Genomic DNA, 56515 nt, shown 5'->3' with positions numbered 1-56515 from the left:
TGATCGCGGCGCGAGCGATACCGACTCGCTGCTGTTGTCCGCCGCTCAGACTGCGGGGCCGGCGTTGTGCTAGCAGCGGGTCGAGCCCTACCTCCTCGATCATCTGCAGCACCCTCGCCTCACGTGCGGACCGAGTCAGATCGCGCTGGTGTACCAGCAGCGGCTCGGCGAGGATCTCGCCGATCGTCATCCGAGGATTGAGCGATTCGAACGGCTCCTGGAACACCATCTGCATCGCGGCACGCTTGGCCCGCAGTTCTGCGCGGGACAGGCTGCCCAGTTCGGTGCCGTCGACATGCACGCTGCCACCGTCGAGGTCGTGCAGCCGCAGCACGAGGCGCCCCGTCGTGGACTTGCCCGAGCCACTCTCACCGATGAGTCCGAGCGTGCGGCCTTCCTCGATCGTGAACGAGACATCGTCCACTGCCACCGTGACGCCCCGTGCAGTGTGGAAGCTCTTGCGCAAGGATCTTGCTTCGACGACCGGCATCATTCACCTCCGCCTTCCGGTTCCCGACCCTCTCCACCGAGCGCGCTACCCTCCACCTGAAGCGCCGTCGATTTGACCGCAGCCAGGAGATTGGCTGCGTGCGGAGAATCAGGCGTCACCAGCACCCGGTCTACCGGTCCCGTCTCCACGACGCGCCCGTGATGCATCACCACGACCGAGGCGCAGTACTGAGCCACGACTCCGAGATCGTGCGTCACGATCAGGAGTGATCGACCAGCGCCGGTGACGACCTTCGCCAGCAGGTCGAGGATCTGCACCTGAACGGTGGCGTCGAGTGCGGTGGTGGGTTCGTCGGCGACGACGAGGTCGGGGTCAAGGCACAGTGCGATGGCTATGACGACGCGCTGCGCCATGCCGCCGCTGAGCTGATGAGCGTATCCGCGCGCCACCCGCTCTGGGTCGCTCAAGCCAACCGCCTCGAGCAGTTCCACCGCCCGCTCATACGATGCCTTCTTGGTGGTCTTCCGGTGGGCGCTGATCACGTTGTGGAACTGCTTTTCGATGCGCAGCACAGGATTGAGCGCTCCGAAAGGGTTCTGCGAAACGAATCCGATCCGGCGGCCCCGGATCTCTCGATACTGCCGCGGTCGCAACTTGAGCAGGTCGGTCCCCTGGAACCTCGCGCTTCCGGCGACGGTGCGGCCGTTCTGGTCGAGCAGACCAAGCACCGAGCGAACGGTAGTCGACTTGCCGCAGCCACTCTCGCCGATGATCCCTACGGAGGATCCAGCCGGCACATCGAAAGAGACATCGTCGACGGCGACCGAGCGCTCACGGTGACGCTCGAAGACGGTCGTGAGTCCGCGAACCGACAGGACAGGTGTTTGCAGTTCGTGAGTCATTCGAGGTCACTCCGCTCCGAGGCCAGGAGCAATCCATCGGCGATAAGATTGAAGCTCATGATCACGATGAAGATCGCAAGACCCGGCATGAGGCTGACCCACCAGGCTCCGATCGTGATCGCCCGAGCTCCCTCCTGGATCATGTAGCCCCAGCTCGGCTCGGGCGGTGTCACGCCCGCACCGAGGAAACTGAGGGCGGCGATGACCACCATCGCGTGCGCCGCGGCGAGCGAGGTCTGGGCCAGCGTTACCGGCAACACGTTCGGCAGCAGGTGCTTGCGCAGCAACCGCGGAGTGCCCACACCCACTGCTTGTGCCGCTTCGATGAACCGTGTCTGCCGCAGCACGACGGCCTCCGAGCGGGCGAGCCGCGCGAAGCGGGGCACATTGATGATCATGATGGCGACAATAACCCCCGTGATCGCGTCGTCGAAGATGGTCACCACCACGATGGAGAGGATGACGATCGGGAAGGACTGGAAGACGTCCAGCCCTCGCATGAACGCGTCCGACCAGCGGCCGTTGGTACTGCTCAGGAGGCCGAGTGGCAGTCCGACCGCCAGCGACGCCAGGGTCCCGAGCAGGGCGGTCGGGATGTCGTTGGCCGCGGCCGCGATGGTTCGTGAGAAGACGTCGAAGCCAGATCCGTCTGTCCCCGCCCAGTGGTCGGCGCTGGGTCCCAGGAGGATGACCGCGGCGTCCGGGACCACGGGATTGTAGGGCAGCGGCGCGAACGCGCCGGCCAGCACGAACGCCACGATCACCGTCCCGCCGAGGACGACACCGAGGTGTCTGCGAGCGAATCCGCGGTTCAGGGCGCGCCGTAGCCGGCCGCCTTGCCTCACTCTGTCGGCTGCTGCGTTCGTCATTTCTTCGTCCTCGGGTCGATGGCGTTTAGTAGGAGATCGAGGCCCAGATAGATGACGATGGTGATCGTTCCGGTCAAGAGGACGAATCCCTGGATGATGGGGACGTCCTTGTTGAGGATTCCTTGCAGTGCCCATTGGCCGGCGCCTTGCCACGCGAAGATCGTCTCGATGATGGCCGCGCCTCCGATCAGGAAGCCGAGAAGTACAGCGAAGTACGTGATGATGGGTGGCCGGCCCTGCAGCCAGGCGTACCGCAGCACCTGGCGTTCGGGCAGGCCGCATGCCCGGGCGAACTCGACCTGTCGACTTGCCAGGCCAGCGGACAGCGCGGCCCGTGTCGTCTTGGCGAAGTAGGCGGAGTAGACGATTCCGAGGGTGAGGACGGGAAGTGTCAGTCGTGCGATTCCACTGTTCAGGATGTGAGCGTCGCCGAGCAGAAGGCCGTCGATGAGGACGAACCCCGTGATGGGCTCAAAGCCCGTTTCGCCGATTGGGAGTCTCCCGGTGGGGGCGGCAGCGATTCCGAGCAGGTAGAAGCCCACGTAGATGAAGAAGAGGGCGAGTACGAAATCAGGGATGGACTGGACGACGGTCACCGCGGTGCGCGCAGCGCCGTCGAGCGGACGTCCCCGGTGGTAGGCCGCGAAGGCTCCGATGCCGAACCCCACGACTGAGGCCAGGGCCAGCGCGAGAACGATGAGTTCGAGGGTGGCCGGGAGTCGCCGGAAGAGTTCCTCGGCGACGCTTTGATTGCTGTAGTACGACTGGCCGAGATCTCCCCGCAGGATACTACCGAGGTAGGAGGTGTACTGATCCCACAACGAGCGGTCCATTCCCAGCCGGGACCGCACTGCTTCGATGTCTTCCGGCGCTGCGTTCTGGCCGGCGATGGTAACGGCCGGATCACCTGGCATCAGGCTGACCAGGAAGAAGCAGATGGTCGCTAAGACGAAGAGCGACGCCGGGAGCGCGACGAGGCGTGTTGCGGCCATTCGCCAGAGCGACCGATGGCCTCTACGCAACCGGCGTTCTCCTCTGTCGCGCCTCACCGCATCGGATGTCCCGGTGAGCGGCGTTCCCGAGGAATCGGCCGGCTCGTGATGAACGTCTGCCGTGGCCTGGGTCCGCTCAGCCATGGTCGCCCTCCCAAGCGCGTTCAAGCACTCGTACCAGGCTCGGCTCGTCGGTGGGGCGGCGGTGATTTCTGAGCAGGCGGGTCCCGGTGGACGCGCGACGGGCCAGACCTGGCAGGTCGGCAGGCTCGACGCCGATCTCAGCGAGAGATCGCGGCATGTCAAGGACTGTTAGGAGGTCGTCGTACCAGCGCAGAAACGCCTTACCGGCAGGATCGGGCTCGATACCGACTGCGACCGACATGCGGACGAACTCATCGCTGAGCGCGTCCCGCGCGTCGGCGAGGCAATAAGGCAGGAGAAGGGCGACCCCCAGGCCGTGGGACGTGCCTGTGTCGCTACCAACTGGGTACTGCAGTGCATGCGCCAGCCCGTTGCCTGCGTGGCTGAACGCGACACCTGCGTGAAAGCTGCCGCGCATCACACGGTCACGTACAGCGATGTCGTCGGGCGATTCCACGGCCTGAGCCAGGTTCCCGGCGAGCAGCCCGAGCGCAGTGATCGCGTGGTCGTCAGTGACGTCGTTCTTGCCGATGAAGACATCGGTCACGGGGTCCCATTCGCCGTCGGCACGCGGCCGCGCGGTGAACGACTCGACGGCGTGAGAGAGCGCGTCGAGCCCGGAATGCACGGTCACCGCCCTGGGACAAGTGAGGGTGAGCACCGGATCGCAGACCGCGACCCGTGGGATGAGGTGCGTACTCGACACCCCCACCTTGGCGCCGAGTTCTGGGTCAGTCACCACGGCGACAGGCGAGCATTCCGTCCCTGTGCCAGCGGTCGTCGGCACGGCGATGACCGGAACCGACGGGCCAGGAAGGCGGGATTCGCCGTAGTAGTCCTCGAGTGCACCGCCGTGTGTCGTCATCGCGGCGACGAGCTTGGCGAGGTCGATCGCGGAACCGCCTCCGACGCCGACGAGCGCGCTCGGCCCGAATGCCTCGGCGACCTGCACCGCCGCCACGAGGTCGGCGACGGGCAACTCCGGACGTATCTCGGTGAACAACTCGATGACGAGGTCAGAATCCTTCAGAGCGGCTACGATGTCGCCGAATGCTGCCGATTGAGCAACCGCAGGATCAGCGATCACGAGGACTCGGGAGCCGAACGGCCGGCATAAGCGACCGACCAGGAATCGCGTCTGCTCGCCAAGGAACGCCTGTGACGGGCTGCGGACAACACTGAGCGTCATGGGGGTGTCACCTCCTTGTGTCTTCCCCCGCGGCGAGTTCTCGAATGGCTGCCCAAAGATCGGTGGGCAGGGTGATGCCATCGGCCATAGCGCGCGCTCGACGCGCCCGGGCGCCGTCGCCCGGAATCAACACGTCTTCGGACGTGCTCCCAGACGAGCGAATCTGTCCGAGATAGGCCGCGAATCGGTCCGGGTTCCAATCCGGGTCGGCGACGGCCGGGTCGACGACCACGAAGACGTCTCCCTTGGAGCTCGGGTGATCGCTGTCGAGCGTGCCTAGGACCTTCTTGCCTGTCGCCGTAGAGGTCAACGCGGCAACGAGGAGCTCGATCGCCAAGCCAAGCCCGTAACCCTTCGCACCGCCGAACGGACTCAACGCACCTTCGATAGCCTGTTCAGGGTCCGTAGTGGGCACACCGTGACGGTCGACAGCCGCGCCCACCGGCAGGGGCAAATCGCGGGCGCGGTGGTCGATGATCTGACCGGCGGAGATCTGACTCGTCGCCATGTCGAGCACCACGGGCTCCGGAGCCCCCGGGATTCCGACGGCGATCGGGTTGGTTCCGATCAGAGGCTCGCGCCCTCCCCACGCGTGTACGAGCGCCTCGCTGGTGGTGAAGCCGATCCCGATCCGCCCCTGACGCGCGGCGCTCTCGACGTAGGGCGCCAACATGCCGAGATGGTTGACGTTGCGCATTGCGACGATGACGACCCCAGACTCCTGGCATCGCTCGATGGCCGCCTTCAACGCCACAGTCCCAACGACCGGCCCCAGCCCACGCCTGCCATCGACGACAAGCAGCGATTCCGTGCGCCAGTTCAGGTCCGGTTTCTGCGTCGCCTGGGCAAGGCCGGCTCGTATCCGTTGGATCAGCGTAGGGAGGCGTTGGACGCCATGTGACGGACGGCCGCGCAGATTGCCCTCGATCAGCATGTCGGCCTGGGCGGCAGCCGCATCCGCACCGATCCCGGAACCAGCCAACGCGCGAAGAACGCAGGCCCGCAGCCTGTCAACGGGGACCACGACGCCCGGCGGCTGGCCAATCGCATCGGACGTCGACGACGTGGCAGTCATTTTCCGACCACCGGCGAAGGAACCGCCCCCTCGTCCCAAAGTAGATACAGCGCATGTTGGGCGTAAGGACCGAGTCCCGCTGCGAGGCCTGAACCGAACATTTCGGCAACTGCCGGATTCAGCCGAAGCTCCACCCCCAGGTTCGCGGCAAGGTCTCCGACGAGCCCAAGGTCTCTCCGATGAAGCTCGACTGTACCTCTCGGCGCGATATCCCCCGCGAGCATCCGCGGCCACGCGTCCCGAAGAACCCAGGAGTCAGCAGCACCGCGTGTCAGCGTGGTGAGCAGTGCGTTGGTATCGATCTGAGTAGCTCGTGCGAGGGCGAATGCTTCCGCGACGGCCGCGAAGGCCGCACCGACCAGCAGGTTGTTGATCAGTTTCGCCTCCTGTCCAGCACCGACCGGACCGAGACGCTCCGCAGCGCCCATCGCATCGACCACTCCTTTGCTGACCTCGGACAACGCCTCCTCGCTGCCCACGAAGATGGCCAGCGTCCCGTTTCGGGCAGCGGCCGGCCCTCCACTGACCGGTGCTTCGACGTAGGTGATGCCGGCCCCCGTGCACGCCTGAGCGAGGCTATTGGAGAGTTCTGCCGTACCAGTGCCGCAGTCGACTACGACCGACGGGCGGCCGTCGAGCTCGGTCACGGCGCGGACGACTTCGCCGGTGACGTCGGGGTGCAGCGAGAGCACAACGACTTCGGCGTCGAGCCAGGCACCCACGTGGTCCATCACTTCGAGGTCTTCGACCGGGAGATCCGCACCGCGCGGGTCGACACCTACGACCCGGTAGCCCGAGTCACGAAGATTCAGCGCGATGCCCAGGCCCATATTGCCGAGACCGACGACGGCGACGTCGAACGACCGATCCACGGTCAGACCCGTTCCTTCAGCCACTCGATGTCTTCTGGGCGAAGCCGGAAGTAGGGAACAGGATCCAGGTGGACCTGTTCACGGGACTCATCGATCCGAAGCGTCACGTGTGGGTGGCGAGGCTCGATCACCACGGACTCCCGGAACGCCCATTCGAGTTCGAGGGTGATGTCCGGCGATCGCGACAGGTAGACGTTCTTTCCCGTCTCGCGGCCGAGATTGTTGAACACCACCGCGACCGCCTTGTCGACATCGAATCCGTCTCGTCGGATCTCTTCAGTGCCGATGCGGACCAACGCCTCCGGCGAGATCGAAGTCCAGACCGGAACGTGACAGTGCAAGGCGCCGAGCTCCATCAGGTACTCGTAGGCCTGCGTCCAGTGCCTGCTGTGGAAGTATGCCCGGATCTCCTCTTCCTCCGACGGACTCGGATCCCGCCACGGATGACGCTCATAGACCTTGGCCATGAACTCGTCGTCCCAGTATTCGAGGCTCGTGTCGGGGTTGGGGTCGACGGCGGACGGCTCGAGGATCGATTGGTCGTTGAACCGGAGATAGACCTCCGAGTGCGGCATGTCAGTGCGGGGGTGGATGTTGTAGATATTCGCGTACCCACGGTCCTGCACGTGAAGCACGATGCGCCGCTGCTGCACGAACCCCCTGTTCTCGAAGAACGCCCGGAACACGGGGATCAGGTCTCGAGGATGAATCGCGCTCTGAGCGTAGGTGTGGAGGTGCCGGTTACTGGCTCCCCGCTGCATCGCTTTGAACGTCTCCGCCCAGTGCTCGCTGGAGAAGTAGGCAAGGACACCCTCGCGGACGACCATGTCGAACATTGGGCGACTCCGTTCTTATATAGGAACGCTTGTTCTTCATAAAGACCATCGACAAGATAGTTCCCCAGGAGCCAGCACGCAAGGCACTGCGCGCCAGACGCCAGCCCTGACCTGCCCTGATCGGGCGGCGAGGATCTCGGCGTCCGGGCCGTGCGCGATCACGCCGGTTTCGAACCCGTCGGTCTTCTCGTTCTTCCGCTTGGTCCGGTAGGCGAAGCTGCCGCCCTCGATCAGCTGGGACCGACCCTCGTGACCGACCCGGTGGTCGTGTTCACCGGCGCCACATCTGGCATGGCATCGGACGTGCCTGCGCCGACCTGTTCGCCGAGCCCGGGTACCGGGCTGTCGCGGTCGACATGAACCGCATACCGCCTGGTAGTCTGTCCACACTGGACGGTGCGGCGACGCTGACCGGAGATGCGACAGCCGAGCACACCAACACCGCCATGGTCCGGCTCGCCATCGACCGATTCAGCCGCCTGACACGCGGCACCGCATGTCCCAGGCGCGGCATCCATCTACCTCAGCGGCCACCCGACGGCCACGCCGGCCATCGTCAGACGCGGCGATCGTCCGCGCGGCGACCACCGGCGTGGTCACCAGCTCGGGCAGCAGCTCATCCAACCGCCCGCTCCACACTGGCGGCCTCTAGCTGTAGTTACCACGAGCGTTGTTGACGCGGCGTGGCGGCTTGATCAATGAGGACTCGTCGCCTGGGATGGTGGTGGCGCGACCGCCGTGGCTGGTCAGCACCGAGCGCTGGCTTCTTTCGCCTGCAAGAACAGCATGTCCCCGCTCGGCCCTTCCAGTGCGAGCAGGTAGCAGCGGGTGCCAACGCCGACGACACTCAGCGCGTAGTCGACGAGCCGGTACTGGGCCAACAGGTAGGCGATGTCTTCGCGAACGGTCGAGCGATACTGCGCAAACAGTCCCTCGAGCTCCTGACGGCTCGCGTGGTCGACGTGACGCAGGATCGGCGGCTGGTCAACGATGCGCGTCTTCCCGCGCCCGCTGCGCCGGAGTCGACCTCAAAACCGTGCAGGAACAAGTCGGCCACACCAGCATCGTGCTGACCGCCGACACCTACACCAGCGTCCTGCACCAACTGAACCTGAAGACCGCAGAAGCCACCGCCCGGCTGGTCCTGGCCGCAGCCGCCCGCAACCCCGGCCAACCCACCGTCATCGAACCGCTCCGCAGAAAACCGCCGCGCCCGAACCCACGCGCCGACCCAAACAGCGACGCCGCAAGCGATCCGGCAGGAAGAACGGCCACAGCAGGGCGTCCCGCATACGCCCCGCCGACGCCCCACAAGGATCGAGGCCGTATAGCCCAATGACTATACAGCCCGCTCGCAGATGGTGCGCCGCCAAGGGCTCGAACCGCGAACCCGCGGATTAAGAGCGCGGGCCGACCTTGAGCCGGGCGACATCCTCGTCACCGCCTACACGACCCGAACTGGTCGCCGCTGTACCTCGGCATCGCGGGCCTGGCGACGGAGGTCGGCGCCAGATGACCAACGGCGCGGTAATCGCCCGCGAGTACGGCCTACCCGCCGTCGTGAGCGTCGAGGACACCACCCGGCTGATCTGGGACAGGCAGCGGATCCGCGTGCACGGCAACCGACGGGTACGTCGAGATTCCTGCTGTGACCGGCCCGCCGCCGACTCACCCGCGCGCGGTGCCGATGTGTGGTAGCAGGCGGAGGTCGGCCTCGATGCGAGAAGCTGCGGCCACCAGCGGTGGTATCAGGTCGCGTCGGATCGACTCGATGGAGTTGCGGCTGGCGTGTGCCGGAATGTTTACCGCCGCGACCACGCTGCCGTTGCGGTCTCGGATCGGTGCGGCGACCGAACGCAGTCCCTCTTCCAGTTCCTGGTCGACGATTGCGTACCCCTGGTCGCGAATCCGGCCCAGCTCGTTCCGGAGCAGCGACGCCGAGGCGATAGTGCGAGAGGTGGGCCGTTCGAACGGGACGCGCTTGAGGTGGAGTTCGATCTCCTGCTCCGGCAGGTGGGCCAGCAGGACTCGGCCGACCGAGGTCAGGTAGGCCGGGAAGCGGGTGCCGACGGTGATCGACACCGTCATGATCCGTCTGGTCGGCACCCGGGCGACGTATACGATGGCGTCGCCGTCGAGCACGCAGACGGAGGAAGACTCGTGTACCTCCTGCACCAGCCGTTCCAGGTGTGGTTGAGCGATTTCCGGCAGGCCGATGGTGGACAGGTACGCGTAACCCAGCTCCAGGACCTGAGGGCTAAGCCGGAACATCCGGCCGTCGCTGTGGACGTAGCCGAGGTCGGTGAGAGTGAGGAGGAAACGTCGGGCGGCGGCCCGGGTGAGGGCACATGCCCGGGCCACCTCGCTGAGTGTCAACTCAGGATGTGCGGCGTCAAAGGCACGGATGACCGCCAGCCCACGTTCCAGGGACTGCACGAAGTGCGGCTCGCGGGATGAGTCGGTCATCGGTGGTCCTCCATGCTGTCCTGCTAATCGGATTAGCGTAGCCGGGCGTGCGCCGGTGGCCCGCCGCATCTGATGGTTCCGTGGGCGGGCCAGCGATCAACCCTGGTCGGAGCCAGGTCCGGCCGTCGTCTGCAGTGCGCGCAGGGCTGCGAGCTCGACCGGCGTGGGTGCCGTTACGGTCTCCGGCGGGTCGGCCACGCGTAGCGCCCACCCGGTCTCGGCGCGCACCTGCTCGACGGTGACCCCTTGGTGCAGCTGGGTGAGGGTCAGCTCGCGGGTGACCGGGTCGGGCTCCAGCACACCGAGGTTGGTGATCACGCGCACCGGCCCGCGACCGCGTAGGTTGAGTCGCTCCCGGTCGCCCGGCCCCTGGCCGTGTCCGACCGAGGTGACGAAGTCGACGCGCTCGACGAAGGCACGGCGGCTGTGTCGCGCGACGACGAACACCTCGCGGCAGGAGGCGGCGATCTCGGGCGCGCCACCAGCGCCCGGCAGTCGCACCGTCGGATGGTGGTAGTCGGCACCGATCACCGTCGTGTTGATGTTGCCGTACTGGTCGATCTGGGCCGCACCGAGGAAACCGACGTCGATGCGGCCGGGCTGAAGCCAGTAGTTGAACATCTCCGGCACCGAAACCACCGTATCGGCGGTCTCGGCCAGTACGCCGTCGCCGATCGACAGAGGCAGGCGGGTGGGCTTCGAGCCGATGGTGCCGGACTCATAGACCAGCACCAGGTTGGGTGCGTGGACACGGCGTGCCAGGTTGGCCGCGACACTGGGGCGGCCGATGCCGACGAAGCAGCGAGCGCCATCGTGCAGCGCCCGTGCCGCTGCGACGATCATCATCTCCTCGCCGGTCCAGGCGAGGGTCGGCGACGACGGCTGTTCGGCAGCTTCCAAGGTCATCTCGGCGTACCTCCATCCATGCTGGTCGCCCCGTACATGGTGTCGTCGAGCCATCCTTGGAACGTTTCGCGGTTTCGGCTGACGGCGTCCCAGGCGACGTAGAAGTTGTTGTCCCGGTCGCTGTGGTCGTGGGCGTAGGAGGGGTGAGCACCGCCCGGCACCTCGGCCACCATGGTGACCGCCCAGTGTGGGAGGACGACCGCGCCCGGACGGTCCTCCAGCCGGTCGATGATCTTCTCCACAGTGACCAGTGAACGGGTGGAGGCGAGGACCACCTCTTTGTGCACTCCGGTGATGCCCCAGAACTGGACGTTTCCGGACCGGTCCGCCCGTTGGGCGTGCACGATACCGACGTCCGGGTTGAGCGCGGGCACCGCGGTCAGGGTCTCCCCGGTGAAGGGACAGGTGATCGGCTTGATCGTGTCGGTCAGTCCGACGAGATCGGTACCGGAGTAGCCGCGCAGCACCGCGAACGGAAGCCCGGACGCCCCGGCCACGTAGCGGTTCGCCATGCCGGCGTGGCTGTGCTCCTCGATCTCCAGTGGCGCCGGCCAGCCACTCTGCACGGCGTCGCGGAACCGGTGCAGCGACCCCACCCCTGGATTGCCCGCCCAGGAGAAGATCAGCTTGCGTGCGCAGCCGGCGCCGATCATCTGGTCGTAGATGATGTCCGGCGTCATCCGCACCAGGGTGAGGTCTCGGCGGCGCTGGCGGATGATCTCGTGGCCGGCGGCCACCGGGATGAGATGGGTGAATCCTTCCAACGCCACGACGTCGCCGTCGTGGACCAAGGCCGCGACGGCATCACGCAGACTCGCGATCTCCCCCACCCAAGCCCTCCTTTGTGCGCTATATGAACATCGGTTCGCTGGATAGCAACAGTACGGGTAGCGAACAACGACCGTCAAACATGCACGTGGGCGGCGGTATATGCACGGGGCACGGTGTCGTAACGACCCCGAAATGAGTCGTTGACCAAACACGAGAAGCCCCGTACGTTCCCTGTGAGAACAGCCGTGCGGATTAAGCACGTGGCTTGAGCTCATCTAGGGAGGGTTCATGCGTCGTCTCGCAACCAGGCTCGCGGTTGCCGCGATCCTCGTGGTCGCCAGCGCGGCCTGCGGTTCGTCGGACTCGTCGGAAACTACGGCAAGCGACGACGGTCCTGCCAGCGTCAAGGTCGGGGTCATCCCGATCGTCGACGTGGCGCCCATCTACCTGGGTAAGGAGAAGGGCTTCTTCAGCAACCGGAACATTGATCTCACTCTGGAGACCGGGCAGGGCGGGGCGGCGATCGTTCCCGGCGTGCTCAGTGGCCAGTTCCAGTTCGGTTTCAGCAACGTGACGTCCCTGATGATCGCCCAGACCGAGAACGTGCCGATCAAGGCCGTGGTCAACGGGGTGGCCTCGACCGGGCAGCCTGGCGCCGACTTCGGCGCGGTCGTGGTACGGGCCGACAGCCCGATTCAGTCGGCCAAGGACCTCGCTGGCAAGAAGGTCGCGGTCAACACGCTCAAGAACATCGGGGACACCTCGATACGCGAGTCGGTCCGGAAGGACGGCGGGGATCCCAGCGGCGTGCAGTTCGTCGAGATCGGTTTCCCGCAGATGCCGGCCGCGCTGGACGGCGGCCAGGTGGACGCCGCCTGGGTGGTCGAACCATCACTCTCCGTTGTCAAGGCCAAGGGTGGCCGGGTCATCGCGTCCAACTTCGTCGACGTGGCACCCGACCTCACCGTCGCGCTGTACTTCACGTCCGCGAAACTGGCCCAGGAGGACCCGGATCTGGTCAAGCGGTTCGTCGAGGCGATGCAGGAGTCCCTGGCGTACGCGGACAGCAACCCGGACGAGGTCCGGCGGATCATCGGCACGTACACCCAGATCGACGCGGCGACCGTGGCGGCGCTGACGCTGCCGAAGTGGCCGGCGGAGTACAACCGGGCCTCGCTGGAGGCGCTGGCCCGACTCGGCCAGCAGGACGGTCTCTTCGGCAGCGCTCCCGAGCTGGACAAGCTGTTCTCATGACGATGTCCGACTCCGCCGGGGACGGGACGACTTCGGCCGTCGCCGTCCCCGGCGCGTTGACCGCCAGCGGCGTCAGCCCGCCGCGTCGCCGATCCGGCACCACCCTCGGCTACGGCCTGGCCGGACTGGCTGTCTTCTTCGGCGTGCTGGAGTTGCTCCCCAGGGTGGGAGTGGTCTCTGCGGACTACCTGCCACCCACCAGTCGGGTCGTGGAGGCACTCGCCGCCGAGGTCGTCGAACCGGCGTTCTGGGTCGCGGTTAGCGACACCCTGACCAGTTGGATCCTCGGCCTGGCGATCGCCACCGCGGCGGGAATCGCGGCGGGCGTGCTCATCTCCGTGGTGCCGCACCTGCGCGCGGTCACCGCTTCGACGATCGAGTTCCTCCGACCGATCCCGTCGGTGGCGCTGATCCCGCTTGCCGTGCTGCTGTACGGCACCGACCTGCGCTCGACGCTGCTGCTGGTGGTCTACGCCTCGTTCTGGCAGGTGCTCATCCAGGTGCTCTACGGAGTGCAGGACGTGGATCCGGTCGCGGACGACACCGCCCGGTCGTACGGCCTCAACCGGTGGGCACGCATTCGTCATGTGCTGTGGCCGACTGCTCTGCCGTACGTGATGACCGGGGTTCGGCTGGCCGCCGCGGTGGCACTGGTGCTCGCCATCACCGCCGAACTGATCATCGGCACCCCAGGGCTGGGCTCGCGGATCGCGGTGGCCCAGACCAGCAACGCGGTACCGGCGATGTACGCACTCGTGGCGGTGACCGGTCTGCTCGGCGTACTGATCAACGTCGGTGTGCGGCTGCTGGAGCGACGCGTACTGTCCTGGCACCAGTCCGTCCGTGGGGAGGTCGTCCTGTGATCCGGGTAGCTCGCCAGGTCGGGTTGATCGTGGGACTGCCAGCGGTGATCTTCACCGCCTGGTGGTTGGCCACCGCCGACAGCGAGAACTTCTACTTTCCCCCGTTGAGCGCCATCCTGGAGGCTTTCGGCGAGGTTTGGACCGGCCGTCGGCTCGCTGACGACGTGCTTCCCAGTGTCGCCCGGCTCGCCGTCGGTTACCTGGCCGCCTTGGCACTGGGCGTGGGGCTCGGCGTTGTGATCGGCTCCTATCGGCGGGTACGCGCGGCGACCGAGCCGGTGCTGGAGTTCCTCCGGGCCATTCCGCCACCGGTGCTGGTGCCGGTCATCATGCTCTTCGCCGGTATCGGTGACGGGATGAAGGTGCTGGTCATCGTCTGTGGCTGCATCTGGCCGATCCTGCTGAACACCGTCGAGGGGGTCCGCGCCGTCGACGGCGTGCTGGCCGAGGCGACCCGCTCGTACGGCATCCGGGGCTTCGGCCGACTGCGTCACCTGGTGCTGGGCTCGGCCAGCCCGCAGATCTTCGCTGGCGCCCGGCAGGCGCTCTCCATCGGCATCATCCTGATGGTGATCAGTGAGATGTTCGCCGCTAGCAACGGCCTCGGCTTCGCCATCGTCCAGTTCCAGCGCACCTTCGCCATCTCGGAGATGTGGAGCGGCATCCTTCTGCTGGGTCTGCTCGGCTTCACCCTCTCGCTCGTCCTCCGGGCGGTCGAGGCCCGGGCGCTCGCCTGGTACCACGGGCTGCGGCGCACGCAACGGTCGTCGTGAACGACGGTGTCGACCCGCGCGGACGGCACTGCCAGGAAAGGAAAACCATGCTTGACGTTCGAGGATTACAGAAGGTCTACGAGGGCCGCGAACGCCGGGTAGAGGCGGTGCGGGACCTCACCTTCTCGCTTGAGGCCGGTGAGCTCGCCTGCCTGGTCGGTCCCTCCGGCTGCGGCAAGACGACCCTCCTGAAGTGCGTCGCCGGACTTCTCGCCCCCACCTCTGGCGAGGTCCGGCTGAACGGCCGTCCGGTGGACGGACCGCCGCCGGGCATGGCGGTGGTGTTCCAGGAGTACGGTCGCAGCCTCTTTGCCTGGATGAACGTATACGACAACGTGGAGCTGCCGCTGCGGCAGAAGCGCATGCCCAAGGCGCGCCGCCGGGAACTCGTACACGACGCCCTGGCCGCCGTCGGGCTCGCCGACGCGCACCGTGCGTATCCATGGCAACTGTCCGGCGGGATGCAGCAACGGGTGGCGATCGCCCGGGCCGTCGCGTACGAGCCCAGCGTGCTGCTCATGGACGAGCCGTTCGCGGCGGTCGACGCCCAGACGCGCGCCGACCTGGAGGACCTGATCCGGGACCTGTGGCACAAGCTGCGGGTAACGGTCCTGTTCATCACACACGACATCGACGAGGCGGTCTACCTCGGGCAGCGGGTGCTGATCCTGTCCTCCTCGCCGACCGTGGTACAGGAGCAGCTCACGATCGACCTGCCGGACGAGCGCGATCAGCTGACCACCCGGGCCGACCCGCGCTTCACCAGCCTGCGTACCCACGTCTACGAGCAGATCCAGGCCGCCAAGCGCAACGCCGGCACACCGCAGGAGGAGGCGCCGGAGGTCGCGGGGTCCGACGACACCCGTCCGGACCTCGATCGGACGCCGGCATGAGCGCGACCGACGTCTACGTGCTCGACGCCGTCCGTACCCCGATCGGCCGGTACGGTGGAGCACTTGCCGGCTGCCGACCGGACGACCTCGCCGCCGGGGTGCTGTGCGACCTGCTGGCCAGGCATCCGGACCTGGACCCCGCCGGGGTCGACGACGTGCTGCTCGGCTGCGCCAACGGGGCGGGCGAGGACAACCGCAACGTCGCCCGGATGGCGGCGCTGCTCGCCGGGCTGCCGCCGCAGGTGCCGGGAGCGACGGTCAACCGGCTCTGTGGCTCCGGTCTCCAGGCCGTGATGGACGGTGCCCGGGCGATCGTGGCCGGTGACGCCCACCTGGTGATAGCCGGCGGCGTCGAGTCCATGAGCCGCGCGCCCTGGGTGTTGCCCAAGCCAGAGACCCCCTACCCGCGTGGACACCACACCGCCTACTCGACCACCCTCGGCTGGCGGATGGTCAACCCGCTGATGCCGGAGCAGTGGACGATCGCACTCGGCGAGAGTGCGGAGATCCTGGCCGAGAAGTACGACATCTCGCGGGAGGCACAGGACTCCTTCGCGCTCCGCAGCCACCAGCGTGCTGCCGCCGCGTGGACCGCCGGTCGGCTCACCGACCAGGTCGTACCCGTCGCCGGGGTTCCGCTGGAGTCCGACGAGTCGATCCGGCCGGAGACCTCGCTGGCCGCCCTAGCACGGTTGCGTACCTCGTTCCGGCCGGACGGCACGGTCACCGCCGGCAACTCGTCGCCCCTCAACGACGGAGCCGCAGCGATCCTCCTGGGCGGCGAGGAGGGCGCCCGACGCGTCGGCGCGCGACCGTTGGCCAGGATCGTGTCCCGGGCAGTCGCCGGCGTGGAGCCGCACCTGTTCGGTATCGGTCCGGTGCCTGCGTCGCGAACAGCTCTGGCCCGGGCCGGCATCGCCTGGTCCGACCTGGTCGACGTGGAGCTGAACGAGGCGTTCGCCGCCCAGTCGTTGGCCTGTCTGGCCCAGTGGCCGGAACTCGATCCCGAACTGGTCAACCCGGACGGCGGGGCGATCGCCGTCGGCCACCCACTGGGTGCCTCGGGTGCCCGCATTCTCGGCGCCCTGGCATGGCGGCTGCATCGTCGTGGCGGCGGCTACGGCCTCGCAACCATCTGCATCGGTGTCGGTCAGGGTCTCGCCGTCGTCCTGGAAGGAATCGGCTGATGAGCCCATTGGAGTTGCCCTCGTACGAGCGTCCCCGCGGCCTGCACCCGCCGCTGGCCAGTCCCGGCTACGGATCCACCCTCTTGCGGGCACCGACCCAGCCACTGGTGCTGCTCCCCCACAACCTGACCGAGGTGACCGGCCCGCTGCTGGGCGAGGGCCGGGTGACCGAGACGGACGCCGATCTCACCGCGGCTGCCGGCGGGGAGCCGCAGGGCCAGCGGATCATCGTGCAGGGCCGGGTGCTCGACGGCGAGGGCCGACCGGTGCCGCACACCCTCGTGGAAATCTGGCAGGCGAACGCGGCCGGACGCTACCGACACGCCCGGGACACCTGGTCGGCGCCGCTGGATCCGCACTTCACCGGAGTAGGTCGGGCGCTCACAGACAAGGCGGGCCGCTACCGTTTCGTCACCATCCGGCCGGGTGCCTACCCGTGGGGCAACCACCACAACGCGTGGCGACCGGCGCACATCCACCTCTCGCTCTTCGGCCGGGCGTTTACCCAGCGGCTCGTCACCCAGATGTACTTCCCGGACGACCCGCTGATCCCGCTCGACCCTATCGCCAACTCGATCCCCGACGAAAAGGCCCGGCAGCGGCTGATCTGCCGGTTCGACCTGGACGCAACCGTGCCGCACTGGGCCCTCGCCTACGAGTTCGACGTCGTGCTGCGCGGCCGCTCGGCGACGCCGATGGAGGAACCGCATGAGGACTGAGCTGACCGCGTCCCAGACCGTCGGTCCGTTCCTGCACATCGGTCTGCCCTGGCCCGACGGGCCGGACGTGGTGCCGGCAGAGACGGCCGGAGCGATCGTGATCAGCGGACGGATCGTCGACGGTGACGGTGCGCCGGTGCCGGACGCCCTGGTCGAGACGTGGCAGGCGGACCAGGACGGCAGGTTCGCGCATCCCGACGACCCGCGTGGAGCGGTGTACGGCTTCCGGGGATTCGGCCGCTGCCCCACCGACGAGAACGGCGTCTACCGGATCCGCACGGTCAAACCCGGGCCGCTGCCCACTCCGGACGGTGGGACCGAGGCGCCGCACATCAACCTCTCCATCTTCGGCCGAGGTCTGCTCGACCGTCTGGTCACCCGGCTGTACTTCCCCGACGAACCGGCCAACGCCACCGATCCGGTGCTCACGACTCTGCCCGATCCGGCCCGCCGGGCCACCCTGGTCGCAGTCGCCGCCGACGACGGATACGTTTTCGACATCCGGCTCCGGGGCGAGCCCGAGACCGTATTCTTCGATGTTTGACACCCTGTTCTCTACGCCGGCGGCAATCTCGGCCACCGACTCCCATGCCTGGCTCCGGGAGATGCTCCGCGTCGAGGCCGCGCTGGCTCGGGCCGGGGCGGCCGCCGGGCTGATCCCGCCCGATCGCGCCGCCGAGATCGAGGCCGCCTGCCTACCGGAGCGGTTCGACGCCGCCGACCTGAGCCGGCAGGCGGTCGCCTCGGCCTCGCCGGTCGTGCCCCTGGTGGCGGAGTTGAGGGCCCGGGTGCCGGAACCGACCCGCCGCCTAGTGCATCTCGGCGCTACCAGCCAGGACGTCATGGACACCACGCTGGTGTTGGTCTCCCGCCGGTGCCTCGTCCCGCTCCTCGACGACCTGTGGGCGCTCGGCGACCGGCTCGCCGAACTCGCCGACCGGCACCGTGACACGGTCCAGATCGGCCGAACGCTGCTCCAGCAGGCAGTGCCGACCAGTTTCGGCCTGGTCTGCGCGGGCTGGCTGGCCGGGGTGGCGGAGGCCGCGAGCGGGCTCGCCCGGGCACGCGATCGGCTGCCCCTCCAGTACGGCGGTGCGGTCGGTGCCCATGACGCGCTCGGGGCGCACGGTCCTCGGATGGCCACCGCGCTCGGCGAGATCCTGGGGCTGCCGGTGCCGGCCCTGCCCTGGCACACCCGGCGCGGACCCGTCGTCGACCTCGGTACCGCGCTCGGAGCGGTCTGCGGCGCGCTCGCCACCATAGCCACCGGCGTCGTCCTACTCGCGCAGAACGAGGTGGCCGAGGTGACCGAGGGGGCACCCGGCGGCTCCTCGGCGATGCCGCACAAGCGGAACCCCGCCCTCTGCACGCTGGTCATCGCCTGCGCACACCAGGCGCCGGGCGCGGTCGCCACCATCCTGGCGAGCCAACCGGTCGAGTTGCAGCGCTCCGCCGGCCGCTGGCAGGCCGAGTGGCCGTCCGTCACCTCGCTGCTGCGGCTGACCGCGGCGGCGGCCCGGCACGCCCGGACCGCCGCAGACTCGCTGCGTGTCGACGCCGCGCGGATGCGCGCCACCGTGGCCGGGCAGGCGAGCGGGACACAGACCACCGACCCGCCCGGCGTACCGGAAGCGGCCGGGCAGCTCATCGACCACGCGCTGGAGGCGTACCGTGCCGCTCGCCCATGAGGTGACCGGGCCTGCCGACGCTCCCGTGCTCGTCCTCGGCGGCTCGCTCGGCACCACCCGGGCGATGTGGCGTCCCCAGGTCATCGCGTTGTCCCAGCGGATGCGGGTGGTGACCTTCGACCACCGCGGGCACGGCCGCTCACCCACCCCACCCGGGTCGATCGGAATCGCCGACCTGGGCGCCGACGTGGTGGAACTCCTCGATCACCTCGACCTGGACCGCGTGCACTACGCCGGTCTCTCGCTCGGCGGCATGGTCGGCATGTGGCTGGCCGCGCACCGGCCGAAGCGAATCGCCCGGCTCGCGTTGCTCTGCACGGCCGCGTATCTGCCGCCCGCCGACGCCTGGCTGGCCCGGGCCGCCCAGGTCCGGGCACACGGCACGGCAAGCCTGACCGACATCCTGCTCGGCCGGTGGTTCACCGCCGGCTTCGCCGACCGTCACCCCGAGGTGGTGGCGCCACTCGTCGCGGACCTGGCCGCAGGCGAGAGCCAGGGGTACGCGGCCTGCTGCGAGGCCATCGCCGCCATGGACCTGCGACCGCTGCTGCCGGACATCACCGCCCCCACTCTGGTGGTAGCCGGCGCGGACGACCCGGCCACCCCGCCCCGCGACGCCCGCGTCATCGCCGACGCCGTGCCCGGAGCACGGCTGGCGATCCTGGACCGCGCAGCGCACCTGGCCAACATCGAGCGACCGGCACGGGTGACCGCGCTGCTGGCCGAGCACTTTCTGGAGGAGTGATGGACAAACGCCACGCGCAGGGGATGGCGGTCCGACGGGAGGTGCTCGGCGACGCCCACGTCGACCGGGCCGTCGCCGAGACCGACGGGTTCACCGCTGACTTCCAGGACCTGATCACGCGGTACGCCTGGGGCGAGATCTGGACCCGACCGGGCCTGGACCGCCGTACCCGTAGCTGCATCACGCTGACCGCGCTGGTCGCCCACGGCCATCTCGGCGAACTGGCGATGCACATCCGGGCGGCGCTGCGCAACGGCCTCGCCCCCGAGGAGATCAAGGAGGTGTTGCTGCAGTGCGCCGTCTACTGCGGTGTGCCGGCCGCGAACGCGGCGTACGGCGTCGCGGCGCGCGTATTGCGTGAAGAGGCCGGCGCCGGCTAGCCCGGCGAGATCAGGACGGCCGGCTGCCGCCCGGGCCCGTCTCCCCGGTGCTGCGCTTTTGCAGGACGTCAGCCCTCGGAGAGGAGGACAGGTGCATACCCAGGTCGCGATCGTGGAGGCAGGCCCACCGGACTTCTACTGTCCCACCTGCTGCACCCTCAGGGCATCGACTCGGTGGTGGTGGAGCGCCGCAGCCACGAGTACGTCGAGCAGCGGGTTCGCGCCGGCGTGCTGGAGCAGAGCACCGTCGACCTGCTGCGCGAGATCAGGCTGGCCCGCCGGCTGGACCGCGAGGACCTGCCGCATCACTGCATCACACTGCTCTTCGACGGCGTCGCGCATCGCATCCCAATGAGCGACCTGACCGGCGGACGGGCCATCACCGCCTACGGACAGCAGCACGTCGCCCGGGACCTGACCGAGACGCGGCTCGCCTCCGGCGGCGAGGTGTACTTCGAGGCCGACGAGGTGACCGTGCTGGACGTTGGAGAGCCCGACACCACGCTCCGGTTCACCAACAACGGGCGGTTGACGGAACTGAAGTGCGACTTCGTCGCCGGTTGCGACGGCTTCCACGGAATCGCGCGTGGCCTGCTGCCGCGTCGGCACGATTCCTGCAGGGCGAGTACCCGTTCGGCTGGCTCGGCATTCTCGCCGCTTGCCCCGCCCGCCGCCGACGAGCTGACCTACGCGTACCACGAGCGGGGGTTTCGCGCTGGCCAGCCTCCGGTCGCCGATGATCAACCGGCTCTATCTCCAGGTCGATCCGACCGAGAACGCCGCCGAGTGGCCGGACCAGCGCATCTGGGACGAACTCGGCACCCGGATCGGGGCACGGCGACCGGAGGATCAACGAGGGGCCGATCCCGGAGAAGTCCAACGTGCCAATGCGGAGCTTCGTGTGCGGGCCATGCGGCACGGCCGGTTGTTTCTCGCGGGGGACGCCGCGCACATCGTGCCGCTGACCGGGGCCAAGGACCTCAACCTCAAGGTCCACGACAACCTCGAACCGCTCCACGACGTGCATGTGCTGACCGGCGTGATGGCCCACTGGTACCGCACCAGCAACGCGACCGGGCTCGACGAGTACTCGGCCACCTGCCTGCGCCGGACCTCGCGGGTGCAGCTTCTCCTAATGGATGACATCGATGCCGCACCGCTTCCGCAGCATGACGCGTTCGAGCAGCAGTTGCAGCGCGCGCCGTTGAAGCACATCGTCTCCTCGCCGACTGCGGCGACCAACCTCGCCGAGAACTACGTCGGATTGCCCCTGCAGCTGAGCCACCGCGGCCATTATCACTCCGTCTCGTCTGAGGTCCAGGCCCTGGCCCGGCTGGCTAATCGGCAAGCCGAGGGGACGGGACGGTGCGGGTCGTCAGCGGTGCGGTCGTCGCACCGACAGCGGAAAGGGCGTGGGGCCGGCACTCGTACGGGTGCCGGCCCCACGCCCGTCAGATCAACGGCAGAAGGGCTTAGCGCCCATGGTGCTGAGGATGCCGTTGACGACGTGCTCCTTGAAGAACGTGTCGCCGGCCAACGGGGTGTCGTTCCAGGCGGCGCTGTCGTGCCCGAGGCTGGTCACCCAGGACCGTCCGCCGTCGTAGTACTGGCACCAGGAGACCGGGTGGAACTTGCCGTGACCCGGGTGCCCGTTGCTGCCCTTCGTGCCGCGCAGCATGGTCTTCTCCTCGACGGCGGCGAGGAACCGCACGTGGCTGGGGAAAGGCTCCAGGTTGTACCACTCGTCCTTGAAGTTGAAGCTGCGCGGCAGGGTCTTCGTCGACTCGTCCTTCTTGTTGAGTACGACCACCTCACCCTCTTGGTGCGGGCCGTGGTCGTAGAAGTGGGTACCGCCGAGCAGCCCTTGGAACCACGGCCAGTGGTACATGGCGCCGAGGGTGTTGTGGATGCCGACGAAGCCGCCGCCGGAGCGGATGTACTGCATCAGCGCCGTCTGCGCCGCATCGTCGAGGATGGTTCGCGAGTTGCTGAGGAAGATGACAGCGTCGTAGCTGCGCAGCCGGGCCGGAGAATTCAGCTGGGTGACGTCCTCGGTCCAGTCCACGCTGAAGCCGTACTCCTGGCCCCACTGGACCACCGCGCTCTGCGCGACGTGGGCCGCGGTCAGCGGCGGGTTCATCCCTGGGCCGAGCAGCGGACCGAGGTGGGCGTGCCGGGAGGTGCCGGTGGCGGTGTAGACCAGCACCCGCCGCTGGCCGTCGTTGCGAAACACGGTGTCCCAGTCGTTGTAGCAGGACGGGTCGGTGCCCCGGCACACGCCGTAGTCAGCGATCCCGTCGTCGTAGCGGGCGACCCCGCCCTTGTCGGAGGCGGCGCCGCTCTGCAGGCCGATCGTCACGGCGAGCGTGGCGGCCGTCGCCGCTGCCAGCGTGGCCAGGCCGAACCGCTTCCAACTCCGGGACGAAACCCCACTGCCTGTCGCGCGCATCAGTAGACCTCGATCTTTCCAGTGGGACGTGGGTCGAACGTGTCGTTGAAGAAGTACTCGCCCTTCTTGCGGAACGTGTACCGGAAGGACTCGCCGGGCTGCAGGGTCCGATTGAACAACCCCTCAAAGAACTGGGTCGCGCCGCGCGGATTCTGGTTGTCGGCGGGGTTGACGAAGGTGACCGTGGTGCCGACCGGCACCCGCAGGTGAGTGGGGGCGACGGCGGCGTCGCTGGTCGACTCGACAGTGCCGACCTGACCGGTGGCGACGTTGTAGGTGCGGCCGAGCACCACGGTGTTGTTGACCACCGAGCCTTCGACCGGTCCACCCCCGGAGACCGCGCGCCGTACATCCGGGGGCTGTGGCGCGGGTGCCGGCGGAACCTTTCCGCCAATCTTGAAGGCCCAGAGGAAGTCCCCGCGCGGTGCGCTGTTGCCGAAGGGCAGGGAGGTGCCGCCGGCGAAGACGGCCAGGTACTGCTCACCGTTCGCCTCGTACATGATCGGGCTACTGCTGATCGCCGCCCCGGTCTGGAAACGCCAAACCTCTCGGCCGTTGTGGACGTCCAGGCAGAGCAAAAAGCCGTCGGGCTGCCCGATGAACATCAGGTCGGACTCGGTGGTGAGGATGCCGTTGCCGTGTGCCATCGCGTACGGCATCCGCCGCCGCCAGCGGACCTTGTTGCTGCTCGGGTCGACCGCGACGATCCCGCCGGTCATGTACTGGCCGGGTGGGCGCAGACCCACCGAGCCGGTGCCGACCCGGGCGTGGGCTGACGAGACATACCCGTAAGCGGTGTAGACCAGGCCGGTGCGGTGGCTGAACGACTGGTGGTTCCAGTCGGCGGCGCCGCCGGTGCCGGGAATGGACAGGATCGGCTCGTCCCAATGTGGGGTGTAGAGCGGACCGTGGGTGTAGTTCGGTACCGCGCGGTTCGGCTCGCCCGGGATGGCGGTGCCGAGCGGCTGGTCCACCAGTTCGGTCGCCATCCACGGGCCCTGGGCCGGGATCGGCTGCGTGGGCCACGTCTTCTGCCGTGGCTCCTGAGGTACCGGGGTCTCGATGATGCCCAGCGGCGCCGAGCCGTCGGTGCGGTCGAGGATGTAGTACATGCCGGTCTTGCTGCCGTAGATGACCAGCTTGCGCTTGCGACCCTTGATCTTCGCGTCGACCAGGACCGGGGCCATCACGTTGTCCATGTCCCAAATGTCGTGGTGCACCGACTGGAAGTGCCAGCGGTACTGCCCGGTCTTGATGTCCAGGGCCACGATCGAATTGGCGAACAGGTTGAGCCCGCCGCGGTCGGAGCCGTCCTGCGCGCCGTTGCGGCCCCGCGCGTTGCCGAACGTCCAGTAGACGAGCCCGAGTTCGGGGTCTACGGCCGGGTGCATCCACGGGGTCGCGCCACCCACCAGGTAGCTGTCGCCCTCCCATGTGTCACTGCCGAACTCCCCCGGCTCGGGGGTACCCCAGAAGTGCCAGAGCTTCTCCCCGTCGCTGGCGCGCACGGCCAGCGCGGCGCCGCGCGTTCCGTCGTTGGTGCCGATGTGCAGGACGCCGTCGTGGTAGGTGACGGCGACCTTCTCCACGTTGCCGTAACCGCTGAACTGCCGGTCCCAGACGACCTCGCCGGTCCGCTGGTCCAACGCGATGACCCGGTTGGTGCGTCCCTGGGTGAAGACCAGACCCTCGCCGACCGCCACGCCCCGGCGGACCAGCGTTCCGCCGGTCTGGGTGTACTTCCACTTGGTGGCGCCGGTGGCGCCGTCAACGGCGAAGACGTTGCCGAGGGCCGATTCGATGAACAGCACACCGCCGACCGCGACGGCGGTGCTCTGGCTGTTGCCCGAGGCCAGGCCGTCCTCGATGCGGTTGAACCAGGCGCCACCGAGACGCTTGGCGTTGCCCCGGTGGATCCCGTCCAGCCGGGTGAAGTTCTGGTTGCCCAGGTTCCCGCCGACCTTGGGGAAGTCGGCGTCGCCGGGGGTATCAAAGCGGGCGAGCGCGGCGGCCGGTTCCCGCCGCTTCGGCTTTCCGCCTGCGGTGGCTCCGGTGGCGATCGTCGGGGCGACAATTGCGCCGACGGCAACGGCCGACGCCCCGCGAATAAGTGACCGGCGATCGATCTGTGACACGTGTTACCCCATTTCTGGCCGCGAACGACCATCGGCCCCAGAAAAGGTGGGGACGGCTCGGAAAAGGGTGTCCCCTGCCCTGCCGGCAATCGGATCGGCGCGGCGGATCAGCGGGGAGAGGCGGCGGGGGACGGGGGGGTTCCCGCGAACTGGTCAGTGCTGTTCCGTGGCGGTCCAGCCGGCTTCCGACGCGGCGGCCTGGTACACGGAGAGTTCGGTGGCGATGGTGCCGAGCATCTGGGCTCGGGACAGGGTGAACGACGGGGTGTCCGCCCAGAAGGTGGTGTTCAGGTTGACGCCCTGGTGGACGTACTCGATCTGGGCCTCGCAGGGCCCGGAGAAGCCGCCGTCGTGCAGGACGCGGAAGAAGTCGACCCAGGGCACGAAGCCCTGGCCGGCGGGAACCCAGCCGGCGCGGACGGCGCCGTTCGCCGCCCGGGTCACCGTGGAGTCCTTCAGGCCGACGCCGCGCACCCTCGGAAAGGCTGTACGCAGGTTGGTCTGCCAGGAACCGACTGCACCCTCGGCGACCAGGTGACCAATGTCGAAATTGATCGCGAGGGCGTCGGGATCGATGGTGTCCAGTAGGTGGAGCAGGTCCCAGACGGAGGAGCCCACCCGCCCGCCGGAGAATGTGTGGTAGATCCCGGTCATGCCGAGCCGCCGGCTCAGCACGGCCAGCGAGCGGACCTCCTTGCGTAGGTCCTCAAGCTGGGCAAGGACGGTGTCGCCGTAGGCGTCGGCGTCCCACCGATAGCTGAAGCTGCCCCAGCGGTAGTAGCGGATGCCCTGGTCAGCCGCAGTGGTGAGGACCTCGTCGGCGTACTCGGACGACCGGCTGGTGAATCCGGTGGTGATGTGCGCGCAGCGCACACCCGTGCTCCGCACGCCACGCAGCATGGGGGCCAGGTTCCGCCGGACCGCCGCGGGTTCGACGTGACCACCGGGACGGACCGTCAGATCGACGGCGGCGTACCCCATCTCGGCAGCGGCCTCACCCACAAGCACACCAGTCTCGTAGGGGTACTGGTGGGCGTATGCCTGAGTTGTGAGCCACTGCAGGTGGCGAGAGAAAATCGTCCAGGTGATCTGAGGTGGGCGGCGGGTGGGACCGCCCGGCCGGGAGGCCGGGGCGCCCTTGGGCGCGGCGGAAGCAGGTGACGCGATCGCCGCCAGCGGGGCGAGAGCGAGAAGCCCGGAGGAGCTGGCGCCGTAGAGGAAGTTGCGACGTCTCATCCACATCTCCTGGTGTTCGCATAGCGAACGATCGTACGTATTGCGCCGAGCGTATAACCGTGTTTCGGGCGTGTCAATATCCAGTGAACGAGTTGCCAAGACCGCGACTCGGGGCCGCTGAACTCGGAAAATGAGCCGACTCGACGTGGCTGTCCCGCGTGTCGGACGCGGGTGAACGGCACCGACCGCGCGGCTGCACGCCACCTGCACGACACAGCCACCCAGCAGGCGTGACCGGCCAGCGTGCGTGCACTTCACCGCCGTGCCGGCGACGGTGGTGCCCCGCCCCGCCGGCCTAGCAAATGTTCGTCGATGTTCTTCCAGGGTCCACTGGAGTGACCGTCACCCATGACAAGTGGTCGGCGCGGAAGCTCGTACCGGTGCCGCGGAGCTATGCGCGATACCTCTCAAGAAGGCGCAGCCACAGCTGTTAGCCGGCCCAGGTTAGGGCGGATACGGAGACCCAGGAGATCGCCGACAGCTCATCGAACGTGCAGTGGGTCTTCGGTTAGTTGTTGGATGGCGGTGTAGGTGTTTGGGGCCAGGTCTTCGGCGACCTCGGCGCCACGGGCTTGGATGAGGTTGGTGAGGAGAACGCGTAGCTCGGCGAGCCTGCCTTGGGCGTGGGCAACGCGCATGGCGTCGATCCAGGTGCGGTCGTCGCCGCGGTTGGGATCTGCGGTCCAGGCGCGTTCGATTGCCCATCGAGCGGTGGGGATGTCGCCGGTTTCGAGGCTGAGGTCGGCGAGTTCGTGGACGGTGTCGATGATCGCTGATGTCAGGGTGACTGGCTGGATGTCGCTGTTGGGTAGCCAGCTGTACGGGACGCGTTGTCCGGTGAGGTACGAGGAGCTTGCGCTGGTGAGCGGTTCGCCGCGGACGAGTTCGAGGGCGCGTCGTAGGTCGCTTACCCGTTCGGGTCCGGTGTGGGTCTCGCTGCGGGTGCGGAGTCGTTGGAACAGGTCCCAGTCGGTGAGGATCCCGGGTCGGAGGCGGTAGACGCGGTTGTTGCCGGGCGGTAGCCACGGCTGGCCGGCGGCGTCGCGTCCGAGCCAGCGGCGGACTTTGCTGAGTGCGACCCTGCGGGTTCAGGGGTTGACCTGTTGCTGCGGCCAGAGGTTGTCGTCGATTTGCTCGCCTGTCGCGCCGCGTTCTCCGCGTTGGGCGACGTAGACGATGATCTCGGAGTAGAAGCGCCTCCGTTCGTCTGGTGGCTCGCCTGGCGCTTGGACGTGTACGGGGCCGAGGATCGCGATGCGGGGCCGGTGCGGTTCTGGGCTGTACCAGTCGTTCAGGTCGGCTTCGAGATCTGGTTCGCTCTGGCCGCTTCTCGTGACAGTGGTGCGGTTTTCCCCGGCGAACGCGTCTGGTGGGAGCAGCGCTCGCGGTGGCACCACAGTCTGGTCCGGGACGGGCCGCGACGGGCCTGTGTCGACCGGCGCGGGTGGCGGTGCCTCGATGGCGAGGAGTGGACTGTCGCTGTCGTGGCCGGAAGCCGGCCTTTGGCTGCCGGTTGTGGTCTGGTCTTCGGGGTCCGTGGTGTTTGGTCGCGTGTCAGTACGGACCCTGTTGAAGAGGGCTGCCATCCCGGCGAGCTGAGTGGCTGGTAGTCGGCTTGCGGTGAGGTCGTCTGCGTCGAGCCAGTCGATCGTCAGGGTGCCGTCCGATGCGACCGTGACCTGCCAGGTGGTGGGTATGGCGGCGGACGCCACGACGGTTACCGCGCGTCCGTCTGCGCTTGCGAGGTATTGGCTGAGGACGCGAAGGGCGTCTTCGTTTCCGGCGGGGTCGGCGATCAGCAGGACGTGAGGCTTGCCGGTGTCGCCGCCGCGGACACGCCTGGCGCAGGTGGTTCCCTCATCGCTGTCTTGTGTTGCGACGGCGTTCTTTCCGGCATCGTCGTGGGCTTGGGCGATGGCGGCCGCGACGGAGCCGGCGGTGGTGATACGGGAGCCGCCGAGTGCTGCGATGTGTTCGGCGTCCGCGGCATCGAAGCCGGCCAGGACGATCTCCATGTCGTCGCTCCATTGGTTGGTGACGAGTTCGGCGGCCAGGTAGCGCAGTAGGTCGGTGCCACGTTCGCGGTCGCCGTTGATGGCCAGGACGCCGGTGCGTTCGAGGTCGATGAGCAGGTGGCCGTCGTTGTTGGCGGCGACGGTGGCCAGGGCCGGTAGCGGGGCGGGGCCGTCGCTGGGGCCGAGGCTGGCCTGTCGTGGGAGCGACCAGGTCGTGCCTGTGCTGTCGGCGATGAAGGGGGCCGGGGCCGCTGGGGTTGGTTGGGCCAGGACGAGGTTGATGTCGCCGTGGGTGACCCAGACGGCGACGATGTCGGGCATCGCTGTGTCTTCGCGGTGCCGCAGCGTCGGCGGCAGTGCCCGCAGCGCCCGGTCGATGCGTTCGACGTCCAGGGTGCCGGCGCTCTGGATTGCCGCACTGGTGGGCGGCGGCTGGGGGCGAGCGCGGTTGGGGCGGGGGCGGCGGCGTTGGTGAAGCCGGTACCGGATGAGTGCTGCCAGCACGGTGGCGTTGACCAGCACGGCGGTGACCGCGAGGAGTTCGTCGGCGCCGATGCTGCCGCCGCGTTCGGGTGGCCGGGGTACGGATTCGGTCGCGGGCGGGCCTTCGGGCTGGACCGGGTGCGGCGGACGGGTGGGTGGGCTGGTCGTCTCCGTCTTTGGCGTTGGTGGTCGGCTGGCGGCGTCGGCTGCTGCCGTGGTGGTGCCTTTGGCGTGTGGGCGGGTTCCGCGGTCGCGTGCCTCTGCGGGGAGGCGCAGCTGTTGGCCGGGTTCGATGTGGTCGGGGAAGCGGGGGTCGGCTCGTTCAAGTTGGGCGTTGAGCTTGGCGATCTCGTCATACCGTTGCGGGTCTCCCAGGAAGCGGCCGGCGATGGCCCACAGCCAGTCGGACTCGGCCACCGTGTAGAAGCCATGCGCCCGGGCGCCTGTACCGGCCGTCCCGTCGGCAGACTGCTCCTCGGGATGGTCGACTACCTCGGGGGCGACGAAGCTTGCCGCGCTCAGGCGGTCGGCTGCGGGCTGGCCGGTCGCGGGTTCCGCGCCGGCCGCCGCTGGTGGCGCCGCTGCGGCGACACCGCTGGCGGTGGTGGCGGCGGTCGCTCCGAGGACGGCGGCGGCCATGGCTTGCACCGGCCGGGGCATCGCCAGGCGTGGCAGCCGGAGCCGGCGTACGAGTTGGCCGTACAGGTACACGACGACCGAGCCGGCGAAGACCGCCCACATCAGCCAGGCGACGATCGCGGCGGCGGCTTTGATGGTGGTGAACGTGAGCGGCTCCGCGATCCAGGCGACTACCTGGTTGCGGTGCGGTGGCGTCGTGGGCAGCGGAAAGCCGGCCATCGGGATCAACACCGCCGGTGGTACGGCAAGCAGCAGCCCGTACCCGGCCAGGGATCCAACCGAGGTAATCGCACGCCGCATCCGGTCCCTCCCCTGGTTCGCCCCCGGAGCGGGATTCGCCGGTATCCGGCTACGCCGCCGCGGTGGCTACGTCGGTGACACCGGTGACGCTAGGAGCAGCGGTGCGTTGCCCCAGCGGGGTGTGAGATCGCCTTTCTGACCCGAATCTCACACGAGCCTTGCACCGCAGCTCAGCGCCCTTCTCGCAGCGGACTCGGCCACCCCGCGCGGTCCGTAGCGGGTTGGCTCAGGCGGGCTGGGCGCTGCGTACCGGGTAGGCGATCGGCGATGTCTGGAGGCCGGCGGCGGCCAGGTGCCGCGCGTGGTGGACGGCCAGGGCGTTGGCGGCGGCGTGGTCGCCGGCCGCGCGCAGGGCGGCGACGGCCCGCTGATGTAGGTGTTCGTTGATCGGGTCGACACGGACGGCGGCGGACAGCAGCGACGCCGCCTGGTCCGGGTGCGCGGCGACGAGTTCGGTGTAGGCGTCGAGCACGTCGCGGCGGGTCGCCTCTCGGTGGGCGGTGAGCCACGGCCAGTCCCACCCGGCGGCTAGCTCACCGGTGAACGTCTCGACGATCCCCCACAGCGCCGGCTCCCGGTCGGCTGGTCCGCGTGCTTTCGTCGCTGCCCGTACCAGCGTACGCAGTCGCCACAGGTCGACGTCCACGTGGGCGGTGTCGAGCTGGTAGCGGCCGTTGACGCGTTGGATGACGTCGCGGCCGCCGCCGGCGTCGTCGAGCGTCCGGCGTAGTTCGCTCACGGCGGTGTGGAGGCTGCCAGCCGCGGTGTGGGCCCGTAGGTGCGGCCAGATCGCCGCGGTGATCTGGGCCGACGTCGCCCCGCCGGCGTGGATGGCCAGGAACACCAGGATCTGGGTACCCGCGGTGCGCCGGATCGCCACCGGCATCCCACCACAATGGACGACCGGTGCTCCGAGCACCGTGATCTGCACCTGCCGGCTCCCGGCGTCCGCAGGCCCGCCGTCGGCGGTGGGCGCGGCCGCACGCACCGCCGCAGTGGCTGATGGGACAGCGTCAGGGCTCGCACGGCGAGCAGGCGCGGGACCGCTCGGGTCCGGCTCCTCGGCCACCGCCCGGTACAAGGCCAGCAGGTCGGTGGCCGCGGCGGCGGTCAGCACGCACAGCCGCCGGCTGGCCGTGTCCTGCGTGGGCTGGGTTCGGCCTGTCTCGTCGACGTGCCAGGTCGCCGCGATGGTCCATTCGCCGAGCAGGACCCCGGCCGCGCCGCGCTGGTGCCCGAGCCCGAGCAGAACGGCCAGGCGACGTGCCAGGCCGACGTCGGTTGGGGCGGTTGCCAGGAAGGTGACCGGCTCGGCCGGTGCTTGCTGTGTGGACGCACCTGACGATTGCACGCCTGTCTCAAGCAGTGCCTGTTCCAGCAGGCCGATTGCCCCCTCCAGGTCGTCCGCGATGTCGAGCCCGGGGGTTCGCGCGAACTGCTGGATTGTCGGCGAGCCGAGCAACAGCTGTAGGTCCGGCGCCGTGGTGATGACTCTGGTGCCGGCCTTGCCCGGTAGGAGTTGGGCGGCGAGGATGCCGCGCGCCGCGTCGTGGGCACCGGCACCGGTCAGCCCGACACCGCCGGCCGGCAGGTCCCGCGCCAGCAGCGGCGGCCCGGTCCGCTCCCCAAGGTCGGCCGCCGGTATCGGACGCGTGGGAAGACTGTCGTCCCCGCCGGTATTCCTGGTGGACGGTGACGGCTGTTGCCGCGCGGTCTGGATGGCCAGGACACTGTCCGGCCTGGACAGCAGGTCCGGGTCCGACCGGGACGACTCCTCCAACACACCCGGCAGGTACAGGCGGCGCCGGCGTGACCACACCCACGTCGCCGCGCCCGCGACAGCGTCGGCCACCGGCGCGGGAAGCCACCCGCCATCGGGCAGCGTCACCCCACCGCCCACCTCGACGCCGTGCGAGCCTCGCTCCTCCCCCGCCGGCGCGGTCGTCTGACCGGCGGACGGGGACGCCGCAGGCATCGCCGTCCCGGGAGTCTCCTCGAGCGCGGCGACCACGGCGACATCCGCCGCCGGTGCGGCACTGTGGCCGGCCGAGGTGGTCGCGGTGACCGCGGCGGCCCCGAGCACACCACCAGCCAGCGCCCGCAGCGGAGACGGCAGCGACAGCGGCGGCAGCCACCGCGCCTTCGATCCCAACCGGGATACGACCTCGGCAGCCACCGCATACACCAAGGCGAGCCAGAACAACCACCCGATGATCGCGGTCCCGGCGACGATGGTGGACCAGGTGAGCGGCTCAGCCACCCACTGCCGCACCTCCTGGTCTGTCGGCCATCGCGAAGGCATCCCCGCCCACCACAGCAACCCGGCCGGCATCCCCACCAGCAACACAACCAGCCCGGTCACGGACCGCAACGCCCGCGCCGCGTCGCGCACCCAACCACCAAAGTGGACCATCGCCGCGTACGTCAGCAGGACCCACACGATCCAGCCGGCGACCGCCGCCGCGTCCGCCTCGCCCGCGAGCAACCGTCGCGGCCACTGCCCGAGCCCGGACCAACTGTCGGGCAGCGGCCACCCCTGCCACCACAGCAACACCGCTGGCGGGCCGACCAACCAGGCCACCAGGCCGACCGTCCACACGCGCCTCACGACGCCTGCCCGCCGAAGAGCCAGATGGTGGCCACGCTTGGTTGGGACGAGCGCCGAGCGACGGACTGGTCAGCCATCGGGCTGCCAGTCCAGCGGCCGACGCTCGACCAGGTGCCACAACCGTTGCAGCCACCACACCATTACCGCCAACACGTAGATGACCCCGAGAACGCCGGTCGTGTCGATACTGGTGATCAGCGCGGTGGCGGCGCCAAGCGGCGCGGCCACCACGATCCGGTAAGCCAACGGCTGCGCCACCACCAGCGCGGCACCCACCCCGATCAGCAGACCCCCGAACCGCTCCACGCCCCGCGTGAAATCCGCACTGTAAAGCACATGCCAGTGCGAATACTCGATGATGATCATGCCCAGCGCCGCCACGGCCGCGGAACTCATCGGAAACCGCAACCACGCCACCCGGCCGTCGGCCGTCTACCCCAGCGGGCCACCGCCACAGCCGCCACCACCACGACCAACGCCAGCGGCAGCAGCGGCACCAGCGTCCACTTCAGAAACGGCGCCGGTGGCGCCACGATGTACTCCGCCGCACCCACCGCGTAAAGGCCCGCGACCGCCAACCCCATCACCAAAGCGGCCAGCAGCCCGCCACCGATCTCGACACCCTCCGACCCTCCGCCGGTACGCATCCCCACGTTCGCCGGCAGCACCGAAGCCAGCAACGCCGCCGCACACAGGCAGGCCACCAACGCCAAGCAACCCGCCATCGCCAACTCACCCCAGTTGACCTTCAGCGAGAAATCCCCCGGGCCGAACCCCCGCACCCCGGGCGGTAGAACTGGTACCGATACACCGAGTTCTCCTCGCCGCCGTTGCGAGCCTTCGTCGACAGAAAGTCGACCATCAACGCCACCGACGCCAGCGCCGGCACCCCCAAGGCCGCGAACCGGCGAAACGCCGGCACCCCCGTCCCGCCACTGGCTGCCCCGCCGCCAGCAACCGCCTCGCCGACGATGCCGACCTGGGCCGCGCCCCGCACCGCGGCCGTACCCGGCTCGGCCACCACCAACGGCGCACGCCCAACCGCCTCACCAACAACCTGCGCCGCCAACGGCATCGTCGCGCCCCCACCCGCGAGCACCACCGCCGAAACCTGATCCAAAGACAACTCGGCCGCGTCCACCGCCTCAACCGTCAGCTTCGCCGCACGCTCCAACACCGGCCTGGCCACCGCCTCCACCTGACCAGCTGTCAACACCATCGGCCCATACGGCGCCGGCCGCTCCACCACCACCGTGGCAAACGCCGACGCACTCTCCTTACCCGCCCGCGCCGCCGCCAGCATCTGCCACCGCACACCACCCGCCGACGCACCCACCACCTCGCGGCCCGGCAGGTACCCGTTCAAACTCGCGACAACAAGATCGTCGACCCGATGCCCTCCGGCCTCCGGATCCTCCAACGTAGACAAAACCTCCAGCCCCGACGGCCCACGCCGCAACACCGTCACCTCAGCACCCGCACCCAGATCACACACCACCAGGTACGCCCCAACCGGGAACTGCTCACCAGCAGCCAACAGGTGCTCCACAACCGCGACCGGCGCAACCACCAAAGAGACCTCCGCCAAACCAGCCCGCCGAGCCGCCTGCCGCAACCAGGTACACCGCCGCGGACCCCAAGACGCCGGCACCACCAACCGCACATCCCGAACCGCACTACCAACGACCCGCGACGCCTCCCCCACCACGCGACGCAACGTCGCCGCGACGAGATCCACCGCAGGCACGTGAATACCGGCCAGCAAAACCCGGTCCTCGCCCACCCGACTGAGCGGGAACGGCTCAAACCCATCAGGGGCAATCGCTGCCGCCCGCCACGCCTGCTCCCCCGTCACGATCGACCTGTCCGACGACACGTGAACCGCACTCGACAACCAAGGCCGCCCATCCCACTGCAACGGCAGCCACCCACCACCCGACCACGCCACCCCAGCAACCGCAGTCACCCGGCCGCAATCGACAGCGAGCACTACCTCCCCAGGCCGCATAGACCACAGTCATACCACCAGCAATGACCCACCGTCACCCCACCGACGCAATTCACAGATCATCACCATCCTCGATGGATGACTCTCCCGAGGCCACGAGTACTCCTCGCAACGTCGGCCCGATCCACGATCACACCCCATCGGCCTCCTTCAGGAACCGGGAAGGATCGGGCATACCGTCGGATCCCGCCAGTGTCCATCCCCGGCGTGGTGTTGGCCGAGGTGCTGGGAGCATCCCCGCGTGCGCGGGGAGCACGGCGAACATGGCGCCAATCAGGGCCAGGACCAGGGACCATCCCCGCGTGCGCGGGGAGCACGCAACCGTTGGTGCGTTCAACCAATACCGCAAGGGACCATCCCCGCGTGCGCGGGGAGCACCTTCTTGACCTGGGACTTTACGGCCCGCCAGCCAAGATTTCATTCACTTTCTCCGGCTGGCGACGAAACGTCAGACGGTTGACAATCACCGGATCAGAACCGAACGCCGAGGCTAACGTCGGGCTTGACGATGACCTTGCCAACCTGATCGCCTGGCATAGGCGTGCCGGTTGGGTAGGCGACAAGGTGCGGGTCTGCGGTGCGGTCCTGATCCCAGGCTGCGATCTGCTCAACGATATTCGCGGCGAGCTCGTAGCCGGCAGGGCCATGTCCGATCGCGCCGAGCTGCCATCGTCCCGAGGTCCCGGTACGGCGGATCGTGAAGTAGGCCAACGAGTCACCATCCACGAGAGCAGGGCTGCGGGAGGCGATCGCCGGTGTACACAGCCCAGTCGCGACCGCTTTCTGACCGGCTTGGATCCGGGCGGTGCCGTCGTGTACCGCGGCGAGGTGTAGCCAGACGCGGTCGAAGGGTTCCTCGGCGTGGACGGTGGCATCAGCCCACACGGTGGTCTTGTCACGTTCGAGGACGCCTTGCAGTGCCTCGACGTCTACCGGCTGGTCAACGTCGTAGTGGATGGTGACCCAGCCGTCGGGGTCGATCGTGGCGTTGCGTTCGCCGGGCTGGCCGAGCATGGGGACGAAGCCGCAGAGGAAGACCCAGTCGGATTCGAAGTGGTCACCGCGCTTCACGAACGCGACCGCGCGGGTCGTGCCGCGCCAGCGTAGTGGCAGGACGAGCCGACCGCCGGGCAGGAGTTGGTCCACCATGCCGGTGGGATGTCCCAGGCGCCCACGGTGACGATGATCCGGTCGTACGGCCCATGCTCGGCCGCACCGAACGCGCCGTCGCCGGTAATCATGGCGACGTCCTGGTAGCCGGTGTTGTCGAGGTTGCGGCGTGCGGCCGCGGTCACGTCGGCGTTGATGTCGATCGTGGTGACCGTGCCGGCGGCCTCGGTCAGGGTGGCCAGGAGGGCGGCGTTGTAGCCGGTGCCGGCACCGATCTCAAGAACTCGGTGACCCGGCTGGACGTCGAGGGCGTTGAGCATCGCGGCGACGACGGTAGGCCCGGACGCGCAGCTGAGGTGGGTGCCGTCGGGGAAGGTGTGGGTGATGACCGCCTGCTCGTCGTACGCGTCGCCGACCGAGGCATCCGGGACGAAGCGGTGACGCTCGACCTGTCGCAGGGCGGCCGCGACCGCGGGCGCGATTTGGTGTCCGGCGAGAATGCGGTCGACCATACGGGCGCGCAGGGCCTCGGGACTGGTGTCGGTGGCGGTGTCGTTCATCGGTTCGTTGACCTTCTCTGAGTTCGGCGAGGTGTCGTCAGCTGACCAGCAGGAAGGTGTCCCATCGCGGCTGGCCAACAGACGGGCTGATGTCGAGGAGCCCACGCCGGTTGCGCCTTCTAGGAGGCCGTCGCCGATGGGTGGACGCTGGCCCTTCAGATGTTGGCGCATCGGTCCTGTAGCAGCGGCCGCCGTAGTGGCTAGATCACTGTTGCCGTGTCGGCGGCGACAGCCCGAACCGCCGTAACCCTGACCATTCAACCTGTGTAGCAAGTCACTCCGGACCATCCCCGCGCCCTCGGCATTACCGGTAACGCTTAGCAACGGTCTTCACGCCCAGCATGAACACGCCGTTGTCAGACTTACGTTCCTGTAACGAATCGGCGAGAGTGGTGTAGGCGGGCCGTCGGCGCTACTGCCCACCCGAACCGCGTACCAGCGGCCGGGCGGGCAGCAGGTCGAGCCTCATCCACCGTTAGCGTCTGCGTCGAGGCTGGTGGCTACCGGTTCGGCGGTTCTGTGGTGTGGGTGAGGCCGGCGAGGAAGGCGCGGTAGTCGCCGAACAGTAGTTCGGCGAGGTCTTCGCACTGGCTGGGGTCGATGGTGATGGCGTGTTTGTCGGCGTAGGCGGCGATACGCTGCGCGCCGACCGTGACGGCTGTCCGTGATGCTTCGGTGTCGAAGGGGATCATTTTCATGGGGGTGTCCAATCTGTTGGGGTTCAGGCTGCGCGTGTGTCGCTGTTACTGGTGACAGGTGTGGGGTCGGCGAGGGTGGCGATCAGGGCGGACGACTCGGTTGGGCTCAACGCGACCTCGCGGAGTTTGTCGAACGCGTCCCTGTAGCGTTTGGCGGCTGCGGCTTCGAGGATGAGGCGGCCGTCGAGGTGATGTACCAGGGCGACTGGTGGGTAGGGGCGTTGCATCTCGCACAGGGTGAAGGCGCCGTCGATACCCGCGTGCCAGCCGACCCGGGTCGGTACGATCCGAACCTTGATGTGGGGCCGCAGTTGGGTCAGCCGGGTCAGGTGCTGTAGCTGTTGGCTCAGCACGGCCTGCCCGCCCACTGGGCGGTAGAGCACAGGTTCCTCGATCAGGATATCCAGCCGGGTGGCTGGCTTCTTGTCCTCCAAGGTTTGCTGCTTGTCGATCTGCCGGCGCACAAGCTTGTCGACCAGCATCGGCTGCTGCACGCTGCGGGCGAGGACCGCTTCGGTGTAGTCGCGGGTTTGGACCACCTCCGGGATCGTCAGGTTGGCGTAGACGCACAACTCCACGGCCCGCTGCTGTACCCACCAGTCGTCGATGACCACCTCGCCGCCGCTGGGGTCGGGTTGCTGGTGGTCGGTGGGTTGCCAAAGGTTGACCCTCCACGCCTCCTGCGCCAACTCAACCAGGTGGACGCGTGCGGCGTCGTCGTACACGCCGTACACGTCCAGCAAGGCGATCACGTGGTCGCGGCGGAACGGCCACTCGGCCCGTTCGTACCGCGCGAGCGTGGAGAACTCCACGCCGAGGTAGGCGGCGATGTACTTCAGTGTCAGCCCGCGGTCCTCCCGCAGTTGTCGCATCCGGTCCCCGAGCACCTGGGACCGAACGGTTTGCACGAACTGCTTTCGCTCGGTTGGCATCGTGCGACACCTTCTCCTTTCACCTCATCGAATGCGTGGACAGCTCTTGCATCAGGTCCATGATCAGCCGCGTCGAGTCCGCCGCCGATAGCGCCGCCTCCCACAGCCGGTCGAACGCGTCCGCGTACCACCTGCCGGCGACACCGTCGTGGATGGCGACGCCGCCTGCGTGCGGGCTACAGGCGACCGTCGGTACATCGGCCCGGGGCAGGTCGAACACGGTGAACGAGCCGTCCATCCCCGGTGCGTAGCTGGCTGCGGTGGGCAGCACGCGCACCTGTACCGCTCCGCCCTCGCGACCGGTTGCGAGGCGGTCCAACTGGGCCCGCCGCGCCTCCTCTGCCGCACCGACCGGACGGTGCAGCGCCGCCTCCGCGACCACTGCCTGCACGCCCACCGGCGGCCGACGATCGAACACCTCACGCTGACGGCGGCTGTACGCCCGCGCCCGCCACGCCAACTCCTGCTCGGACACCTGCGACCCGTACTCCCGCTGGACCACAGCCTCCGCATATCCCGACGTCTGCAACAGGTCCGGCACTATCACGGCGCTGTAACAGCGGATCCGCTCCGCCACGGACTCCAGCCACAGACTGTCCAACAACGACACCTCAAGCGCAGGGGCGTCGAAGTCGCCCTCCCACAGAGGCAGCCGAAACGCATCCCGCGCCAACCCGACCAGAAACTCACGCTCGCCTTGCTCATACACGCCATACAGGTCAAGCAGCTCGACAACCTCACCCTGATGAGATCTCCGCAAGCCGTGTTCGACCTCCCTCACGTGGTTGTAGTCCCCGCCGAGGTACTTGGACACATACCGCAGCGTCAACCCCCGGTCCTCACGCAGCGCCCGTAGCCGCCCGCCCAGCAGACAGGGCCCGCAACGACGGCTCGGACTGGTCTTTCTTGTTCCGCACCGTCAGCTCCCCCAATTCAGTAGCCGTCGAGGTAGGGCACGGCAGTAGCGAAGTGTCGATGACTGCCAGCAAGTGGTGCGGTGCGCGGCATGACGTCTGGAGCTGAACCTCGTCCAGACGCGGAGCTTCGCAAGGAATGTGCCTGCAACCTCGCCAATGCTTCATGCTCCGATTCCCATGGGTCGTCTCCTGATTGGTGGCCCGCGCCGCACCCTGGTGCGGGCCACCCACCTGCAGCCGCAGCCCCTGATGGCAGTACGGCAGCAGGGACGACCCCGAGTATGTTCAGCATCTGGAGATCAGATCAAGCATATGCAGGTTTATGCTCTGCCAACTCAGTCCAGGCACCGGACTGTCCTAGCATTGCGATCGCGATGCCCGGTCGCGCATACTGCGTGTCAGTCGGGCAACACCGCAACGCCGAGGAGGCGCGCAATGCACCTGACCTTCATCCGCAAGGATTCCAACGGCGGCCAGAGCCCTACGCTGTATCGGACCGACCGCGGCACGTTCGTCGTCCAGGGCTACAAGATCGATGACCCCCAAGCCCTCCACACCCTGAACCTGCCCAGTCACGAAACGGCTGTGGAAGTACCAGAGGCGCTGCTCAAGGAGATCGCACGGGAACTCGGCTGACCATGAAAAGGCTCGCCGGCGAGGACTTCAACCGGCTCTTCAGCACCTACGTCCACACGGCATTCCGGTTGGAGACGCGGGATCATTATGCCGTGTCCGACGAAGCGGAGGCCTTCCGGAGGTTCCTCGCTGGCGAGCCCTACGACCTCGACTGGCACCAGACCTGGTTGGCCGGCATCCGCAGCATCACCGCCTCCGGCCGGAGGATGCAGCGGGTCCGCCTGGTCAGTAAGCCGCCTACGGACTACCAGCGGTTCGAACTCGCCGTCACACCAGCCAACTTGGAGGCCGGCGAAGACATCCGCATCCTGCCACGATCAAGAGTTGCTGGACTCGGCCTACCCGACTACGACTTCTGGCTCTTCGACGACACCCTGCTGGGCATCATGCACTTCGACGCCGACGGCCTGTTCCAGGGCATCGAGATGATCGAGGACTCAACGACCGTGGCGGCCCACAACGCGGCACGCGACCGAGCAATCCGCCACGCGATCTCCTACGCCGACTACAGCGCCAGCAACCAGTTCGGCCTCTGAACGAGACCAGCCTTGTCCGACTTTCAACGTAACCGCGAGTTGCTTGGAGTCAGGCTGCGCGAGCTACGCCGCAACGCGCGCATTACCGGCGTCGCCCTAGCCCGCCAACTCGGCTGGGTGCAGTCGAAAGTCTCGCGACTTGAGTGTGGCAAGCAGACAGCCACCCGCGAAGACATTGAGGCATGGGTCGAGGCCACCGAAGCTCACCCGGACCTCGTCCAAGACCTCACGTCACTCCTGACCAACATCGAATCGGACTACGCGGTCTGGCGGCGCGAGTTCCGCTCCGGCGTACGCCGAAAGCAACTCAACTTCCTCCGCCTCGAAGCCCGCGTCACGATGATCCGTGGTCTGGAGACCACAGTGGTCCCCGGCCTACTTCAGACCGCTGACTACGCCCGCCATCGCATCGCCGAACAACCCGACCTGCACAACATCCCCGAAGACGTATCCGCAGCCCTGACCGCTCGGATGCAACGGCAACAAGCCCTCTACGACACCAGCAAGGCGTTCCACTTCATCCTCATGGAGAACGTCCTGCACAACCGGCTGTGCCCACCGGACGTTATGCGTGGACAACTTGACCGCCTCACCATGGCATCCGGGCTGCCCAATTTGAAGCTCGGCATCCTGCCCTTCACAGCACGCCTTCCCGTCGCGCCACTCAACGGCTTCTGGATCTTCGACGATGCCCTTGTGACCTTCGAGACCATCGCGGCAGAGATCCATGTACGCGATCCAGACGAAGTCGCGCTGTACACCAGCGTCTTCGACCGCTTCGACCAAGCAGCCCACTACGGAGACAACGCCCGCGCGGTCATCGCCGCAGCGTTCAAGACGCTGTAGTCGCACGACTGCCGTCGCGGCAAGGTTACGCGAATCGTCTGTGCACGCCGAGCCGCTCCCAACGCACGCGGGGATGGTCCCTCGACCTCGTCGCCGAGCCTGTCGGCGTGCTCCCCGCGCACCCGGCGGATGGTCCCTCAAACTTCAGGTCCGCGTCGGCGTGCGCGTTGTGCTCCCCGTGAAGCCGGGACCTTGAGGCAAGTCGCGCAGCACGGCGCCACCGCTTGACAGCGCCGTGGCGGTTGAGGACCGCCGTGGACCATCCCCGCGTGCTCGGGGAGCACGGCCCGGCGAACGGCGGGGCCACACATCGGCGGATCATCCCCGCCTGCGCGGGGAGCATCGCTCCACCCGCATGCCGGTACAGCGGCTCCTTCATGCCGGTCACGGCTCACCCCCGCTCATCCGGCCCGCGGATCGTGGGCCACAACCGCTGGCCCACGACCGTCTGGTCATCAGGTCAGCTACTGGCGCACGTAGCAGCGCAGTTGTCGCTGGTGTCGCAGCACCGGACGGCGTAGCCGTCAGCCACGTCGGACCTCACCTGAACGTCCAGCTCGAAATCGGCCGACGTGTCCGGCTCGGCGTGGTCGGCCCGATCGAGGACGGCGCTGCTGATGCGGAATCTGTCAAGATCATTGAGACAAGATCTTTTTAGTTATTCTGTGTAACCACTTCCAACGTCGGCCGGTTGATCCAGACCGCTTTCGGCAGTGCTGGTGGTCGGGGCGGGCGCCGGAACCGGTCGGGGTGGCGGGCGTGGGCGGCGTTGAGGACTTCCGCGCGTAGTGCCCGGACCTCGCCCGCGGTGCCGTGGTGGACCGACGCCGGGGTGTGCAGGCCGATGCCGCTGTGGCGGTGCTCGTGGTTGTAGTAGGCGAAGAACTCCTCGCAGAACGCGCGGGCGTCGGCGATTGAGCCGAACCGGTCGGGAAATGCGGGGCAGTACTTCAAGGTCTTGAACGCTGATTCGCTGTAGGGGTTGTCGTTGCTGACTTTCGGGCGGCTGTGACTGCGGACCACGCCGAGGTCGGCCAGCAGCAACGCGACGGGTTTGGACGTCATGGAGGTGCCCCGGTCGGCGTGCACGACCCGTGGCGGCGCACCAGCGGCGGCGATCGTGTCGGTGATGAACTCCTTGGCCAGGTCACCGGTCTCGGTCGGCGCGACCAGCCAGCCAGGGACGTAGCGGGAGTAGATGTCGATGATGACGTACAGGTCGTAGTAGACGCCCTTCGTCGGGCCGTGGAGCTTCGTGGTGGGTCGGACCGGGGCGCGGTTCCGGCATCTCTGCCGGCCCGTTTCCCCGGCCCGCCCTCCGCACCGGACGAGCCCGTTTCCGTGCATCCGGCGCTCCACGGGTTCCCGTTGGCTACGCGGTTTCGACAGTTCGAACGCTGGTCCATGGTGTGGGGATGCGGTATCCGCGCCAGCGGTAGCGGGTGATCTCTACCTTCTGGCACATGAACAGCACCTCCTTGCCCTCGGCCGGGCGGTGTCCTGGTCTTGCGGTCAGGAATCGCCGGTAGAGGTCCTTCCAGGTGATCCGTGCGTGTCGTTTGAGCAGCCACCGGGTGACCCGGTTCCAGACGAACTGGTCCAGGTAGTGGAAGGTGGCCCCGGACACGCCGTGCCGGAAATAGTTGCACCATCCCCGCAGCGCCGGGTTGAGCTGGCGCAGCAGGTCGAACAGCGTCTTGTGCCGCGATCTGTTCGTCAACGCCCGCACCTTGCCCGTGATCGAGGCAAGGGCCTTCTTCGACGGGTAGGTGTAGACGTACTTCTTCTGCGTTCCTCTCTTGCGGCGTCGCTGGATGTGAAACCCCAAGAAGACGAACCCCTCGTCCAGGTGGCAGACGCGGGTCTTGGCCGGTGACAGGCGCAACCCCAGCGGGGCCAGCACCTGCGCGACCTCGTCCCACAGTGCCTGCGCATGCGTCTCGGAGCCGTTCACCATGATCACAAAGTCGTCTGCGTAGCGGACGATCTTGTAGGTGGCTCCGCCGCGCCGGCGGTGTGCCGCCCGCCGCCAGTCCGCGCCGTGGGCGTCCCACTTGGCGCAGAAGTGCTCGTCCAACACCGAAAGCGCGATGTTGGCCAGCAACGGGCTTGCGATACCGCCCTGGGGCGTGCCGGTTACGGAGTCTCTGACCTGGCCCGTCTCGGCCATAATGCCGGCCTTGAGGAAGGCTTTGACCAGGGCCAGGACGCGCTTGTCCCCGACGCGCATACCCACCCGCTCAAGGATCGCGGAGTGTGACAGCTCGTCGAAGCACGCCGTGATGTCCGCCTCGAACACCCAGTGATAACCCCTGGAGCCGAAGTGGTGGATCTCGGCGATCGCGTCCTGACATCGCCGTCGAGGACGGAAGCCGTAACTGACCGGCTTGAACGTCGCCTCGAAGATCGGCTCCAGTACCAGCACGAGGGAAGCCTGCACGAGTCTGTCCATCGTGGATGGTATGCCGAGCCTTCTCAGCTTGCCCCCACTGCCCGGCTTGGGAATCATGCGTTCCCGCACCGGCAGTGGGGTGAACGTGCGGGACTTGAGCTGCTCCCGCGCGTCGGCCAGGAAGGCGACCACGATGTCTGGGCTCGCGGCGACCAGCGCCGGGGCCACCCCGTCGACGCCCGCCGTGCGTGCTCCCTTGTTCCCGTTCACCCGTTCCCACGCCACCGTGAGAAAGTCCGGGTGACAAACGAGGTTGAACAGATCTTGGAACCGGCGACCAGGATCTGCGGTCGCCCATTGGTGCAGTTTGGTCTGCATCCGCCGTACCCGTGGCCACGCCTCATCCGGGTGTGGCCACGGTTCACCGGTATTCACCAGCGCCTCCAACCCTTGCAGTGCCTCACATGCGTGAACCCGCTGGGCCGCTTCGCCATGTGGACGGCTTTCCCCTCCTCGGACTACTACCAGCCCTCCGCCCCACCCCGAGGCCATCGGCGGACGACGCACCAACCCGCCGTGACCTGCCCGGCCGGCAGGCCCCGGACGGGAACCCCAGGGTGGTTCCCACGTTCACCACGAACCGATCGACAGGTGAGGTGGCCAGCTATGCCCCTGCGGCATCGCCACGGCTACGCCGCAGACCTTCACCGTGACCTCCCGACCGGCGACATCAACCAGCCCAGGAGTTCCCCACCCCCATCAGGGGCGGGTACGCACCGCAATCCAGCCCGCATCCACCGGGTTCGAGCTGGCGGTAGCTCTTGAGGGGCTTTACACCGCTGGTTCCTCGCGTCCACCTTCCCGCCTCGCTTGCCGGACCCGCACCGTCCGGTAGTACCGGTGCGTCCCGTCGTTGTCGGGGCTGCTTCCCACCCTCCCCGGCATCTCCCGGATCAGGCTGCCCCCTGCTTCACCGCCCTGCTGCGACAGGACAGCGGTGGCGGTCTCTCACCCCCACCCGGTTCGCGGCGCCTCGTGGCGCTCGATATCCCATGACCACACTTGCCCCGGCCCGTCGGCGACGAGTTCCGGCCGGGTGCGTGGCGGATGGGTGGCCTGCCGGCGACGTTCGCGCACTCCGCCGTGCTCGCGCAGGATCCGGTACATCGTCGACTCCGAACACAGATAGGTGCCCTCGTCCAGCAGTGTCGCCCACACCTGCGCCGGTGACTTGTCCACAAAGGACTCATGGTTCAACGTTGCCAGGACACTCGCCCGCTCAGCCGGCGTGAGCGCGTTACGCGGCACCGGCCGCGGCGCCCGCGGCCCAGCGGGAGCCGGTTGTGGCCGCTGCCGGCGGTAGTGCGTGGCGCGGGACTTGCCGAGCACGGCACACGCCCGTGTGGCTGAGGTCAGCTCGGCCAGGTCGACGAAGGCGACATCGATCACCTGCTCGACGGCGGATCGGTGTCCGCGCTCTCGGAGATCAGCCCCAAGAGCGCGTGTGCTTTTCCCACAACATCAAGCGCAGCCTTCGTCCTGGCCAGCTCCGCACGCAGCCGCTCGTTCTCCGCCCGCAACCGCTCAGCGTCCCGATCGGCCTGGCTACGGGCCGGCCGCCTCGGCTTGTCCGCCACCCCAGCGAGCGCGCCGGCGTCACGGGCGCGCCGCCACTGGATGATGTGCGAGGAGTACAGCCCTTCCCGCCGCAGCAGCGCACCCTTCGCGCCCGGCTCGGTCGCCGCATCGTACTCGGCGATCATCGCCAGCTTGTACTCGGCGGTGAACGACCGCCGCTTCGGCTGCTCTGCCCGAGGACCCATCGGTCCATCATCGGTCACCCCGGCCCTACGATCGGCTCGAGTCATCGTCAACGTCAATCTTCCTGTACTCGCCCTGCTCAGACCATCTTCAGACCACCTGTCTCATCCCAGCCTGGCAGGGGTCGCGGTCGGGTCGAACACGGTCGCCAAGCTGCTCAAGACCGCTGGGTACGACACACCACGAACCAAGATCAACTTAAGGTGCGTGGCATTGGGTCTCGACCACCGCGGACGTCGCGGTAGCTCAAGGTCCCTTGAAAAGGCGCCGATCACGGCGACCCCTCGAAACGGATCCTCCGTGGCTCCGGTCGGAGTCTCTCGTGCACCTCCTCGCCGCCGGACTGGGCGAGCGTCCGCGTGAGTGCCCTGCCGAGTATGACGAGCTTTCGCGCGCATACGATTGCGCAATCGAGTGCGCGGGCGGCATAATACGAACGAGCCGCTGAGGCAACTCCGAGGTCGTGACCATTACGGTATGCGCGGAGCGCGTGTAGGAGGTAGACCCTGCGTGATCAACGGAACTATCATTCACCCGGATATCCTGGCGGCGCTGGCACGCAGCGGGCACACCGGAAAAGTGCTCATTGTGGACGGGCACTTCCCTTCGTCCACTTTTCTGGCCCCCAGTGTCCCTAAGGTTTTTTTGAACCTGCGACCGGGAAGCCTCACCGTAACCGAGGTGCTCGCCGCGGTTCTCGACACCGTCACCGTGGAGAGCGCTGTGGCGGCGACGTTCGAGGACGATGAAAAGCCCGATATCTGGGCCGACTACGAAAAAACTCTGCCGCCCGGTGTCCCGCTGGTGCCAGTCAAGGGTTCGCAGATCACAAGTGCGTTCAGTGACCGGGATACAGCTCTCGCGATTATGACCGGTGACACGCGCGCCGCGGCCTGCATCGTGTTGTCGCTCGGCCTGAGGGCGGCGTAAACGGTGCCCGAGACTAGGAAAGAGGTTGGGTGATGACCGAGCTTGACGGACGAGTCGCGATCGTTACCGGAGCGAGTCGGGGTATTGGCAGGGAGACCGCGATTCTCCTCGCGGCGCAGGGTGCGCATGTCGTCCTGACCGCCCGCAAGCAGGCGGAGTTGGACGACGTCGTGGCGAAGATCCAGGCCGCTGGCGGCGCGGCGAGCGCGGTGCCCGGCGACGCGAGCTCTCCCACGGACGTCACCCGTGTGGTGGAGCACGCGCGCGCTGTTCCTGGGCGGCTCGACATCCTCGTCAACAACGCGGGTGTAGGCATCCTGGGCCCGTTGGCGGCCATGTCGGTCGAAGACTTCGACACGCAGATGGCGATCAACGTGCGGAGCGTCTTTCTCTACACACGTGCCCTGATCCCGATTCTGGAAAAGCTGGGTGGCGGCAACATCGTCAATGTGGCATCGATATCCGGACTGGCCGGATTCGCCGGCGCGTCCGCATACTCCGCAACCAAATGGGCGACCGTCGGGCTGTCCCGCGGCCTGGACAAGGAATTGAGTCCCAAAGGGATCAAGGTGACCGCCGTGTGTCCGGCGGGAGTGGACACCACCTGGGCCTTCAACACCGGGATCGATCCGGCGGAGGTGGCGAATGTGGAGCGGTTGAAGCCACAGACGGTTGCGGAGTCGATCGCCTTCGCAATCAACCAGCCGGCCAATGCCCGTCTCACCGAACTCGTCGTGTATCCTATGAGCGAAAACGGCCACCAATAAGGGGTCGATCCTCGCGCGAATGAGCCCGTCCCCGATCCTGTGGTACAGCACGGCCAGCACGCCGGGCAGCCGCTCGGCGAGCGCCGGCCCGGCCGGCACCAAAGGCCGGGGGCGGGCTCGCGAGTTCAGCGCCGGTGACGGCGGTGCAACGCCGCGGGGCCGCAGGAGTCCCGGTGTTCGAAGGTTGGCGGGAGCCTGACGACGCGCGATTCGAGGTCGCGGTCCTTCAGACGTTCGAACAGCATCTGTACGGCGCGGCGGCCGATCTCGTCGGCGGGCTGGGCCATGGCCGTGAGGCGAGGCGCGAAGAGGTCTGCCCACTCGAAGTCGTCGAAGCAGACCAGTGCCACGTCATCGGGCACCCGCCGTCCGTGCCCGCGTAGCTGCTGCATCACGCTGATGGTCATCTCGTTGTTGCCCGCCACGATCGCCGTCGGCGGATCCTCGAGATCGAACAGCTGGGCGATTCTCGCCGGGGTCGGATTCTCCGGCGTGCCACCGGACGTGATCAGCTCGTCGTCCGCCTCGATCCCGTTGCGCCGCAGTCCTTCCCGGAAACCCTCGAGTCTCTCGCGGGTGGTGGACAGGGCGGAGTTGGGACCGACGAACGCGATCCGGCTGTGCCCGATCTCGGCCAGGTGGTCGACCAACTGCGCGGTCGGCTCGGCGTTTTCGACCCCGATCGCGTCCATCCCCCGCCGCAGCGGGTCCGGCGGCACCCGGTCGATCAAGATCGTGGGTACGTTGTGCGCGGCCAGCTTGTCCAGGGCCGCGACCGAGCCGTTGGTCGGCGCGACGATCATCCCGTCGACCCGGAGCGCGAGGATCTCCTGGACGGCGCGTGCCTCGCGCTCAGGGTCGTCGTGGGTGTCCGCCAGGACCAGGGAGAAGCCGGAACGGCTGATCTCCTTCTCGATGGCGTGCACGAAGGCCGCGAAGTAGGTGTTGGACAGTGCCGACATGGCCAGGCCGATGGACTGCGTCGTGCCGGTGCGCAGTGAGCGAGCTATCCCGTCGGCCAGGTAACCGGTGGACTCGATCGCGTCGAGCACGGCCTTGCGGGTGCTCGGGCTGATGTACCTGGTGTTGTTGATGACGTGGGACACCGTGGAGCTGGAGACCCCGGCTACACGGGCCACATCGGACATCGTGACCGCCGAACGTCCCCGACTGGCCACTAGTCCCTATCCAGCAGTGCGAGATCTTCCACGTTGATCACCAGGTCGGCGAACGCCCGCCCAGCGTCGATCAGGCGAGCGTTGACCTCGTCGCTTCCGTGGGACCAGAGCAAAGCCTGGTCCCGACTCTTGCCGAATGCTACATGCCGCTCCACTAGCCGGGACAGCCTCAGCTCGGAAGCGACGTCGATGAACCAGACCTCGTCGAGCTGTGCGCGGGCCGAGCGCCAGACCGGGGGTTCGGCGAGCAGATAGTTTCCCTCGACGACGATGTATCGGATGTGGCCAGGAACGCTGATCGCCGCCGCGATCGGATCCTCGATTTCCCGGGCGTAGCGGGGTGCGTGGACGACGGCTTCGTCCGCGCTACGCAGCCGCCTGAGCAGGTGGAGGAAGCCGTCGGCGTCGTACGTGTCGATGGCCCCGCGCCGCGCCTGAAGCTCGGTGCCCGCGATCACCTCGGCGGCGAGGTGGAACCCGTCCATCGACACGACCGCCGCGGATCCCGCTTCCAGCCTGTCCACCAGCGCCTGCGCGAGTGTCGACTTCCCCGCGCCGGGTGCTCCGGCAAGACCGACCATCACCCGCCGGCCCCCCTCGCCGAGCGCGCGCAGGCGCGATATCAGGGGGTCCAGTGAGGACAGTCGCTCGACATCGGCCGGGCGGTCCATGTGGTGCTCCTCTTGGTCGGTATCGGGTTCCTACGTCCGGAAGGTGCCGGCACGATGGGGCCGCGTCAGCACCTTCCGCGCCTGGGTCAGCCGGTGAATTCGGACAGGTTCTCCTTGGTGACGAGTTTGAAGGGCAGGTCGACGGTCTTCGGGACGGACTCGCCATCGAGAATCTTCTTGGCGATCTCCATCGCGGTCTTGCCCTGCCCGACCGCGTCCTGGAACACGGTCGCCGTCATCAGTCCGTCTCCGACGGACTTCAGGCCGTCAGCGGACCCGTCGACGCCCATCACGATCTTGAAGTCGTTCTGCCGGTTCGCCTCGGCGATCGCCGAGGCCGCCCCGATCGCCATCTCGTCGCTCTGGGCGATCACGGCCTGCACCTGCCCGCTGGGGTACTTGCGCAGCAGATCTTCCATGATCGTCTTAGCCTCGGCGCGCGAGCCGTGCGCCTCGAGCTCCGTGACGACCTTGATGTTGGCGTTGCCCTTGATGACGGACTCGAAGCCCGCCTTGCGACGCTCGGTGCCGGCACCGCCGTACTGGCCGACGAGGTAGATGACGTTTCCGCCCTGGGGCAGCTGGTCCACCAGGTACTGGCCCTGGATCTCGCCGGCCTTCGTGTCGTCGGAGCCCACGTAGCTGACGTACTCACCCGCGAAGTCCTCGAAGGACGTGTTGACCAGCAGGAGCGGGATCTTCGCCTCGTTCACGCGCCGCGCGGCCGCCTGGCTGATCTTCTGGTCCACGGGGATCATGACGACGAGATCCACCTGCTTGGTGATCAGGTCCTCGACCTGCTGCATCTCGGTCGAGGTCTGCTGGCGCGGATCGAGGGAGATGAGTTCGAGGCCCTGGGCCTCGGCCTCCGCCTTCGCCGCCTCGTTGAGCTTCACCAGGAACGGGTACTGGAGACTCAGCAGAGTCGCCCCAACGGTCTTCTTGTCCGAGCCGTCGGCCGAGCCGCCGTCGGAACAACCGGTCATGGCCAGCGTGAGCGCGACGGCGGCCGCCACGGCTGTCACGGCGCCGTGTCGGCGCGACAAGAATGAGTTCTTCACATCATTTCTCCCTCGAATCGCTACGAATTTCTTGAGTACGAGATCGGAGTTGTCGTTTTACAGCGGCTTCCATCGGTTGAGCAGTACGGCGACGACAAGGATCAGTCCCTGGATGGCCTGTTGGTAGTAGGACGAGACGTTCAGCAGATTGAGCCCGTTCATCACCACGCCGACCAGAAGCACACCCAGCACCGTGCCGCGTATGGTTCCGATCCCGCCGAAGAGACTGGTGCCGCCGATCACGACCGCCGCGATCGCCTGAAGTTCGTATCCGGTGCCGGCCAGGGGATCGGCACCGTTCACCCGCGCGGTGAGGACCACACCTCCGATGGCGGCCAGGACGCCCGCGATGATGTACACGCGGGCCAGAACGGCGCGGACCGAGATGCCGACCTTCTGCGCCGACTCCTGGTTTCCGCCCACGGCGTAGACGTGCCGGCCGAAGCGGGTCCGGGACAGGATGAAATCCGCTATCAGCGCGCAGGCCAGAAACAGGATCACCGGCACCGGAATGGACGCGATCTCCCCGGTCCCGAGTGCCTGGAAGCGTTCGCTCAGCCCGGCTACCGGTTGACCGTCGGTAAAGATCAGAGATCCACTCCGGACGGCGGCCATCACCGCCAGTGTCGCGAGGAACGGAAGGATCCCGCCGAAGATGATCAGCGAGGCGTTGATCGCCCCGACCAGTGCACCGATCGCGAGCCCGAGCAGGATCGGAAGCAGGAATGCCGCGCCGTCACCCGGGGCCATGGTGGCCGCGACGACGCCCGACAGGCCGACGATCGAGCCGACCGACAGGTCGATGCCGGCGGTGATCATGACGAAGGTCAGGCCCAGGGCGAGGAACCCGACCATCGACGACTGCCGGACCACGTTGACCAGGTTCGTGACCGTGAGAAAGTTCTCCGCGCTGATCGACAGATAGACGACCACGAGCAGGAAGACGATCGGCAGGCCGTACGCGCCGACGAAGTTCTTGACAGCCGTCGCGCGCGACTTTTCCGGCAGTGGGGCTGGCCTGAGGATCCGCATGAGCGGTGCTGAGGTGGGGGCGGCCATCACCGGTCTCCGGCCGGCTGGATGGTGCTTCCGAACAGGCGGCGCTTCGACCCGTCGGGCTGCGCGCCGTCCTGCTCCGGCAGGGCACCGTGTGAGATGAGATGGGCGACCTGCGTCTCGGTGACGTCGCCGGCGGCGAACCGGCCGACCACGGATCCCTGCCTCATGACGGCGATGCGGTCGGCCACCGCGAACGCCTCGTCCAGACGGTGCGTGATGATGATGACCGCGATCCCGAGCTTCTTGAGCCGGGCCGTCACCTCGATCAGCTTGTCCACCTTGGCGACCGACAGGTTGGCGGTGGGTTCATCCATGATCACCAGTCGGGCGTCGAAGGCGAGGGCCCGGCCGATGGCGACCGCTTGTCGTTGTCCGCCGGAGAGCCGGTGCACCTTCAGCCGCGGATTGATTTCGATGTCGAGCATTTCCAGCACTCGCTTGGTTTCGCGCTCGGTAGCCTTCGTGTCGACCACTTGGAGAAAGGGCCCCAGGATCCGGCGGCGTGGCTCCCTGCCGAGGAATATGTTCGCCCGGACGTCGAGGTTGTCGCTGAGAGCGAAGTCCTGGTAGATCATCTCGATTCCGGCGTTGCGCGACGACGCCGGCGTCGGGAATGTCCTCTCCACGCCGTCCAGCTCGATCGTGCCGGCATCGGGTTGGTAGACGCCGGTCAGCACCTTCATGAGGGTGGACTTGCCCGCGGCGTTGTCGCCCAACAAGCCGAACGTCTCGCCAGGCATCACGTCGAGGTCCACGCCGCGCAGTGAATGCACCGCGCCGAACCGTTTGTGAATGCCTGTCAGCTTCACCAGGGGAATCGTTGGATCCATGAAACGAGTCCTCGTCGTCGGGAACCGGCCGACCGGGGCCGGATTGTGATCAGGTTGAGTCAGCGAGAGAATTCGATACGCGATCGTTTGCCCTGCCGTTGCGTACCGCTGACGGCAACGAAGGGACTCGACTTCGAGCTATCTGTCGGTGACGTGTCGTACGGGTGAGGACCGCCGGGGCGGCAGGGAGGCGGCGCGATAGACGGCGTCCACCAGTCCCATCGTGGCCACGGCGTCTGAACTGTCGGTCGGTAGCGGGGTTCCGTACCGGATGGCACGCAACACCGCCTGCAGTTGGTAGGTGTAGGAGGAGCGGCGTCCCAGTCGCTCGACCCGTTCGCCGCCCGGCCAGGTGACGGTCAGGCGGTCGTCGATGTGGGGAAGGATGAAGTTCTCCGCCCGCGCCGTGGCACGGGTGCCGGTCACGGTGAGGCTCAGCTCGGTCCGGTCACCAGCCATCCAGCAAACCGCGTGTCCCTCGGCCCCGCCGGGCAGCTCGAAAAGGGCCTCGACCCTTTCGTCCACCCCAGGGAGGTCCGGGAACTCGCGTCCGCCGGCACCACGCAAGGTCGCCGTGCCGTCGAGCGCCGCGCTCACGAGCGAGACCGCGTGGAGTGCGTAACAGCCGCCGTCCATCAGCGCTCCGCCAGCGAGGTCCACGGACAGGCGAAGGTCTCCCGCGGGTGGCCTAGGGATGACGACGATGGCCGTCACGTCCAGCACGTCGCCGAGCTCACCCCTCGTCACCAGCTCCAGCAGACGCAGCGTGACCGGGTGATATCGATAGTGGAACCCGTCCGCGACCACGACGCCGGCGCACTCACCGGCGTCCCGCACAGCCGCCGCCTCGGCCGCGTTCGCACTGAAGGGCTTTTCGGACAGCACATGCTTGCCCGCTGAGATCGCGGCCAGGTTCCAGGGGGTGTGCAGCGAGTTCGGCAGCGGGTTGTAGACCAGGTCGACCGACTCGTCGGCGACGACCTCGGCGTACCCCGGCAGCACTCGCTCGACCCCGTGGTCGGCGGCGAAGCGACGAGCCCGCCCGGTGTCGCGGGCGGCGATCGCCGTCAATCTCGATCCGGTGGCCCGCGCCGGCGTGACGACGGCGTCGGGGGCGACGCGGGCGGCGCCGAGGATCCCGATCCGTACCGGCTCCAAGACCGTCGCCATCTGTCACCGCCTCCGTCGCTGAGTGATTGCAGCCACGTTAGCGGCTGGTTACGACCGACGCAATCGAATGCGCAATCGAATTTCTCAGCGCCCAGGCGCGCTCAACGACCGTCGAACCTGGAGCACGGTTGACAGAGTGTGATGGCGGATCAGCGAAGCGTCGTCAGCCCGCTGGAGCCTGCGAACCAGGAACTCGCCCGCCACGCGACCCTTGGCCGAGAGCGGTTGGTGAACCGTGGTCAGCCCCGCGGCGGACGCCTGGGGAATGTCGTCGAAGCCGACGACGCTCAGGTCACCCGGCACGTCCAGCCCGAGCTCGCGGGCTCGGGCCAGCGCGCCCAGCGCGAGGACGTCGGAGAGACAGAACACGGCAGTCAGGTCCGGGTGCCGGGCCAGGATCGCGGAGAGCGCCTCGGCGCCTGCCCGCTCCGACGACTCGAACCTCTCCTCGACCGGCACCTGGGCCGCCTCGACCCCGAACGCCGCCACAGCCGCACGAAATCCCTCGATCCGTTGCCGGCGGAGGTAGTACGTCGAACCGGCCAGATCCATCACCGGCCCGTTGCGCCGGCGACCGCTCAGGCGGGCGGTGATGACGCCGATGCGTCGATGGCCCGCCTCCCCCATCAACTGGCCGACCCCTTGAGCCGCGGCCCTGTCGTCCGGACCCACCCAGTCCCAGTCGGGCCCCGCCGCCGGCTGGTCCACGACGGTGACCGGCAAGCCGCGGTCGCAAGCGGCCCGCAGGTGGGGATCGTCGTCCGCCACGGAGTAGACAATGAGTCCGTCCATCGACGCGGTCCGGATCGACGATGTCCGCTGCGGCTGGTCGGGCGCGCCCGCGGGCAGCAGCACGAGGTTGTGGCCACTCCACGCGCACGCTTCCGCCACCCCGGCCAGGAAGCCGACCGCGGCCTGGTCGCTGAAGGCGAACGGCAGTTCGTCGGTGAGCAGCAGCCCGATCGTGTCGGTCCTGCCCCTTCGGAGGTGCCGGGCGGCCGGATCCGGTCCGTGGTAGCCGACCCGCGCCGCCTCGCGCAGGACCCGCTGGCGGGTCTGTTCGGCGACCAGCTCCGGCCGGTTGTAGACGTTCGAGACGGTTGCCGCGGAGAGGCCCAGCGCTGTCGCGATGCTCTGCAGAGACGCCCGCACGGCCGCGCCCCGCGAGGCGCCTCGTCCGCGTGGCGGTGGGGGGACCATCCCTGGCACGGTAGTCGCCGGAATTTAACCCTTCAAGGCTGTTGCGCGGCCAGTTGAGCGTGAAGTTCAATCGATTAAATGAGAAGGGGCAGCAGATGAGCGGCACGTCGACCGATCCTGGCAGGGCCGGCGACAGCACGACCGAAGGGCTGAGCGCCGACTACGTCGTCATCGGTAGCGGCATGGGTGGAGCGGTGACGGCGCGAGCCCTCGCCGAGCGCGGAGCCGACGTGCTGATCGTCGAACGCGGCTGGCGGATGCCACGCGAGCCGCAGAACTGGTCACCCACCGAGGTGTTCCTGAACCGTCGCTACAAGCCCGACGAGACGTGGCTGGATCATCGCGGCCGTTCCTTCCGGCCCGGCGTCCACTACGTGGTCGGCGGTAACACCAAGGTCTACGGCGCCAGCCTGCCCCGTTTCCGGGAGAGTGACTTCGAGGCCGTCGAGCACCACGACGGCACGTCACCGGGCTGGCCCTTCTCCTACCGGGACATCGAGCCCTTCTACGGAGCGGCCGAGACGATGTTTCGGGTCCACGGTCGGGTGGGCGAGGATCCCACCGAGCCATGGCGCAGCACACCGTTCCCGCACCCGGCGCTGGAGCACGAGCCGTACGTCGCCGACCTCGCCGGACGTCTCCGCGAGGCCGGGGCGCACCCCAGCGCCAACGCCATGGGACTGGACGTCGCCGCGGGAGGGTCCTGCCTGCGCTGCTACACCTGCGACGGTTTCCCCTGCATCGTCGACGCCAAGAGTGACGCCGAGACCTGCGCCATCGCACCCGCGCTCGCGACAGGCAACGTGCGGCTGGCCACCGGGGTGCGAGTGACCAGGCTCGTGGCCGGCCCGAAGGGGACGTCGATCCAGCATGCCGAGGCGACCACCGCCGACGGTCCGGTGCGGATCACGGCGCGGAAGTTCATCCTGAGCGCCGGAGCGGCCAACTCCGCGGCGCTGCTGCTCGGCTCGGCTGACGAGTCACACCCGCACGGTCTGGCCAACTCGTCAGGCCAGGTCGGCCGAAACTTCATGATGCACAACAACGCGCACTTCGCGGCCGTCGACCTGAGCCGCAGGAACGATGTCGTGTTCCAGAAGACGCTCTCGGTTCACGACTGGTACCACGACGGCGGCGACGGCTACCCCCTCGGAGTCATGCAGCTGGTCGGAAAGGTGCAGGGAGCCATGATGAAGTCCTACGCGTGGGCCGTCCCGACGTTCGTCCTCGACCAGGTGGCAGCCCGCAGCGTCGAGTGGCTGATCATGGCCGAAGACCTGCCACACCCCGAGAACCGCGTCACCGTCGCCCCGGATGGCCGCATCGTGGTCTCGCGAAAGGCCCGAGGCACCACCACCCACCGCAAGCTGATGCGCAGGTCGCGCAAGCTCCTGCGCGCGGCGGGCTACGACCTGATCGCCACCCAGCCCTTCGACATCAGCATGAACGCCCACATGTGCGGCACCACCGTCGCGGGAAACGACCCCGCCACCTCAGTGCTGGACGGGTACTGCCGCAGCCACGACGTCGAGAATCTCTGGGTGATCGACGCCGGGTTCTTCCCTTCGAGCGCGGCGATGAACCCGGCACTCACGATCGCGGCCCAGGCCCTGCGCGTGGTGGCGGAGTCGGAGCTGGCCACGTGACCGCGGCACCGGCTGCCCGGTGGCCGACGTTCGTCCACGTCATCCACCTGGTCCCGGTCGCAGCTGCGCCGGCCCTGCCGGGCAGGGCTGCTGATGTACCAGCTAGGCGTGCACGACGAGGCGTTCGTAGTTGTCGAACCTCGGGTTGCACGTGGTGAGCGTGAGCATCGCGGCCGTCGGCCTGGACCGGCTCCGGTCGGGCACTGGCGCGACGACCCACGGCGGTGAACGCCGCGCCGGCCGCCGCCGACCAGGGCATCGGTACGTCGTTCGGCAGCCCGGACGGGACGGTCTGGGGGCGCGTGACGTTCTACGACACCGGGTACACAGTCAAGGTCGAGGGCTCTGTCTACGGTTGAGCACTAACCCGGGCTACCTGGCGCAGGCGATCTACACGACGTGAACACCCGGATCGTCTGCCGGAGCACCGTGACGCGCAGCAACCGGGTCGACGGTACGGTGCGCAGCTTCTCCGACAACATGGCCTGCCTGACCGGCAACATCGAGGTAGTCGCGTTCCTCTACTACAACAACGGCTACCGCTACACGCAGTACGTCGACAACCCTTGGGTCTGAAGGATGCGTTCGATAAAACTGCGATCACGCGGCTGGGCCGCCTTGCTGGGTGCCGCCGCCGTCACCGCCGGGATATTCGTCGCGCCGCAGCCGGCGAGTGCGTACGGAATCACCGAGTGCTCCTTTCATCCCCGTGGATCCGCAGCTCGGTCGACAGCCGCCGCCCTGTCCGGCCGGCTACACGCCGCGCGGATCGCGGCAGATCCGGATACCGATGAGTGTGTCGGTAGTGCACGCCGGCTCGGCTACGCTGCCCAGTTGTGGAAGCCCAGTTCGATGTTCATGCCGAGCTTGCCCGTGGTGGCGGCAACGTCGCCGGCGGACGGCATTGAATCCGCCTGTTCGCTGCGGAGTGCCCGCGCCCGATCGCGGCCGGCGACGGTTGGGACTACGCCGATTTACGTTAGGCGCAGACGCGGCTGGGTTTCTCGTTGCCGACGTCGATGCGTACGGCGTAGGGGCTCATCGGCAGGCGTTGTGATTTCACCAATGGCTTGGGTCGCCTTCCTGCTCCACATCGAAGTGCCAGTATGTTGTGGAGCGGGCGTACCTGTCGGCGATGCTATTACCGCGACGGTGCGTGACGCCCGAGGAGGCCGAGAACGGGTCGGCATCGCGGCTTGGAGTCAGCCGAGTACCTGCTCGGTCGCGCTGTGACTCCATCTCTCACGCAGTGGAGTGCCGGCCAAACCAACGGTTTCATGTCGTGTGCTGTCGGATCCGAGGCGACCCGTTCGTAGCACGGTGGAGAACTCGGCAGAGGGTCGGGTCAAAGGAAGGTTGATCATCATGACTAATACGTCGGCACGACAGGCCAAGTCGTTGCGGTTCGGAGTCGTTGCTCCGATCACAAGCGACGTGCCGACGTGGCTTGACCAGCTGCGTGGGTTGGCCGACAGCGGCTACTCGACGATCTTGATGCCCGACGTGCCGCAGTGGCAGCCGGCACCGGGCCCTGCACTGGCCGTTGCGGCGACGATCACCGATCTGCGAGTGGGTACCTGGGTGTATGCGTCCCCGGTGCGCCCGGCTTGGAGCACTGCGTGGGAAGCTCATTCGCTAACCGTGCTCACGGGCGGCCGTTTCGAGATGGGCATCGGCACTGGCCGGCCGGGGATTGCGGAACAGCTT

Annotated in this window: 58 protein-coding genes and 2 pseudogenes (1 of these 60 cut by a window edge); 22 read left to right on the top strand and 38 right to left on the bottom strand. The window is 67.9% G+C overall.

The annotated features are described in order from the left end of the window. The 9 genes from ACFFIA_RS15400 to ACFFIA_RS15360 all read right to left on the bottom strand — a co-directional run. Positions 1-493 carry the 5' portion of an ATP-binding cassette domain-containing protein gene (locus ACFFIA_RS15400; protein WP_377251403.1) on the bottom strand. The gene continues 323 nt to the left of window position 1, outside the view, so the window shows 493 of its 816 coding nt (coding positions 1-493); it begins with the start codon at positions 491-493; its stop codon lies beyond the left edge, outside the window. Then, a complete protein-coding gene (locus ACFFIA_RS15395; protein WP_377251401.1) occupies positions 490-1353 on the bottom strand; it encodes an ABC transporter ATP-binding protein in 864 nt (287 codons plus the stop codon). The genes ACFFIA_RS15400 and ACFFIA_RS15395 overlap by 4 nt, the downstream gene beginning before the upstream one ends. Continuing rightward, positions 1350-2111, bottom strand: a complete 762-nt coding sequence (locus tag ACFFIA_RS15390) for an ABC transporter permease (RefSeq protein WP_377251399.1) — start codon at positions 2109-2111, stop codon at positions 1350-1352. The genes ACFFIA_RS15395 and ACFFIA_RS15390 overlap by 4 nt, the downstream gene beginning before the upstream one ends. 107 nt (positions 2112-2218) lie before the next feature. Further along, positions 2219-3358: an ABC transporter permease gene (locus ACFFIA_RS15385; RefSeq protein WP_377251397.1), complete on the bottom strand. Its 1140-nt coding sequence runs from the start codon at positions 3356-3358 to the stop codon at positions 2219-2221. Then, complete coding sequence (locus tag ACFFIA_RS15380) at positions 3351-4547, bottom strand: iron-containing alcohol dehydrogenase (RefSeq protein ID WP_377251395.1); 1197 nt, start codon at positions 4545-4547, stop codon at positions 3351-3353. The genes ACFFIA_RS15385 and ACFFIA_RS15380 overlap by 8 nt, the downstream gene beginning before the upstream one ends. A 7-nt stretch (positions 4548-4554) precedes the next feature. Continuing rightward, entirely contained in the window at positions 4555-5622 is a 1068-nt protein-coding gene (locus ACFFIA_RS15375) for an Ldh family oxidoreductase (protein WP_377251393.1), read from the bottom strand. Next, complete coding sequence (locus ACFFIA_RS15370; RefSeq protein ID WP_377251391.1) at positions 5619-6518, bottom strand: NAD(P)-dependent oxidoreductase; 900 nt, start codon at positions 6516-6518, stop codon at positions 5619-5621. The genes ACFFIA_RS15375 and ACFFIA_RS15370 overlap by 4 nt, the downstream gene beginning before the upstream one ends. Further along, the gene (locus ACFFIA_RS15365) at positions 6497-7330 is read right to left on the bottom strand and encodes a hypothetical protein (RefSeq protein ID WP_377251389.1); all 834 of its coding nucleotides are present in this window, start codon (positions 7328-7330) and stop codon (positions 6497-6499) included. The genes ACFFIA_RS15370 and ACFFIA_RS15365 overlap by 22 nt, the downstream gene beginning before the upstream one ends. 746 nt (positions 7331-8076) lie before the next feature. Beyond that, complete coding sequence (locus tag ACFFIA_RS15360) at positions 8077-8301, bottom strand: DUF2252 family protein (protein WP_446686970.1); 225 nt, start codon at positions 8299-8301, stop codon at positions 8077-8079. 65 nt (positions 8302-8366) lie between these two features. Here ACFFIA_RS15360 and ACFFIA_RS15355 point away from each other — a divergent pair, with 65 nt between their 5' ends. Continuing rightward, positions 8367-8669 (top strand): hypothetical protein, encoded by a 303-nt coding sequence (locus ACFFIA_RS15355; RefSeq protein ID WP_377251387.1) that lies wholly within the window; start codon positions 8367-8369, stop codon positions 8667-8669. 173 nt (positions 8670-8842) lie between these two features. After that, complete coding sequence (locus ACFFIA_RS42520; RefSeq protein WP_446686969.1) at positions 8843-9028, top strand: PEP-utilizing enzyme; 186 nt, start codon at positions 8843-8845, stop codon at positions 9026-9028. Here the strand turns inward: ACFFIA_RS42520 and ACFFIA_RS15345 are convergent. From ACFFIA_RS15345 to ACFFIA_RS15335, 3 genes are all read right to left on the bottom strand, one after another. Beyond that, positions 8999-9796 carry an IclR family transcriptional regulator domain-containing protein gene (locus ACFFIA_RS15345; RefSeq protein ID WP_377251385.1) on the bottom strand — a complete coding sequence of 266 codons (798 nt, stop codon included), beginning with the start codon at positions 9794-9796 and terminating at the stop codon, positions 8999-9001. The genes ACFFIA_RS42520 and ACFFIA_RS15345 overlap by 30 nt on opposite strands. Positions 9797-9892: 96 nt before the next feature. Continuing rightward, positions 9893-10702, bottom strand: a complete 810-nt coding sequence (locus ACFFIA_RS15340; RefSeq protein WP_377251383.1) for a CoA-transferase subunit beta — start codon at positions 10700-10702, stop codon at positions 9893-9895. Beyond that, a complete protein-coding gene (locus ACFFIA_RS15335; protein WP_377251381.1) occupies positions 10699-11532 on the bottom strand; it encodes a CoA transferase subunit A in 834 nt (277 codons plus the stop codon). Before ACFFIA_RS15335 ends, ACFFIA_RS15340 begins: the two co-directional genes overlap by 4 nt. 229 nt (positions 11533-11761) lie before the next feature. Between ACFFIA_RS15335 and ACFFIA_RS15330 the strand changes: the two genes are divergently transcribed. The 11 genes and pseudogenes from ACFFIA_RS15330 to ACFFIA_RS15280 all read left to right on the top strand — a co-directional run. Beyond that, positions 11762-12727 (top strand): ABC transporter substrate-binding protein, encoded by a 966-nt coding sequence (locus ACFFIA_RS15330; protein ID WP_377251379.1) that lies wholly within the window; start codon positions 11762-11764, stop codon positions 12725-12727. Next, positions 12724-13590: an ABC transporter permease gene (locus ACFFIA_RS15325; protein WP_377251377.1), complete on the top strand. Its 867-nt coding sequence runs from the start codon at positions 12724-12726 to the stop codon at positions 13588-13590. The genes ACFFIA_RS15330 and ACFFIA_RS15325 overlap by 4 nt, the downstream gene beginning before the upstream one ends. Next, on the top strand, positions 13587-14363 hold the full coding sequence (locus ACFFIA_RS15320) for an ABC transporter permease (protein ID WP_377251375.1): 777 nt from the start codon (positions 13587-13589) through the stop codon (positions 14361-14363). The genes ACFFIA_RS15325 and ACFFIA_RS15320 overlap by 4 nt, the downstream gene beginning before the upstream one ends. 47 nt (positions 14364-14410) lie before the next feature. Continuing rightward, the gene (locus tag ACFFIA_RS15315) at positions 14411-15256 is read left to right on the top strand and encodes an ABC transporter ATP-binding protein (protein ID WP_377251373.1); all 846 of its coding nucleotides are present in this window, start codon (positions 14411-14413) and stop codon (positions 15254-15256) included. Beyond that, complete coding sequence (locus ACFFIA_RS15310; protein ID WP_377251371.1) at positions 15253-16443, top strand: thiolase family protein; 1191 nt, start codon at positions 15253-15255, stop codon at positions 16441-16443. Before ACFFIA_RS15315 ends, ACFFIA_RS15310 begins: the two co-directional genes overlap by 4 nt. Next, positions 16443-17162 (top strand): protocatechuate 3,4-dioxygenase subunit beta, encoded by a 720-nt coding sequence (pcaH, locus tag ACFFIA_RS15305; protein ID WP_377251369.1) that lies wholly within the window; start codon positions 16443-16445, stop codon positions 17160-17162. The genes ACFFIA_RS15310 and pcaH overlap by 1 nt, the downstream gene beginning before the upstream one ends. Continuing rightward, a complete protein-coding gene (gene pcaG / locus ACFFIA_RS15300; protein WP_377251367.1) occupies positions 17152-17706 on the top strand; it encodes a protocatechuate 3,4-dioxygenase subunit alpha in 555 nt (184 codons plus the stop codon). Before pcaH ends, pcaG begins: the two co-directional genes overlap by 11 nt. Then, complete coding sequence (locus tag ACFFIA_RS15295; RefSeq protein ID WP_377251365.1) at positions 17699-18850, top strand: lyase family protein; 1152 nt, start codon at positions 17699-17701, stop codon at positions 18848-18850. The genes pcaG and ACFFIA_RS15295 overlap by 8 nt, the downstream gene beginning before the upstream one ends. Beyond that, the gene (gene pcaD, locus ACFFIA_RS15290) at positions 18834-19595 is read left to right on the top strand and encodes a 3-oxoadipate enol-lactonase (protein ID WP_377251363.1); all 762 of its coding nucleotides are present in this window, start codon (positions 18834-18836) and stop codon (positions 19593-19595) included. The genes ACFFIA_RS15295 and pcaD overlap by 17 nt, the downstream gene beginning before the upstream one ends. Further along, positions 19595-19975: a 4-carboxymuconolactone decarboxylase gene (gene pcaC / locus ACFFIA_RS15285; RefSeq protein ID WP_377251361.1), complete on the top strand. Its 381-nt coding sequence runs from the start codon at positions 19595-19597 to the stop codon at positions 19973-19975. Before pcaD ends, pcaC begins: the two co-directional genes overlap by 1 nt. A 174-nt stretch (positions 19976-20149) precedes the next feature. After that, positions 20150-21038 (top strand): annotated as a pseudogene (locus tag ACFFIA_RS15280) (FAD-dependent monooxygenase); the annotation flags it as partial. Between the two features lie 69 nt (positions 21039-21107). Here the strand turns inward: ACFFIA_RS15280 and ACFFIA_RS15275 are convergent. The 14 genes from ACFFIA_RS15275 to ACFFIA_RS15210 all read right to left on the bottom strand — a co-directional run bounded on the left by ACFFIA_RS15275 (position 21108) and on the right by ACFFIA_RS15210 (position 38016). After that, positions 21108-21260, bottom strand: coding sequence for a hypothetical protein (locus tag ACFFIA_RS15275; protein ID WP_377251359.1), 153 nt, complete (start codon positions 21258-21260; stop codon positions 21108-21110). 171 nt (positions 21261-21431) lie between these two features. Beyond that, positions 21432-22424, bottom strand: coding sequence for a ThuA domain-containing protein (locus ACFFIA_RS15270; protein WP_377251357.1), 993 nt, complete (start codon positions 22422-22424; stop codon positions 21432-21434). After that, positions 22424-24559, bottom strand: a complete 2136-nt coding sequence (locus ACFFIA_RS15265; RefSeq protein ID WP_377251355.1) for an outer membrane protein assembly factor BamB family protein — start codon at positions 24557-24559, stop codon at positions 22424-22426. The genes ACFFIA_RS15270 and ACFFIA_RS15265 overlap by 1 nt, the downstream gene beginning before the upstream one ends. Positions 24560-24712: 153 nt before the next feature. Beyond that, positions 24713-25795 carry a sugar phosphate isomerase/epimerase family protein gene (locus ACFFIA_RS15260; RefSeq protein ID WP_377251353.1) on the bottom strand — a complete coding sequence of 361 codons (1083 nt, stop codon included), beginning with the start codon at positions 25793-25795 and terminating at the stop codon, positions 24713-24715. Between the two features lie 1088 nt (positions 25796-26883). Continuing rightward, positions 26884-28932 carry a LysM peptidoglycan-binding domain-containing protein gene (locus ACFFIA_RS15255; RefSeq protein ID WP_377251351.1) on the bottom strand — a complete coding sequence of 683 codons (2049 nt, stop codon included), beginning with the start codon at positions 28930-28932 and terminating at the stop codon, positions 26884-26886. Between the two features lie 526 nt (positions 28933-29458). Continuing rightward, positions 29459-31840, bottom strand: coding sequence for an AfsR/SARP family transcriptional regulator (locus ACFFIA_RS15250; protein WP_377251349.1), 2382 nt, complete (start codon positions 31838-31840; stop codon positions 29459-29461). 69 nt (positions 31841-31909) lie between these two features. Further along, a complete protein-coding gene (locus tag ACFFIA_RS15245) occupies positions 31910-32236 on the bottom strand; it encodes a hypothetical protein (RefSeq protein WP_377251347.1) in 327 nt (108 codons plus the stop codon). After that, positions 32233-32553 carry a hypothetical protein gene (locus ACFFIA_RS15240; protein ID WP_377251345.1) on the bottom strand — a complete coding sequence of 107 codons (321 nt, stop codon included), beginning with the start codon at positions 32551-32553 and terminating at the stop codon, positions 32233-32235. Before ACFFIA_RS15240 ends, ACFFIA_RS15245 begins: the two co-directional genes overlap by 4 nt. Before the next feature lie 35 nt (positions 32554-32588). Continuing rightward, a complete protein-coding gene (locus ACFFIA_RS15235; RefSeq protein WP_377251343.1) occupies positions 32589-33695 on the bottom strand; it encodes an Hsp70 family protein in 1107 nt (368 codons plus the stop codon). Between the two features lie 624 nt (positions 33696-34319). Further along, positions 34320-34919, bottom strand: coding sequence for a class I SAM-dependent methyltransferase (locus ACFFIA_RS15230; protein ID WP_377251341.1), 600 nt, complete (start codon positions 34917-34919; stop codon positions 34320-34322). Then, entirely contained in the window at positions 34916-35518 is a 603-nt protein-coding gene (locus ACFFIA_RS15225) for a methyltransferase domain-containing protein (protein ID WP_377251339.1), read from the bottom strand. Before ACFFIA_RS15225 ends, ACFFIA_RS15230 begins: the two co-directional genes overlap by 4 nt. Before the next feature lie 500 nt (positions 35519-36018). After that, positions 36019-36210 (bottom strand): hypothetical protein, encoded by a 192-nt coding sequence (locus ACFFIA_RS15220; RefSeq protein ID WP_377251337.1) that lies wholly within the window; start codon positions 36208-36210, stop codon positions 36019-36021. Between the two features lie 29 nt (positions 36211-36239). Next, on the bottom strand, positions 36240-37148 hold the full coding sequence (locus ACFFIA_RS15215) for a helix-turn-helix domain-containing protein (protein ID WP_377251335.1): 909 nt from the start codon (positions 37146-37148) through the stop codon (positions 36240-36242). A 19-nt stretch (positions 37149-37167) separates the two neighbouring features. Continuing rightward, positions 37168-38016, bottom strand: coding sequence for a helix-turn-helix domain-containing protein (locus ACFFIA_RS15210; protein ID WP_377251561.1), 849 nt, complete (start codon positions 38014-38016; stop codon positions 37168-37170). 484 nt (positions 38017-38500) lie between these two features. On the opposite strand from ACFFIA_RS15210, the gene ACFFIA_RS15205 reads away from it, so the two are divergent. Genes ACFFIA_RS15205 through ACFFIA_RS15195 form a run of 3 tightly spaced genes read left to right on the top strand, consistent with a single transcriptional unit; the run spans position 38501 to position 40083 of the window. Further along, positions 38501-38701 (top strand): hypothetical protein, encoded by a 201-nt coding sequence (locus ACFFIA_RS15205; protein WP_377251333.1) that lies wholly within the window; start codon positions 38501-38503, stop codon positions 38699-38701. Positions 38702-38703: 2 nt separating this feature from the next. Next, positions 38704-39237: a DUF6879 family protein gene (locus ACFFIA_RS15200; RefSeq protein WP_377251331.1), complete on the top strand. Its 534-nt coding sequence runs from the start codon at positions 38704-38706 to the stop codon at positions 39235-39237. Between the two features lie 12 nt (positions 39238-39249). After that, a complete protein-coding gene (locus ACFFIA_RS15195) occupies positions 39250-40083 on the top strand; it encodes a helix-turn-helix domain-containing protein (RefSeq protein WP_377251329.1) in 834 nt (277 codons plus the stop codon). 460 nt (positions 40084-40543) lie between these two features. Here ACFFIA_RS15195 and ACFFIA_RS15190 read toward each other — a convergent pair whose 3' ends face one another. From ACFFIA_RS15190 to ACFFIA_RS15170, 5 genes and pseudogenes are all read right to left on the bottom strand, one after another. Next, positions 40544-40639, bottom strand: a complete 96-nt coding sequence (locus ACFFIA_RS15190) for a hypothetical protein (protein WP_377251559.1) — start codon at positions 40637-40639, stop codon at positions 40544-40546. Between the two features lie 98 nt (positions 40640-40737). Beyond that, positions 40738-41340 (bottom strand): annotated as a pseudogene (locus ACFFIA_RS15185) (transposase); the annotation flags it as partial. Positions 41341-41455: 115 nt separating this feature from the next. Further along, the gene (ltrA, locus tag ACFFIA_RS15180) at positions 41456-42853 is read right to left on the bottom strand and encodes a group II intron reverse transcriptase/maturase (protein ID WP_377251327.1); all 1398 of its coding nucleotides are present in this window, start codon (positions 42851-42853) and stop codon (positions 41456-41458) included. 630 nt (positions 42854-43483) lie between these two features. Then, positions 43484-43924: a hypothetical protein gene (locus tag ACFFIA_RS15175; RefSeq protein WP_377251325.1), complete on the bottom strand. Its 441-nt coding sequence runs from the start codon at positions 43922-43924 to the stop codon at positions 43484-43486. Beyond that, positions 43921-44238 (bottom strand): hypothetical protein, encoded by a 318-nt coding sequence (locus tag ACFFIA_RS15170; protein WP_377251323.1) that lies wholly within the window; start codon positions 44236-44238, stop codon positions 43921-43923. Before ACFFIA_RS15170 ends, ACFFIA_RS15175 begins: the two co-directional genes overlap by 4 nt. Before the next feature lie 568 nt (positions 44239-44806). Here ACFFIA_RS15170 and ACFFIA_RS15165 point away from each other — a divergent pair. Then, positions 44807-45226, top strand: coding sequence for an RbsD/FucU domain-containing protein (locus ACFFIA_RS15165; RefSeq protein WP_377251321.1), 420 nt, complete (start codon positions 44807-44809; stop codon positions 45224-45226). Between the two features lie 32 nt (positions 45227-45258). Next, positions 45259-45993, top strand: coding sequence for an SDR family oxidoreductase (locus ACFFIA_RS15160; protein WP_377251319.1), 735 nt, complete (start codon positions 45259-45261; stop codon positions 45991-45993). A gap of 125 nt (positions 45994-46118) precedes the next feature. On the opposite strand, the gene ACFFIA_RS15155 is transcribed toward ACFFIA_RS15160, so the two are convergent. From ACFFIA_RS15155 to ACFFIA_RS15125, 7 genes are all read right to left on the bottom strand, one after another. After that, positions 46119-47132: a LacI family DNA-binding transcriptional regulator gene (locus ACFFIA_RS15155; RefSeq protein ID WP_377251317.1), complete on the bottom strand. Its 1014-nt coding sequence runs from the start codon at positions 47130-47132 to the stop codon at positions 46119-46121. Positions 47133-47170: 38 nt separating this feature from the next. Continuing rightward, positions 47171-47842 (bottom strand): nucleoside/nucleotide kinase family protein, encoded by a 672-nt coding sequence (locus ACFFIA_RS15150; RefSeq protein WP_377251315.1) that lies wholly within the window; start codon positions 47840-47842, stop codon positions 47171-47173. 86 nt (positions 47843-47928) lie between these two features. Continuing rightward, entirely contained in the window at positions 47929-48903 is a 975-nt protein-coding gene (locus ACFFIA_RS15145; protein ID WP_377251313.1) for a sugar ABC transporter substrate-binding protein, read from the bottom strand. Positions 48904-48960: 57 nt separating this feature from the next. Continuing rightward, positions 48961-49935: an ABC transporter permease gene (locus ACFFIA_RS15140; protein WP_377251557.1), complete on the bottom strand. Its 975-nt coding sequence runs from the start codon at positions 49933-49935 to the stop codon at positions 48961-48963. A 26-nt stretch (positions 49936-49961) separates the two neighbouring features. Continuing rightward, complete coding sequence (locus ACFFIA_RS15135; protein WP_377251311.1) at positions 49962-50792, bottom strand: ATP-binding cassette domain-containing protein; 831 nt, start codon at positions 50790-50792, stop codon at positions 49962-49964. Positions 50793-50930: 138 nt separating this feature from the next. Further along, entirely contained in the window at positions 50931-51962 is a 1032-nt protein-coding gene (locus ACFFIA_RS15130) for a Gfo/Idh/MocA family protein (protein WP_377251309.1), read from the bottom strand. 84 nt (positions 51963-52046) lie between these two features. Continuing rightward, the gene (locus ACFFIA_RS15125; protein ID WP_377251307.1) at positions 52047-53114 is read right to left on the bottom strand and encodes a LacI family DNA-binding transcriptional regulator; all 1068 of its coding nucleotides are present in this window, start codon (positions 53112-53114) and stop codon (positions 52047-52049) included. 89 nt (positions 53115-53203) lie between these two features. Here ACFFIA_RS15125 and ACFFIA_RS15120 point away from each other — a divergent pair, with 89 nt between their 5' ends. The 4 genes from ACFFIA_RS15120 to ACFFIA_RS15105 all read left to right on the top strand — a co-directional run. Then, entirely contained in the window at positions 53204-54808 is a 1605-nt protein-coding gene (locus ACFFIA_RS15120; RefSeq protein WP_377251305.1) for a GMC oxidoreductase, read from the top strand. Between the two features lie 224 nt (positions 54809-55032). Continuing rightward, complete coding sequence (locus tag ACFFIA_RS15115; protein WP_377251303.1) at positions 55033-55167, top strand: hypothetical protein; 135 nt, start codon at positions 55033-55035, stop codon at positions 55165-55167. Between the two features lie 40 nt (positions 55168-55207). After that, positions 55208-55384, top strand: a complete 177-nt coding sequence (locus ACFFIA_RS15110) for a hypothetical protein (protein ID WP_377251301.1) — start codon at positions 55208-55210, stop codon at positions 55382-55384. A gap of 789 nt (positions 55385-56173) precedes the next feature. Then, positions 56174-56515: LLM class flavin-dependent oxidoreductase (locus tag ACFFIA_RS15105; RefSeq protein ID WP_377251299.1), on the top strand; the 342-nt coding region annotated here is incomplete at its 3' end.

This window comes from Phytohabitans kaempferiae, assembly GCF_042433955.1.
Lineage (GTDB): Bacteria > Actinomycetota > Actinomycetes > Mycobacteriales > Micromonosporaceae > Phytohabitans > Phytohabitans kaempferiae.
Note: the sequence above shows the minus strand (reverse complement) of the source record. Positions and strands in the feature narration are given on the sequence as shown.

What these genes read in the sequence shown, in the direction of transcription:
- ACFFIA_RS15395 (WP_377251401.1), bottom strand. Translation starts at nt 1,353, where the DNA reads ATGACTCACGAACTGCAAACACCTGTCCTGTCGGTTCGCGGACTCACG.
- ACFFIA_RS15385 (WP_377251397.1), bottom strand. Translation starts at nt 3,358, where the DNA reads ATGGCTGAGCGGACCCAGGCCACGGCAGACGTTCATCACGAGCCGGCC.
- ACFFIA_RS15380 (WP_377251395.1), bottom strand. Translation starts at nt 4,547, where the DNA reads ATGACGCTCAGTGTTGTCCGCAGCCCGTCACAGGCGTTCCTTGGCGAG.
- ACFFIA_RS15375 (WP_377251393.1), bottom strand. Translation starts at nt 5,622, where the DNA reads ATGACTGCCACGTCGTCGACGTCCGATGCGATTGGCCAGCCGCCGGGC.
- ACFFIA_RS15365 (WP_377251389.1), bottom strand. Translation starts at nt 7,330, where the DNA reads ATGTTCGACATGGTCGTCCGCGAGGGTGTCCTTGCCTACTTCTCCAGC.
- ACFFIA_RS42520 (WP_446686969.1), top strand. Translation starts at nt 8,843, where the DNA reads ATGACCAACGGCGCGGTAATCGCCCGCGAGTACGGCCTACCCGCCGTC.
- ACFFIA_RS15345 (WP_377251385.1), bottom strand. Translation starts at nt 9,796, where the DNA reads ATGACCGACTCATCCCGCGAGCCGCACTTCGTGCAGTCCCTGGAACGT.
- ACFFIA_RS15340 (WP_377251383.1), bottom strand. Translation starts at nt 10,702, where the DNA reads ATGACCTTGGAAGCTGCCGAACAGCCGTCGTCGCCGACCCTCGCCTGG.
- ACFFIA_RS15330 (WP_377251379.1), top strand. Translation starts at nt 11,762, where the DNA reads ATGCGTCGTCTCGCAACCAGGCTCGCGGTTGCCGCGATCCTCGTGGTC.
- ACFFIA_RS15325 (WP_377251377.1), top strand. Translation starts at nt 12,724, where the DNA reads ATGACGATGTCCGACTCCGCCGGGGACGGGACGACTTCGGCCGTCGCC.
- ACFFIA_RS15315 (WP_377251373.1), top strand. Translation starts at nt 14,411, where the DNA reads ATGCTTGACGTTCGAGGATTACAGAAGGTCTACGAGGGCCGCGAACGC.
- ACFFIA_RS15310 (WP_377251371.1), top strand. Translation starts at nt 15,253, where the DNA reads ATGAGCGCGACCGACGTCTACGTGCTCGACGCCGTCCGTACCCCGATC.
- pcaH (WP_377251369.1), top strand. Translation starts at nt 16,443, where the DNA reads ATGAGCCCATTGGAGTTGCCCTCGTACGAGCGTCCCCGCGGCCTGCAC.
- pcaG (WP_377251367.1), top strand. Translation starts at nt 17,152, where the DNA reads ATGAGGACTGAGCTGACCGCGTCCCAGACCGTCGGTCCGTTCCTGCAC.
- ACFFIA_RS15295 (WP_377251365.1), top strand. Translation starts at nt 17,699, where the DNA reads ATGTTTGACACCCTGTTCTCTACGCCGGCGGCAATCTCGGCCACCGAC.
- pcaC (WP_377251361.1), top strand. Translation starts at nt 19,595, where the DNA reads ATGGACAAACGCCACGCGCAGGGGATGGCGGTCCGACGGGAGGTGCTC.
- ACFFIA_RS15270 (WP_377251357.1), bottom strand. Translation starts at nt 22,424, where the DNA reads ATGCGCGCGACAGGCAGTGGGGTTTCGTCCCGGAGTTGGAAGCGGTTC.
- ACFFIA_RS15260 (WP_377251353.1), bottom strand. Translation starts at nt 25,795, where the DNA reads ATGAGACGTCGCAACTTCCTCTACGGCGCCAGCTCCTCCGGGCTTCTC.
- ACFFIA_RS15255 (WP_377251351.1), bottom strand. Translation starts at nt 28,932, where the DNA reads ATGGCCGCCGCCGTCCTCGGAGCGACCGCCGCCACCACCGCCAGCGGT.
- ACFFIA_RS15245 (WP_377251347.1), bottom strand. Translation starts at nt 32,236, where the DNA reads ATGAGTTCCGCGGCCGTGGCGGCGCTGGGCATGATCATCATCGAGTAT.
- ACFFIA_RS15225 (WP_377251339.1), bottom strand. Translation starts at nt 35,518, where the DNA reads ATGAACGACACCGCCACCGACACCAGTCCCGAGGCCCTGCGCGCCCGT.
- ACFFIA_RS15220 (WP_377251337.1), bottom strand. Translation starts at nt 36,210, where the DNA reads ATGATCCCCTTCGACACCGAAGCATCACGGACAGCCGTCACGGTCGGC.
- ACFFIA_RS15215 (WP_377251335.1), bottom strand. Translation starts at nt 37,148, where the DNA reads ATGCCAACCGAGCGAAAGCAGTTCGTGCAAACCGTTCGGTCCCAGGTG.
- ACFFIA_RS15205 (WP_377251333.1), top strand. Translation starts at nt 38,501, where the DNA reads ATGCACCTGACCTTCATCCGCAAGGATTCCAACGGCGGCCAGAGCCCT.
- ACFFIA_RS15200 (WP_377251331.1), top strand. Translation starts at nt 38,704, where the DNA reads ATGAAAAGGCTCGCCGGCGAGGACTTCAACCGGCTCTTCAGCACCTAC.
- ltrA (WP_377251327.1), bottom strand. Translation starts at nt 42,853, where the DNA reads ATGCAGACCAAACTGCACCAATGGGCGACCGCAGATCCTGGTCGCCGG.
- ACFFIA_RS15170 (WP_377251323.1), bottom strand. Translation starts at nt 44,238, where the DNA reads ATGATCGCCGAGTACGATGCGGCGACCGAGCCGGGCGCGAAGGGTGCG.
- ACFFIA_RS15160 (WP_377251319.1), top strand. Translation starts at nt 45,259, where the DNA reads ATGACCGAGCTTGACGGACGAGTCGCGATCGTTACCGGAGCGAGTCGG.
- ACFFIA_RS15150 (WP_377251315.1), bottom strand. Translation starts at nt 47,842, where the DNA reads ATGGACCGCCCGGCCGATGTCGAGCGACTGTCCTCACTGGACCCCCTG.
- ACFFIA_RS15140 (WP_377251557.1), bottom strand. Translation starts at nt 49,935, where the DNA reads ATGCGGATCCTCAGGCCAGCCCCACTGCCGGAAAAGTCGCGCGCGACG.
- ACFFIA_RS15135 (WP_377251311.1), bottom strand. Translation starts at nt 50,792, where the DNA reads ATGGATCCAACGATTCCCCTGGTGAAGCTGACAGGCATTCACAAACGG.
- ACFFIA_RS15130 (WP_377251309.1), bottom strand. Translation starts at nt 51,962, where the DNA reads ATGGCGACGGTCTTGGAGCCGGTACGGATCGGGATCCTCGGCGCCGCC.